The sequence below is a fragment of the Psychrobacter sp. AOP3-A1-26 genome (assembly GCF_052378235.1).
In the GTDB taxonomy this organism is placed as follows: domain Bacteria; phylum Pseudomonadota; class Gammaproteobacteria; order Pseudomonadales; family Moraxellaceae; genus Psychrobacter.
In genome coordinates this window covers 1-45,203 of record NZ_JBQSXN010000017.1, presented here as the reverse complement: position 1 = coordinate 45,203, position 45,203 = coordinate 1, and the positions used below count along the sequence as shown (strand labels likewise).

General features: G+C 44.4%; 35 protein-coding genes and 2 tRNA genes. 15 read left to right on the top strand and 22 right to left on the bottom strand.

Annotation, left to right across the window (positions count from 1 at the left end):
* Positions 1-292 (top strand): transposase (locus ACT3TU_RS04950; RefSeq protein WP_444784082.1); only part of this gene is annotated, 292 nt, incomplete at its 5' end.
* 148 nt (positions 293-440) lie between these two features.
* Here the strand turns inward: ACT3TU_RS04950 and ACT3TU_RS04945 are convergent.
* From ACT3TU_RS04945 to ACT3TU_RS04935, 3 genes are all read right to left on the bottom strand, one after another.
* A complete protein-coding gene (locus tag ACT3TU_RS04945; RefSeq protein WP_192523795.1) occupies positions 441-1,316 on the bottom strand; it encodes a mechanosensitive ion channel family protein in 876 nt (291 codons plus the stop codon).
* Between the two features lie 59 nt (positions 1,317-1,375).
* The gene (locus tag ACT3TU_RS04940; RefSeq protein WP_444784081.1) at positions 1,376-2,470 is read right to left on the bottom strand and encodes an RNA-guided endonuclease InsQ/TnpB family protein; all 1,095 of its coding nucleotides are present in this window, start codon (positions 2,468-2,470) and stop codon (positions 1,376-1,378) included.
* Positions 2,471-2,632: 162 nt separating this feature from the next.
* Positions 2,633-3,517 (bottom strand): energy transducer TonB, encoded by an 885-nt coding sequence (locus tag ACT3TU_RS04935; protein ID WP_192524945.1) that lies wholly within the window; start codon positions 3,515-3,517, stop codon positions 2,633-2,635.
* 283 nt (positions 3,518-3,800) lie between these two features.
* On the opposite strand from ACT3TU_RS04935, the gene ACT3TU_RS04930 reads away from it, so the two are divergent.
* Positions 3,801-4,583 carry a hypothetical protein gene (locus ACT3TU_RS04930; protein WP_444784083.1) on the top strand — a complete coding sequence of 261 codons (783 nt, stop codon included), beginning with the start codon at positions 3,801-3,803 and terminating at the stop codon, positions 4,581-4,583.
* A 56-nt stretch (positions 4,584-4,639) separates the two neighbouring features.
* Here ACT3TU_RS04930 and ACT3TU_RS04925 read toward each other — a convergent pair whose 3' ends face one another.
* The 14 genes from ACT3TU_RS04925 to ndhC form a co-directional block, all read right to left on the bottom strand.
* A complete protein-coding gene (locus ACT3TU_RS04925) occupies positions 4,640-5,482 on the bottom strand; it encodes a ferredoxin--NADP reductase (RefSeq protein WP_444784080.1) in 843 nt (280 codons plus the stop codon).
* A gap of 309 nt (positions 5,483-5,791) precedes the next feature.
* Positions 5,792-7,270: an NADH-quinone oxidoreductase subunit NuoN gene (nuoN, locus tag ACT3TU_RS04920; protein WP_444784079.1), complete on the bottom strand. Its 1,479-nt coding sequence runs from the start codon at positions 7,268-7,270 to the stop codon at positions 5,792-5,794.
* A gap of 3 nt (positions 7,271-7,273) precedes the next feature.
* Entirely contained in the window at positions 7,274-8,899 is a 1,626-nt protein-coding gene (gene nuoM, locus ACT3TU_RS04915; protein ID WP_444784078.1) for an NADH-quinone oxidoreductase subunit M, read from the bottom strand.
* A gap of 1 nt (position 8,900) precedes the next feature.
* Entirely contained in the window at positions 8,901-10,775 is a 1,875-nt protein-coding gene (nuoL, locus tag ACT3TU_RS04910) for an NADH-quinone oxidoreductase subunit L (protein WP_444784077.1), read from the bottom strand.
* Positions 10,776-10,779: 4 nt separating this feature from the next.
* Positions 10,780-11,088, bottom strand: coding sequence for an NADH-quinone oxidoreductase subunit NuoK (gene nuoK / locus ACT3TU_RS04905; RefSeq protein WP_192523278.1), 309 nt, complete (start codon positions 11,086-11,088; stop codon positions 10,780-10,782).
* Between the two features lie 98 nt (positions 11,089-11,186).
* A complete protein-coding gene (gene nuoJ, locus ACT3TU_RS04900) occupies positions 11,187-11,933 on the bottom strand; it encodes an NADH-quinone oxidoreductase subunit J (protein ID WP_192523270.1) in 747 nt (248 codons plus the stop codon).
* Positions 11,930-12,478, bottom strand: a complete 549-nt coding sequence (gene nuoI / locus ACT3TU_RS04895) for an NADH-quinone oxidoreductase subunit NuoI (protein ID WP_225735216.1) — start codon at positions 12,476-12,478, stop codon at positions 11,930-11,932. The genes nuoJ and nuoI overlap by 4 nt, the downstream gene beginning before the upstream one ends.
* Positions 12,479-12,555: 77 nt before the next feature.
* Positions 12,556-13,557, bottom strand: coding sequence for an NADH-quinone oxidoreductase subunit NuoH (gene nuoH, locus ACT3TU_RS04890; RefSeq protein WP_192523276.1), 1,002 nt, complete (start codon positions 13,555-13,557; stop codon positions 12,556-12,558).
* A 49-nt stretch (positions 13,558-13,606) separates the two neighbouring features.
* Positions 13,607-16,747, bottom strand: a complete 3,141-nt coding sequence (gene nuoG / locus ACT3TU_RS04885) for an NADH-quinone oxidoreductase subunit NuoG (protein ID WP_444784076.1) — start codon at positions 16,745-16,747, stop codon at positions 13,607-13,609.
* A 10-nt stretch (positions 16,748-16,757) separates the two neighbouring features.
* On the bottom strand, positions 16,758-18,182 hold the full coding sequence (gene nuoF, locus ACT3TU_RS04880) for an NADH-quinone oxidoreductase subunit NuoF (RefSeq protein ID WP_192523268.1): 1,425 nt from the start codon (positions 18,180-18,182) through the stop codon (positions 16,758-16,760).
* Positions 18,179-18,688, bottom strand: coding sequence for an NADH-quinone oxidoreductase subunit NuoE (nuoE, locus tag ACT3TU_RS04875; RefSeq protein ID WP_192523267.1), 510 nt, complete (start codon positions 18,686-18,688; stop codon positions 18,179-18,181). The genes nuoF and nuoE overlap by 4 nt, the downstream gene beginning before the upstream one ends.
* Before the next feature lie 202 nt (positions 18,689-18,890).
* A complete protein-coding gene (gene nuoC / locus ACT3TU_RS04870; protein ID WP_192523266.1) occupies positions 18,891-20,666 on the bottom strand; it encodes an NADH-quinone oxidoreductase subunit C/D in 1,776 nt (591 codons plus the stop codon).
* A 164-nt stretch (positions 20,667-20,830) separates the two neighbouring features.
* The gene (locus tag ACT3TU_RS04865; protein WP_021813431.1) at positions 20,831-21,499 is read right to left on the bottom strand and encodes a NuoB/complex I 20 kDa subunit family protein; all 669 of its coding nucleotides are present in this window, start codon (positions 21,497-21,499) and stop codon (positions 20,831-20,833) included.
* Between the two features lie 121 nt (positions 21,500-21,620).
* The gene (ndhC, locus tag ACT3TU_RS04860) at positions 21,621-22,244 is read right to left on the bottom strand and encodes an NADH-quinone oxidoreductase subunit A (protein ID WP_192523265.1); all 624 of its coding nucleotides are present in this window, start codon (positions 22,242-22,244) and stop codon (positions 21,621-21,623) included.
* A gap of 795 nt (positions 22,245-23,039) precedes the next feature.
* Here ndhC and ACT3TU_RS04855 point away from each other — a divergent pair.
* From ACT3TU_RS04855 to ACT3TU_RS04830, 6 genes are all read left to right on the top strand, one after another.
* Entirely contained in the window at positions 23,040-25,073 is a 2,034-nt protein-coding gene (locus ACT3TU_RS04855; protein WP_192523264.1) for a UvrD-helicase domain-containing protein, read from the top strand.
* 164 nt (positions 25,074-25,237) lie between these two features.
* On the top strand, positions 25,238-26,641 hold the full coding sequence (gene mgtE, locus ACT3TU_RS04850; protein WP_192523263.1) for a magnesium transporter: 1,404 nt from the start codon (positions 25,238-25,240) through the stop codon (positions 26,639-26,641).
* A 101-nt stretch (positions 26,642-26,742) separates the two neighbouring features.
* Positions 26,743-27,207, top strand: a complete 465-nt coding sequence (dut, locus tag ACT3TU_RS04845; protein ID WP_192523262.1) for a dUTP diphosphatase — start codon at positions 26,743-26,745, stop codon at positions 27,205-27,207.
* 260 nt (positions 27,208-27,467) lie between these two features.
* Positions 27,468-29,267 carry a phosphomannomutase gene (locus ACT3TU_RS04840; RefSeq protein WP_444784075.1) on the top strand — a complete coding sequence of 600 codons (1,800 nt, stop codon included), beginning with the start codon at positions 27,468-27,470 and terminating at the stop codon, positions 29,265-29,267.
* 90 nt (positions 29,268-29,357) lie between these two features.
* The gene (gene argB / locus ACT3TU_RS04835; RefSeq protein WP_192523260.1) at positions 29,358-30,269 is read left to right on the top strand and encodes an acetylglutamate kinase; all 912 of its coding nucleotides are present in this window, start codon (positions 29,358-29,360) and stop codon (positions 30,267-30,269) included.
* 18 nt (positions 30,270-30,287) lie between these two features.
* Entirely contained in the window at positions 30,288-30,524 is a 237-nt protein-coding gene (locus ACT3TU_RS04830) for a hypothetical protein (RefSeq protein ID WP_192523259.1), read from the top strand.
* 14 nt (positions 30,525-30,538) lie between these two features.
* Here the strand turns inward: ACT3TU_RS04830 and ACT3TU_RS04825 are convergent, their stop codons facing one another.
* The gene (locus ACT3TU_RS04825) at positions 30,539-30,904 is read right to left on the bottom strand and encodes an arsenate reductase (RefSeq protein ID WP_192523258.1); all 366 of its coding nucleotides are present in this window, start codon (positions 30,902-30,904) and stop codon (positions 30,539-30,541) included.
* A gap of 36 nt (positions 30,905-30,940) precedes the next feature.
* The gene (locus tag ACT3TU_RS04820) at positions 30,941-31,558 is read right to left on the bottom strand and encodes a hypothetical protein (RefSeq protein ID WP_192523257.1); all 618 of its coding nucleotides are present in this window, start codon (positions 31,556-31,558) and stop codon (positions 30,941-30,943) included.
* A 143-nt stretch (positions 31,559-31,701) separates the two neighbouring features.
* On the opposite strand from ACT3TU_RS04820, the gene leuS reads away from it, so the two are divergent.
* The 3 genes from leuS to ACT3TU_RS04805 all read left to right on the top strand — a co-directional run bounded on the left by leuS (position 31,702) and on the right by ACT3TU_RS04805 (position 36,347).
* Entirely contained in the window at positions 31,702-34,389 is a 2,688-nt protein-coding gene (gene leuS / locus ACT3TU_RS04815; protein WP_192523256.1) for a leucine--tRNA ligase, read from the top strand.
* A 73-nt stretch (positions 34,390-34,462) separates the two neighbouring features.
* Complete coding sequence (locus tag ACT3TU_RS04810; protein WP_225735215.1) at positions 34,463-35,206, top strand: LPS-assembly lipoprotein LptE; 744 nt, start codon at positions 34,463-34,465, stop codon at positions 35,204-35,206.
* 64 nt (positions 35,207-35,270) lie between these two features.
* Complete coding sequence (locus ACT3TU_RS04805) at positions 35,271-36,347, top strand: DNA polymerase III subunit delta (RefSeq protein ID WP_192523255.1); 1,077 nt, start codon at positions 35,271-35,273, stop codon at positions 36,345-36,347.
* A 349-nt stretch (positions 36,348-36,696) separates the two neighbouring features.
* Here the strand turns inward: ACT3TU_RS04805 and ACT3TU_RS04800 are convergent, their stop codons facing one another.
* The gene (locus ACT3TU_RS04800; RefSeq protein ID WP_192523254.1) at positions 36,697-37,434 is read right to left on the bottom strand and encodes a LemA family protein; all 738 of its coding nucleotides are present in this window, start codon (positions 37,432-37,434) and stop codon (positions 36,697-36,699) included.
* Between the two features lie 283 nt (positions 37,435-37,717).
* Here ACT3TU_RS04800 and ACT3TU_RS04795 point away from each other — a divergent pair, with 283 nt between their 5' ends.
* The 4 genes from ACT3TU_RS04795 (at position 37,718) to ACT3TU_RS04780 (ending at position 41,807) form a co-directional block, all read left to right on the top strand.
* The gene (locus ACT3TU_RS04795; RefSeq protein WP_192523253.1) at positions 37,718-39,085 is read left to right on the top strand and encodes an efflux RND transporter periplasmic adaptor subunit; all 1,368 of its coding nucleotides are present in this window, start codon (positions 37,718-37,720) and stop codon (positions 39,083-39,085) included.
* 104 nt (positions 39,086-39,189) lie between these two features.
* Positions 39,190-41,184: a MacB family efflux pump subunit gene (locus ACT3TU_RS04790; RefSeq protein ID WP_444784074.1), complete on the top strand. Its 1,995-nt coding sequence runs from the start codon at positions 39,190-39,192 to the stop codon at positions 41,182-41,184.
* 284 nt (positions 41,185-41,468) lie between these two features.
* Positions 41,469-41,544, top strand: a tRNA-Lys gene (locus ACT3TU_RS04785).
* A 187-nt stretch (positions 41,545-41,731) separates the two neighbouring features.
* Positions 41,732-41,807: transfer RNA gene (locus ACT3TU_RS04780), tRNA-Lys, on the top strand.
* 192 nt (positions 41,808-41,999) lie between these two features.
* On the opposite strand, the gene ACT3TU_RS04775 is transcribed toward ACT3TU_RS04780, so the two are convergent.
* Both ACT3TU_RS04775 and ACT3TU_RS04770 read right to left on the bottom strand, forming a co-directional pair.
* The gene (locus ACT3TU_RS04775) at positions 42,000-42,785 is read right to left on the bottom strand and encodes an MBL fold metallo-hydrolase (RefSeq protein ID WP_192529034.1); all 786 of its coding nucleotides are present in this window, start codon (positions 42,783-42,785) and stop codon (positions 42,000-42,002) included.
* Positions 42,786-43,106: 321 nt separating this feature from the next.
* The gene (locus ACT3TU_RS04770) at positions 43,107-45,194 is read right to left on the bottom strand and encodes a catalase (RefSeq protein WP_192529033.1); all 2,088 of its coding nucleotides are present in this window, start codon (positions 45,192-45,194) and stop codon (positions 43,107-43,109) included.
* Between the last annotated feature and the right edge of the window lie 9 nt (positions 45,195-45,203).

Here is a 45,203-nt window from a genome sequence, read left to right as displayed (position 1 = left end):
TAACAGCAGTATATTTTACGACTGGTGCAAACAAACACTGATCTCAAGTCTTAAAACAAAATGTGTGATTGTGATGGATAATGCTCGGTTTCACAAAAGTAGACGTATCCAAAAATTACTGAACAGGCATGGCCATCGTATTTTATGGTTGCCGCCGTACAGCCCTGACCTAAATCCTATCGAGAAAAAATGGGCTCAGGTGAAGTTTCTACGCCAAGGCTGGATGGAAAATGATTTATCCAAATTGTTTTATGATATTTGTCCTGGCCATAACAGTTTTATTTTGAACTGACTATAGTCGATTCCAAATAAAACAGATACGTTATATTCCAACGCGGAACTGGTATAAATTTTTCTGGCTTGCTGCGCCTACGCCGACAGAGGCCGCGTAAAATTCATCCCATTCCCGCTGTATCGTTTTAACACTGAATGCACTATATTTAGTCTTTACTTAGCGGCAGTGTCTGTGATTTATCTGCATTATTAACCAGCTGCTCCAACCCTTTAACATGGACACTGCGCTGCGGGAATGGAATGTCGATTTCGTGATCTTCTAGTGCGTATTTAAACGACTCAAGTAAATCACAATTCATCGACCACCAATCGTTATTAGTGGTCCAAACGTTTAAGGTCAAATCAACTGAATTTTCCCCTAAGTTCGTCACACGGACGATAGGTTCAGGGTCAGTGAAAGCCATCTCATTATCATTGGCTAATTTCAGCATGATGTTTTTGGCAGTTTTGATATCAGCATCGTAACCAATACGAATGGTCATATCTACGCGGCGGTTGGGCAGTGCTGTATAATTGAGCACAGCCGACGTCGAGACATCGCTATTGGGAATGATGATATCGTGATTATTTATCGTCGTCAGATGGGTATTGACTAAGGTAATCTCCGTAACGGTGCCGGTATAGCTACTAATTTGTACATAATCACCACGTACAAACGGCCGAAAGGTAATGATCATAATGCCAGCTGCAAAATTAGACAGCTGATCTTTGAGTGATAAACCAATAGCAACCGCACCACCACCCAAGATGGCAACCACTGAAGTGGTTTGCACCCCGACTTTGCTAAGAGCGGCTAAAATCACAATGACGAGCAACACGCCATATATCAAGCGTCCTAAAAAGTTCGCCACCGTGTCATCTAAGCGGCTACGCAGCATGACCTTATGAGCCATGCCTACTGCTTTTTTGGCAAACCAGCGCCCTACAATGAATATTAGTAACGCTAACGCCACTTTGATTGCCAAACCTATTGCATTACTGGTTAATGTGGCAACATCAATGGTAAAACCTAAAAATTCCATACTGACTCTTTATTTTATAGCTGTGTGTTGTATTTGTTTGTTTTGACTTCCTCCCCTCCCTAAACGGAGGGGATTCCTACCGCTAGACGCTCAAGCCCGAGCGCAAGAATGTTTTTAGCCGCATTAACATCGCGGTCGTGAGTGACACCGCACTCGCAAAACCATTCTCTTATTCCAAGATCCGCTCTACCTTTCGGACTGTTTTGGCGTGAGCCGCAACACGAACAAGTTTGGGTGGTGTAGTGCTCATTAACCTCAGCATAGTGACAACCTGCGTACTCGCATTTATAGGTCAGTTGCCGCTTAATTTCAAACCAACCTGCGTCATAGACAGACTTAGCTAGTTTGCTTGAGGTAAATGATTTTGATTGAAGTTTGCCAACGATGATCACATTATTATCTTTGACAAGCTTTGATGTGAATTTATGAATTAAGTCTTGACGTGTGTTCTTAATCTTGGCATGAATAGCACGAACGCGCTTTTTGTTCTTAGCCCGCTGAGCAAGCCCTAATTTTGGGGCGTATTTATGGGTCAGTTTGGTGGCTAAGACCTCGCCATTACTAGCGGTTGCTGAATCCTTACAACCTAAGTCGATACCAGTCTGATTAACACCGCAGATTGTTTTTGAATGTTCTTTAACGGTGATACAGGCATACCAAAGACCGCGACTATCCTGCACAAGCTCACAAGTATTGATGGTGTAGAGAGCTAGGTTATAGCTGTCCCACACGTCAATGGTCAGCTTCTTGCCTTTGGCTAGGCTAAATTGAATGGTGGATTTTAGGCTTTTCTTTCCTGCTTTTTTGACCCCTAGATATTTTATGGCAGTCTTTTTAAACGGAATCCAACCTAAACTTTTACGCTTGGCTTTAGGGTTATTTGTGCGCCAGTGTAGTTTGGCCTTTTTAAATTGTTTGCGGCTCTTGGCATGGGTTTCAGTGATGGCTTGTAAGGTTTGGCTATGCAGATTTAGCAGCTCACCACTACCTTTTACATAGGCCGCCATGTCATACGCTGAGAAAAAATGACCAGTACGCTGCAAGTGCTTAAAACTCAAATCATTCACATAGTTCCACACAAAATTAACCGCACCAGCCAATTCATTTAATTGGTCAGCGTGTTTATCTTTGATGCGTAACTTGAGTGTTTTCATGGTTTTATTGTGGCTCAGTCACTTTAGTAGTCAAGCAGAATTTAGTATTATTTATGCCTTACATCCACGCCCTAGAAAGACGTGGTTTTACAGCACTTTTTGATAAATCTGGGTATCTGTTTGCGGTATCGCTAGCGCTCATGAGCTATATATTGAATGCGCTTAATAAGTGACAGTGACTTTATCACTATAAAGAAAAGTGCGTATCAAACGCAACTCAACGATATCACCCATGTCTTTGGTAAATTTACCAAACGGCGCCGCTTGTCTGACCGATTGTTTGGCGGCTTCATCTAGGATGGTTGAGTTTGAGCTTTCAAGCAGACGAATCGCTTTTATACTACCATCACTACTGATAATAACCATCAGACGTACTTCACCATTGATTTTTTGCGCCCGCGCTTGCGCGGGGAAATGCAGGTTGCCCACACGCTCGATATGCTCGCGAAAGGTATTGATATAGTCCGCAGCACCGCGCGTGGTCGAATTACTATCGACGGTCACGACTTTTGATTTGGTGGCATAGACTTGCTGACGCTGAGACAATTGCGCTTCAAGCGTGGCGATTTGTTTGCGCAGTCGCTCTTCTTGCGACATCGTATCATCTTGTGCTTGTTTGCTATCGTTATCCGACTCGACGCTCGCTTGGCGCCAGCTTAACGTAGTACGCAGATAGCTTTCTTGGTAGCGCTGCTGACGCACTTGACGCTGTAGATTAATCACATCTTGCGTTTCACTTATTTGTTCAGCTGGCAATGAGCTAATCTGATCATTCTCTTGCCTTAGCTGCTCTTCTATCGTACCGCCGCCCTGTTGTGAGGCATTAGCAATAAACTGTGCATCTTCATTCGGCTGCATATTGTCGGTTAGTGCCTTCGCTACGTCTTGTACCATCGAGGCAGGATCTTTTCCTATCGAAAAGCTGATACCGAAAATTATCAGCACGTGTACTGCTACAGCGATGACGACAGCCACAGGCAAGCTAAAATTACGCTTAGGTGCTTGCGCCGAAAAATGATAACTTTGCGAGTCTTTAATATAGGCCACAGTGGGTCTCAGCTAATAGATATGAGCTTATAAGTAAAAAGGCTGCAGCTAATAAGCGTTATGATAATATGCATGATGGCGCTATCATAGCATGACATATATTTATGTCGCTAGCATAACTGTATACGGTAAGATTCAACACGCCCTAGTTATAGAGGATGATTTTGCCCGCCTCGTTTTTGATATATACTGTTTTATAACGATAGTATCAGCAAGTTTACATCTGCTGCTAGATAACGACCCTATAACTATAAGGATAATAAGTTTGAGTAGCTTTGATAACATGAGTGATAACGTGAATAATTCAGATAATTTTGATAATTTTGATGAGTTTTTTGAGAATATCGGCTATCGTTTCGACGAATCATTTAGTGGTGGTTGGGATCGTCTCACCCAATCTATCAAAAATATATATGATAAAACAACGGATAAGTTTGAGGATGAGCTTGCGCTGCCTGTTGCACAAAAATACGTCAACGATGCGCTGCAAAAATTCGTCACCGACAATGTCAAAGCCATCTTAGAGCTGCGCGTTGAAATGCACGATGACTGGTTTCGCTTATATTGTACGATTGATGTGGCAGGTATTTATATTGAAGTGGCCAGTAACTTTAGCTTAATTCATGTACAGCTTGATCGCAATGTACAGCGTTTTGTCTTCGGTCAGCAGACGTATACCGATGTGTTAAACCTACGCTGTGAGTCCATTATCAAACGTCAAGGTATCAAGCTTTTTATCTGGTTCTATCACAGCGTCCTTAAAAAAGACCCATTAGGCTTTATTCTGTCTTATATCAATATCGCGCGCGCAAAAGATGAAGTCATCTATCTGGATATCCATCGCTGGCTTAAGAAAAATAAAAAAATCATCAGTACTCTGCATAAAGTCCAAGTCAATTATGGCGAGCTTGAAGAAGAGCAAATGATTTTGAAAACACAAATTAATTATCGTGACTTACTAGCGGGCAGTAGCAATGAAGACATCATCGGCGATGAAGACGAGCCTGAGCTGATGCAAGGCCCTATCCATCCAATAGATGACGCGACTGAACCAAGTCAGGTTTAAAACGCTATAGCTATCACATTTTTTATGAAACGTAATAGCTATAACCAACCATGCATCTACCAGTAATTCTCTACTGCAATATTACCTTCGCCTCGGCGATTCATTACCAAACCCAGGGTTTTTAACGCTTCTTTGGTATCTTCTACCATGTCAGGGTTACCGCACAGCATGGCATGCGTGCTATCGATATCCAATGCTACCCCAGCTCGCTCTTGTAGCGTACCATCCAATAGTAACTTGGGCAGGCGTTCTGTCAGTGCGCCCTTGACAGGCTCACGGGTGACGATTGGGATAAATGTTAACTTCGCTGGACTCTCAACCAACGAACCGAAATCTTCTTGCAAGCTTTGAATCTTTTCTATATAGGCCAACTCTTCTAGCGAGCGTGCGCTATAGGCCAATACGATATGCTCATAATCTTCCCATGTCTTCAAATCCTGTAACATGGACAAAAATGGCGCTAGTCCAGTACCAGTCGCCAGTAGCCATAAATCTTTTGGCAGAGGTTTTTGATATCGGGCTAAGGTTAAAAACCCAAATGGCATGGTATTAAGTAGCAGCTCATCACCTACTTGCAGGTGTTGCAGCTGCGAGGTAAATGCACCATCCGGAATCACGATAGAGAAGAATTCTAACACCTCATCAAAGGGCGAAGAGACAATCGAATAAGCGCGAAAGATGTCCTCGTTCAATGCCTCATCAGCCACCTCCTCCATGGCTGCACCCGATACTTCTGCTTGCTGCTTATAATACTGTAGCTGACTGGGATTAACGCCCAAACGCACAAATTGACCCGCCGTAAACTTAAAACTATCAGGACGACTGACGGTAAAGCTAAATAAGTTTGGTGTCCAAGTGGTTTTGCTAAGCACGGTTACCGTTTGAATATTGTCACTCATAATAATTAACCACCCTATTTTACTGCTATTTATTGTTATAGAAAGTTAGAACGTACCAACAAAAAAGATGCGCCAAGCTTATCATAAAGCGGGCGCATCTTGGTTTTCTAACCGTAACATCCGATGAGTAGCCGTATCAGCGTATAGTCGATCCAATTTTAAAAGAGTACAGCGCTACTGGGATTAATTATTCGCAGCCTTTGTCGGCGTAGGCACAACAAGCAAGAAAAATTCATCCCAGTAGCGCGTTATAATACTTGTATTGCTTTTATTTAGGACTGGCTATACCACTACTTATCTTTTTTATATTTACCAAATACGAGCCAAGCTTGCCCACTCAATCATACTATTTGGTAAGATACCAAAGAAGATAATCATCGCTGTCACTGCAATTACCATAATACCGCCGGTACGGATAGCCCATTGACCAGAAACATCAAACTCGATGAACTGTTTCGGACGTTTAAATAGCGTGAGCATAACGCGCAAGTAATAGAATAAACCAATAGCACTACCCAAGATAATCATTGCCGCCAAGAACCAATTGGTTCCTTGTACCGCAGCCAAAATCGCAAATAGTTTGGTAATAAAGCCTGCCGTCAGTGGAATACCTGCCAATGACAACATCATAATAGTCATGACAGCAGTCAATACTGGGCGACGCCAGAACAGTCCTTGATAATGCGTCAACTCATCTGCCTCACCAGACAAACGGTAAGGGCTCGACATCAACGTCACTACGCCAAAGGCACCGATAGACGTAAAGGCATAAACCGCCATATACATACTAGAGATACTATCAGCAGCCGTACCGATACTGACGATAACGATCAACACATAACCCATATGGGATATTGAAGAATAGCCCAATAGACGTTTGAGACTGGTTTGGCGTACGGCTAATAAGTTACCGACCAAAATCGATAAGGTGGCCATGACCATCAATAACATCTGTATAGATGGCAATGCCAATAAAGACGTATCGATTAAGAAACGAACTGCCAGCGCCATCATCGCTACTTTTGTGGCCGATGCTAGGAAAGTAGCAATCGGTGCTGGTGCCCCTTCGTAAACATCGGGTGTCCACATATGAAAAGGTGCAGCTGACAGTTTAAAGGCAATACCGAACATCATCATTGCCGCACCAAGTATCAGTAGTGGCGACTCAAAAACATCGCCCAATACCATACTAATCGGCTTAAAGGCCAACGATCCTACTTCTGCATAGATAAACGCCATACCCATCAGTAACGTCGCCGATGCCGTCGCTGATAGTACCAAGTACTTTAGCCCCGACTCAAGCGAACGGTTGCGCATATAGGTATACGACAGCATGCCATACAGCGGTATAGACAGCATCTCTAAGCTCATAAAGAATGACGCTAAATGCTGAGCACTGACCATCAGTAGCGCACCGATCGTCGATAGCAACATCAGCAAATATAGCTCATCTTTATTGTCTTTTAGATCGGCCAGATACGCATAAGACAGCGTACAACAAGCCAACGCACAGATAAAGATAACCACCATATTAAACTGAGCAAAGTTGTCAATGACAAATAACTGTTCAGCGTTTGGCAGGACAGTGCCGCTATTTATAATACCAGTCATTTGCCCAATTAAAGTAAACAGCGCGATATTGAGGCCGACGACCGTGACCGTCCCTGTGACAATATGTGAGCGTTTAACGGCGATGGCAATCATAACCACCAAGACCGTTATGACGACGGCAAGGAGTGGTGCATAAGGCAGCAATCCCATCAAATCATTCATCGTAATATCATTCATGACTTAACGTGCCTCCATTGCATCAAGCAGTTGCGATGCATCTACTTGTGTTACTTGACTGTATATATAAGCATTATTAATCCACTGCATCGCATGACTTGACGTATCAAGGAATGGCTGTGGATATAGACCGAGCCAGACTAAGCCTGCTGCCAACATCAATAACAACGACAGCTCGCGCTTACCCAAGTCCTTTAATGGACGCTCAGGCAAACCGTGTAATTTGGTTTCTTGCATAGCGATCGCTTCGATATTGTTTTTACCAAACAACGCGCGATGAATCAAAATAAGCGAGTATAGCCCTGCTAGTACTAAACTGAACGTTGCAAATACCACAAATACTGGATATTGAGCAAACGCACCCAGTAAAATCATAAACTCGCCAATGAAGTTACCTGTACCTGGAATACCCAGCAAGGCGGCACAGAAGAACATCAATATCGGTGCATAATAACGGAACTGACCCCACATACCACCCATTAAGGTTAGATCCCGCGTATGTAGACGCTCATATAACTGACCTGCCATGATAAACAGTGCCGCTGAACTTAAACCATGCGCGAGCATTTGAATCATCAGGCCTTGCAAGCTGAGTAAGGTTCCGGCGTAAATGGCTAAGACCACAAAGCCCATATGCGAGATACTGGTATAAGCGAGCAAGCGCTTCATATCGGTCTGCATAAAGGCCAGCCATGCACCATAAAAGATACCAATCGTACCTAAAGTCATGGCAATCGGCGCAAAATCTTGTGATGCGGCTGGGAACAGTGGTAAGACAAAACGAATCAAACCATAAGCTGCGGTCTTAATCAAAACACCCGCTAAATCCACCGAACCTGCGGTTGGGGCCTGCGCATGCGCATCGGGTAACCAACCATGAAACGGAATAATCGGTAACTTAACCGCAAAGCCAATAAAGAAGCACAGCATGATGGGATATTCCCAACCGCCGAGCGACGTACCCAGTAAATCATTATAGTTAAAGCTCACTACCCCTTTTTGGGCGTAGCTGATAATGACTAATACCAAGATACCGACGAGCATGATAAGCCCAGACGCTTGGGTATAAATAAAGAACTTAGTTGCTGCATATTCTTTGGTTTTACCAACGACATCATGACCCCAAATCGCGATCAAGAAGTAGATAGGAACCAGCATCATCTCCCAAAAGAAGAAGAATAAGAACAAATCAATAGCTAAGAAAACACCGATGACCCCGCCTAAGCTCCATAGCAAGTTCAAATGGAAGAAACCAACACGGCGTTGAATCTCATTCCACGAACAAGCCACTGCGGCAATACCGAGCAGCCCTGTTAGCGCAACCATCATCAGCGATAAACCATCCATCGCTAAGTGAAAGCTGATACCAAAGCTTGGTATCCACGGCACCATAAATTCAGCTACCCAAGGCACATTTGAATCTGGCGCAATCACCTGCTTACTCATGCCAGAAAAATCACCGTATTGCCATAATACTAATGACAATACAAAGGTCAAGATCATACCAATCAAGGCAATCCAGCGCGGTAAACGTTTATTAAACCGCTCAACCAGCCAACATAGCAACCCTGCAATAAAAGGAATTGCGATTAATGCTGGTAGCATCCACGTTTGTTGTAACTCTATCATCTTATACCACCGTCATCATTACCAGCACTAGCAATACAGCCATACCCAAACCAAAGCTTGCAGCATAACCTCGAAGTGACCCTGTTTGCGTCGCAGACAATACCTTATTACCCGCCGAAGCCAGCTTAGGTAAGGTGAGCCACGTTTTATCGATAGGGTCGGCTTTAAATAAGCGGCCGATGAACAAAAAGGGTTTTACAAAAATTATATCGTACAGCGCATCAAAGCCCATACCATGGTAGCACCAGTGATATAGCGCCCCACCAATACGCGAACGCTTAAAGCTCGTGAGCAGTCGACCTTTATCCACAACATATAACAGTGCCGCGATAATCAAACCAGCCAGCATCGCACCCATGGCGATATACTCTGCCGTGTGCTTACCATCCGCTTGATTGGCCACTTCTAATAAATGTCCAACGCTCTCTGGCAATACGCCTTGTAATGGTGGGGTAATCCATGCACCAACCGCGGTCGATAACACCAGTAGCACGGTAAGCGGCAACCAATATGACACGCCAGATAATTTATGCGCAGGGGTTTTTTCTTCACCAAAGAACACAATCCAAATCATACGGAAGGTATAAAGCGCGGTTAAGAAAGCACCGAATACACCCATATAGAACAGTACTAGATGACCAGTTGCATAGCTTTCCCAAAGGATCGCTTCTTTAGAATAGAAACCAACAGTGACCCAAGGTATCGCCGCAAGTGCACCGCCACCGACGATATAACACCAAAATACCAACGGTATCTTTTTGCGTAAACCGCCCATCTTAAAGATGTTTTGCTCATGGTGAACCGCAAGAATCACCGCACCTGATGATAAGAATAATAAGGCTTTAAAGAAAGCATGGGTCATCAAGTGGAAGATTGCGCCATGCCACGCACCAACACCGAGTGCTAAGAACATGTAGCCAATTTGACTCATGGTTGAATAGGCAAGGATACGTTTAATATCGGTCTGTGCCAGCGCACAAAAGCCAGCAACGACCAGCGTCAACGCCCCTACACCGCCAACCCAATATAGTAAGATACCTGGGGTCAGCTCAAACAATGGATGCAGACGGGCGATTAAATAAACCCCTGCCGTGACCATCGTTGCTGCGTGAATGAGCGCCGATACTGGCGTCGGACCAGCCATCGCATCAGCAAGCCATGTATGTAATGGTAGTTGCGCTGATTTACCCATCGCACCACCAACGAGCATCATGGTGATCAGCATCATGGTCGGGTTATTGATATCAAAAATTTCTGGGGCACGGGTAATAATCTCTTGAATATTAAGCGTACCGAATTCACGGAATAATAAGAACAAACCAAAGGCTAAGAACACATCGCCGACACGGGTCACGGTAAAGGCTTTCATCGCTGCCCGACCATTAGCGCGGTCATGGTAATAAAAACCAATCAGTAAGTAGGAACAGATACCCACGCCTTCCCAACCGAGATATAGCAAGAATAAATTATCCGCCAACACCAGCAATAACATACTGGCGACGAACAAGTTCATATAGCTAAAGAAACGAGCAAAGCCTGTGTCGCCCTTCATATACCAAGCGGCAAACAGATGGATTAAAAAGCCAATACCAGTAATAACACCAGTCATGGTTAATGCTAAGCCATCAAAGCTTAAGCCAAAATTTGGCGCAAAATCCCCAACTTGGAACCATGTCCACAGCGGAATTTCTACGACCGTACCAGCGGGGTTGCTGGTCAAAAAAGTATAACTAACCACCAGCGTACATAATGCCGATAGCAGCATACTACCGACACCGACAATCGCTGCCACCTGCTCGCTTAACTTGTCGCGCATAAAGGCTAAAATCAAAAAGCCAACGAGCGGGAATATAAAGGTTAATGGTAATAAACTCATGACATCATCCTTTCATCTCATTGGCGCTATCGACATCGAGATGCCCACGCTGATGATAAAACCGCAATAATATTGCCAAACCAATGGCGGCCTCTGCTGCTGCTAGGGTCAAAATAAAGATAAACATAATCTGTCCATCTGGATCGACCCAGCGACTACCTGCTACCACAAATGCTAGTGCCGCCGCATTCATCATGATCTCAAGACTCATCAGCATAAATAAGAAGTTACGCCGTACCATGACACCGCACAGACCAATCGTAAATAAGATACCTGCCAAAATTAAACCATGGCTCATGGGTATCATACCCAGTACATTCTGCGCCTCAGCAACAGGCTGTACTAAGCCTGCCACCTCGTGGGCAAACGGCACGTTTGACACGTCTTGTGCCACGCTCGCTGCTAGTACCATCAGTCTGACTCCTTGCGCGTGACTTTCTTAGTACCGACCTGCATACCTACCTTCTTACCAACGTAGTCGTGCGGGTCAACATCTTTATATTCGTAAGGTTCCGCCATTTTTACCGCATCACTATCTGTATATGTGCTGTCATCATATTTGCTGACAGTGTCATATTGCTTGATACTTCCTACACTTGGCTGAAAATCTTGACTGTCATTGCCAACTATCTCATCATCTACAGAGGTTTTACCTAGATGATACGCGGCAACCAAAGCGCCTAATAATAGCAAAGCCGCCACTTCTACCAGCATAACGTATTTGGTAAATAACACGGTGCCGACCGCTTTGGCCGAAATAGTCGACCCGCCAATCATGGCTGTCTCGTCAGGATTAAGCCCAATCATCGCATACAGCACAACCGCGATAATAAGCGTCAACCCTGTCGGTATCGCCCAAGTGCCAGCATCAAGCCAACGCTCTTCGCGCTCCTCGTTACTCATGCCCAGATTGAGCATCATAATCACAAAGACGAACAGCACCATAATGGCACCAGCATAGACAACAATCTCAAGTGCACCAGCGAATGGCGCGCCCAATACAAAAAATATGCCTGACAGGGCCAATAACGACACAATCATCGATAAGATAGCATGGACTGGATTGGCATGGATTATCACGCGCAAACTGGCAAATATTGCCACAGCTGCAAGTGAATAAAACCCTGCCAATTCAGGGTTGTTTAAAATATTCATCATGGCAGCAAGCTCCTTAGATCAATCGGTGCAGATTCGTTTTGCGCTGCGCCTTTTGGTTTGTCCGCTACCGCCATACCCGTCACACGATAATAGTTATAATCGGGATATTTACCTGGTCCTGAAATCAGCAAATGCTCTTTTTCATAAACCAAATCTTGGCGTTTATATTCACCCAACTCAAAGTCAGGGGTCATTTGAATGGCTGTCGTTGGACACGCCTCTTCACACAATCCGCAAAAGATACAGCGTGAAAAGTTAATCCGGAAAAACTCTGGATACCAGCGACCATCTTCGCGCTCAGCTTTTTGTAGCGAGATACAGCCAACCGGACAGGCCACCGCACATAAGTTACAAGCAACACAGCGCTCATCACCATCAGGGTCACGAGACAATATAATACGTCCGCGAAAACGTGGTGGTACTGGCACCGGCACTTCAGGATAAAGAATGGTGTCACGTGGCCTGATCGCATGGCTATTAACCATCCACATACTGCGGATAATAGTATAAAAACCAACGATAATCTTTTTTATGCTATGAAACATGGGGTTATTATCCTTATCATCTTTACCCTAATCCATCATTAATATCATTACTGATGACTACCAATAACTGTTCAAAACTATGTTATTGGGGTCGGGGAAAAGATCAAAATTACTGCGGCAGTAACCAATAAATTAATCAAGGTTATCGGCAGGCAGACTTTCCAGCCAAAATTCATCACCTGATCGTAGCGCGGACGGATGAGCGAACCGCGTGCCAAAATAAACATGGTCATAAAGAATAATGTTTTAATCATGAACCAAAAAGCAGGTGGAATAAATGGGATATTTAAATTAAAAGGCGCGAGCCAACCACCAAAAAACAGGCAAGTCATCAATGCTGAAATCAAGACGACGTTGACGTATTCGCCAATAAAGAACATACCAAACTTCATGCCAGAATATTCGACATGGTAACCTTCGGCCAGCTCTTGCTCTGCTTCAGGTTGGTCAAAAGGATGTCTGTGCGTTACCGCCACCCCTGCTATTACAAAGGTTAAGAATCCAAAAAACTGTGGAATAATATACCAGCCATCAGCCTGTGCTTCGACAATCGCGCGCAAGTTAAACGAGCCCGTCAAAGCCACAACACCCATCAACGACAGACCCAAGAACACTTCATAGCTGATCGTTTGGGCAGCAGAACGTAGGCCACCCAGTAGCGAGAATTTATTCGCTGATGCCCAGCCACCGAACATCACTGCGTAGACTGCAATACCGGCCATGGCAAAGAAGAACAAAATACCGATATCCCAGTCAGCCACGCCAAGCGTTGGTGAGATAGGAATAATGGCAAATGAGGCCAGCGCAGTAAACATCGCAACTGCCGGCGCCAAGGTAAACATAAACTTATCGGTGAACTTTGGCGTCCAATCTTCTTTGAAGAAGATTTTTAGCATATCCGCAACCAGCTGTAATGAGCCAAATGGTCCGACACGGTTTGGACCATAACGGTCTTGCCAAAGCGCTAGCATACGGCGCTCATAGACAATCATTAAAGCGGCGACTATCACAACGACTAAAAAGATAACCAGCGATTGCACGACCAAAAATAGTATTGACCACGTATCATAGGTCATCATACTCGCCAAAAAGCTTGGCACATCAGGGATAATACGGGTAACTTGCATATTACACCTCCTGTGTGGTGGTCGGCGCTACACTTACTGGTGTTGCGCGGTTATCGTCCATGCTGTTACCAGCATTATTGGCTATCAAAGAACCGTCATCGGCCATACTACCCATCATGGTCACTGGCGCATCAACTTTGCGTACCGACGCTGGCATCATGGGATGGATAATATCCACCTGCCCAACGGGATAGCCGATACAGCCTTCTGCTAAGTAACCAACGAGTTGAACTGGCAGTGTGATTTGTTGATTATCAATCTCAATCGCTAAGTAATCACCTGCAGCAATACTCCAGTCTTTGGCATCGTCGATACCGATACGCCATGCTGCAACAGGGAGCTGCTCAGCAACCACTGGGCTACGTGATGCCATCATTGAGCTGGCATAAAGGTTATAAATAGGCACCAGTTTTGCTTGTCCTTGCTGTATATCAGTGGTGGACACAGACATTGCCTCTGGCGCAATATATTGACGAGTGGCTAGGCGCTCGAATTGATCGAACAGACGCACACCCGGATCTCCGTTTTTGAGATGACCACCGACTTTGTCTTGGTATTTATTCCAAGCTTGTGGCGAATTCCAACCTGCCGCACTGGCAAAAGGAATCATAGAGCTTGGCGTTTGTTTACCGCTATAGCCTTCCATTGAAAAAGTTAAACCAGTATCTAAATCTTTTGGCTGCATCGGCTCATGGACAGATATCGGCGCACGCATGGCGGTACGACCTGAATAGCGACGCGGCTGACGGGCAATTTTCAGCCCGTTCATGCGGTAGTCCGCATCAGGTGCTGCACCTTTGATACCAGCAAGCTTAGGATGCGTCGCTATTAGCGCATTGATTACATCATCAAGCTGCGTCCAGTCGACATCACGGCCTTCAATGCTGCTATGCACGGCGTGTAGCCAGCGCCAGCCTTCTTTAATACTGCTCATCGGATGGTAGTATTCATTGTCATAAACTTGGAAGAAACGCTGCGCACGGCCTTCGGCAGATACCAATGTGCCGTCTGCTTCGGCAAAGCTTGCCGCTGGTAGTACGATATCGACATCTTTGTGCCAATCAAGTAGCTGATGATCCAAGGCAATGACGGTTTTATCAGTCAATAGCTGGGTCAACTTATTGGCATCGATAGCATCAGTCAGCTGGTTTTCAGCGACTATGACCACATCAAAATCAGTCGCCAACAGCTCTTCTACGGATTGACCGCCAAGCAGACATACCCCAATACTATTGGCATCGGGAACTGCTAAGTAAATCCCTGCTTGCGCATGATATTTCTTATTCACTTCTTTGAGCTCAAGACTATTTTCTTTGAGCTCAAGGCTGTCTTTTTTTAACTCACTACTGTCAGCAGGCTCACGCTCAACGTCGTCTTGCGCTTCTGTATCAACGCCAGTTTCAGGTTTTTCTGGCTTAGCAGACAAATCTTTATCTTCTGTTTGCTGAGCAGTTGCTGCTTGTGCTTCGGCAGCACGTACCTGTTCATTATGCGTATCAACTTGCTGCTGCTCAGTGGCTTTAATGGCGCTGCGCTTTTGGCTTAGTACTTGGGTAATTTGCGCCGCCGCTTCTATCAAAGCAGTAGACGACAAACTGCTGCCCGAGACCACCAAAGGCTTATCGGCTTGTATCAAGTCATAAGCGATTTGCTGCGCCAGTACTTGCATACCATCCATTTCAGCATCTTGTTCTGCTGTCTGTGGATCTACTATTTCCAATAAATCATCGGCAAAACTGGCAATTTCATCAGCCACTTTAAAACCAAGTTTAGTAATATCTTCAGGTGTTGCAACCACGCTGACTTTGCTAATGTCTTCGAGTTTGGTTTGGGTGACATCGATGACGTATACCGGACTTTGTGCGCCTTGACCAATGCGTTTGACTGGCTCAGCCAACCATGGTTGCGTTTTCGCAGCAGCGGCCATTTTAATGGCTTCATTTTTTGCTGCTTGACGAATCGATAACGCCACACGCGATGAGGTTTGAGTAATATCTTCACCCAACACCAATACTGCATCGTGGCTTTCAATATCAGCCATGCCGGGGTTATAAATACCCTCAGTACTCAATACTTCAATACATTTGTTGACCAGTGCTTGCTGCTGATGATTAAGACCCGTTGAGAAGTTATCAAAGCCAACCAGATTTTTTAGCGCAAAGTTAGTCTCTAAACTGGCGCGTGGAGAGCCAATACCGATGACTTTTTTATCTTTAATACGCTTAATGGTTTCATCAAGGGCATAATCGATGTTGATTTTGACATGCTTGTCATTGATACGCTCAAGCGCTTGGGTTGGACGGTCTTCACGATTGACATAACCATAACCAAAACGACCGCGATCACATAAGAAATAACGGTTTACTTCACCATTGTAGCGGTTTTCGATACGGCGCAATTCACCATAACGCTCACCTGGCGAAATGTTACAACCTGCTGAGCAACCATGACAGATACTTGGCGCGTACTGCATATCCCACTTACGGTTATAACGTTCAGAGTGCGTTTTATCGGTAAATACACCGGTTGGGCACACTTCGGTTAAGTTACCTGAGAATTCACTTTCGAACTGACCGTCTTTATCGCGACCAAAATAAACCCGCTCGTTTGTACCATAAACGCCTAAATCTTCACCACCCGCGTAGTCTTTATAAAAACGTACACAGCGGTAGCAAGCGATACAACGGTTCATTTCATGGGCAATAAAGGGACCAAGCTCTTGGTTATGGTGGGTGCGCTTGGTGAAACGATAGCGACGACGATGATGACCCGACATATACGTCATGTCTTGTAAATGACAATGCCCACCCTCTTCACAGGTTGGACAATCATGCGGATGGTTCACCATCAATAGCTCAACCATCGACTTACGGAACGCTTTGGCCTCATCGTCAGTCACTGAGATGTACATGTCATCGCCTGGTGCGACCATGCATGACATCACTAAGCGACCACGACCTGCTTCCATATCTTCTTTGTTTTGATATTGCTTAACCGCACACAGACGGCAAGAGCCTACTGAACCTAAGGCTGGGTGATAACAAAAATACGGCACATCAATGCCAAGTGATAAACAAGCTTGAAGCAAGTTATCTGCGCTATCTACTTCGACAGTGGTTCCATCAATATGTATGACTGCCATGCCGCTCTCCTTATTTCACTACTGGCTGTTGATTGGCTGCAGCATCAATGACATCTACACCAACCGCCTGCGTGATTTTTTGATCAAATTCTGGACGGAAATATTTAATCGCACTCATCAGAGGTTCCATCGCACCTGGAGCATGGGCACAGAAGGTTTTACCAATCCATAAGTCACGCGTTAGACCTTCTAGTTTCTCGACATCGCCCACTTGACCTTCACCATCATTGATAGCGGTGAGCAGTTTGACACCCCACGGTAGACCATCACGGCATGGCGTACACCAGCCGCACGATTCACGTTGGAAGAAAATCTCAAGATTGCGCAATAATGGCACCATATCTTGCTCTTCATCGACGACCATAATCAGCCCAGTCCCCATACGGCTACCGGCTTTTTGAATGGTGTCAAAGTCAACGACCGTATCTAAATGATCAGCGGTCAAAAAGTCGGTTGATGCGCCACCAGGAAGCCATGCTTTAAGCTTTTTGCCCTCGATCATACCACCCGCAAAGTCTTCGATAATTTCACGCGCCGTATAACCGAATGGTAGCTCCCATAGACCGGGGTCATTGACCAAACCCGAGCAACCAAATAGCTTAGTGCCTGGGGTTTCGACCACGCCTTTGGCTTTTGGCAGGTCTTGATACCATTTGCTACCGTGTAAAATAATGGCTGAGACGTTATGCAAAGTTTCTACATTATTCACGATCGTTGGACGACCCCATGCTCCAGCAACTTGCGGGAATGGTGGCTTAGTGCGTGGATTAGCGCGGCGACCCTCTAAAGCATTCAATAGCGCCGTTTCTTCACCGCAAATATAGCGACCGGCACCGGTATGGACGTGTAAATCAAAGCTAAAGTCTGAGCCTAAGATGTTATCGCCGACCAAGTTATTGGCACGCAATTCTTCAAGAGCCGCAGTTAGACGCTCCGCTGCTAAGATGTACTCACCGCGAATAAAGATATAACCAGCGGTTGCACCAATCGCATAAGCTGATATCAACATACCTTCGATAAGTTGTAGGGGCAGACGTTCCATCAGCAAACGGTCTTTAAAGGTACCCGGCTCCATCTCATCGGCATTACAAACCAAATAACGTGGACCGCCATCAGGTGGTGCCATCAGCGACCACTTAATACCTGCTGGGAAACCTGCACCACCGCGACCTTTTACCACGGCTTCTTTAATGGTATTCAACGTATCATCTGGCGATTGGTTTAAGGCTATTTTTAATGCTTCAAAACCACGCAGTGATTCATAAGTTGCTAAATCCAATACTGTGTCATGATGCGCCAAACGCCATGTCAATGGTTTGGTTTCGCTGGTCGCCGTTTCTTTATCACCATATACTGGGATGCGCTGCTCATTTAATTGGCTTGGCGCTTTGCCTTGACCGCGACGAGCGATCTGCTCTGTAATCGTTAAACTCATGCGTATAGCTCCAACAATTGGGCGACCTCGGTGGGTTGGACAGGACCATAAGTGTCTTCATTAATCAACACCGCAGGACCTTTGTCACAATTACCCAAACAGCAAATCGGCAATAGCGTAAAGCGACCGTCAGACGTCGTTTGACCGTAGTCGATGCCTAGCTGCGATTTTAATTCAGCCGCCAGCGCTTCATAGCCTGTCAGATAGCAAGCCACAGAATCACAAATTAAAATGACATGACGACCGACTGGCTGACGATAGATACGGTTAAAGAAGGTTGCTACCCCATCCATATCGGTCATAGGCACATTTAAAATATTAGCAATAGCATTGACTTGTGCATCATCAACCCAGCCGTTACGCTTTTGCACAATCTTTAGTGCATCTAAAGACGCTGCCCGCGGATGGGGATAATGATGCATATATTCACGAATGGCCGCAATTTCTTCAGCGGTTAAGATACTTGCCACATCTACTTTTGGCATTTTATCGGAAACAATTCTCATAATCTTTTTCTTTCCTCACTCAGCCCACTGTTTAGGTTGCGCTCGTCGCGCGCCAACAGCGTTTTGGTGTGCCAGTTTGGCGATAACATGTTAATGAACTTGTCTTACTTTTTAACTTTTATAGGTTTATAGCTATTCGCTTATCACCCTAAAAAATTCTAATCTTATTAAACTAACCATTAAACTCATAATCACAAATGCTCTAACGGTCACAATCCGCCATCACAATATCAATCGACGCCAAATACATAATGGCATCAGAGACCAGCGAGCCATTAATGACCGATGGCATCTGCTGTAAATGTGCAAATGTCGGGGTGCGAATACGGGTACGATAGCTCATCGTCGCTTTGTCTGAGGTGATGTAATAACTGTTTAGACCTTTGGTCGCTTCGACGATAGTGGTGCACTCGCCCGCTGGCATCACAGGACCCCAAGATACGGAGATAAAGTGATTAATCAAGGTCTCAATATCATTTAAAGTACGGTCTTTTGGCGGTGGTACTGCCAGTGGATGATCAGCCTTATAAGGACCTTGCGGCATATTATCCATACATTGACGGATGATACGTAACGACTGGCGCATCTCTTCGATTTTCACCATACAGCGATCATAAGCATCACCGTTATAGCCGATAGGCACTTCAAAGTCGTAATTCTCATAGCCCATATACGGACGTGCTTTACGCAGATCAAAATCCAAACCCGTCGCCCGTAAGCCTGTACCAGTGACACCCCATGCCAATGCTTGCTTGGTATTATACTGCGCAACCCCTTGGGTACGGCCTTTAAGCACACTGTTCTGTAGCGCCGCCTTGACATACTCATCCAAGCGTTTTGGTAGCCACTCTAAAAACTCACGGACCAAACGTTGCCAGCCGCGTGGTAAATCGTGCGCTGTACCGCCGATACGGAACCAAGCAGGATGCATACGATAACCGGTCACCGCTTCGATGACGTCATAGGCTTTTTGACGATCGGTAAACGCATAGAATACTGGCGTCATACCGCCCGCATCCTGAATGAAGGTACCGACAAATAGCAAGTTATTGGTAATGCGAAAAAACTCGCTCATCATTACGCGGATGGTTTCAGCGCGCGGTGGAATGGTAATACCGGCCAGCTTTTCGACCGACATGATGTACGGTAGCTCATTCATCACACCGCCAAGATAGTCAATGCGGTCGGTATAAGGAATAAATGAATGCCATGTTTGGCGCTCAGCCATCTTTTCTGCGCCGCGATGGTGATAGCCGATATCGGGGATACAGTCGACGATTTCTTCGCCATCAAGCTGTAGCACCAAACGGAACGCACCATGAGCCGATGGATGGTTAGGACCAATGTTCAAGAACATAAAGTCCTCATCACGGCCTGAACGCTTCATGCCCCACTCTTCTGGGACAAAGCGCAAGTTTTCTTGCTCGTATTGTTGTTTAGCAGTATTTAGGAAGTACGGGGTAAACTCAGTCGCACGCGCATGATATTCTTTACGCAGAGGATGACCTTCCCAATATTTAGGCAATAAGATACGGGTTAAATGTGGATGGCCAGTAAAAACAATCCCGAACATATCCCACACTTCACGCTCGTACCAGTTGGCATTTGGCCAAATCTTGGTCGCACTCGGAACGTTTAAATCATCTTCACTCAGCGCGACTTTAATACGTACATCACTATTACGCTCAAGCGACATCAAATGATAAAACACCGTAAAATCACTGTCAGGTAGACCTTGGCGATGCTGACGCAAACGCTCATCTATCGCTGACAAGTCAAATAGCATGACATAAGGTTTTGGTAGTTTACGCAGGTATAAGAGAACGTCTAATAAGTCAGCACGCGCCACCCAAACCGTTGGAATCTCATCAACCGTATGCTGCACGACAAACTTACCGGCATACTTATGCTCCAGCTCTTTGATAACTGCTGGGACAGGTTTACTCTTAGGATCTATATTTTCGACTACCGTGACCATGAATGATGTATTCCTTCATTAATCATAACTGATTCATCATAGCTAATTCATCATAATTGATTAATTATAGCTACACTGTGATGCGCGCATAAAACATTAAGCTGGCTACTAACTAAGCTGGCTACTACTAGTCTAAACGCAACGACCAATCTAAACCTATGCGCTTAAATGCTGTCTGGGCTACGCAAGTTTTTCACCGCGATACGATCCGCTTGCTTACGGTCACGCTCAGGCGTCATTTGTGGCTGGTAGATACCCTGCTCATTGACATGAATACCCAGCGGACGACGCTCTTTAGTAATGGACTCTTGTAATAACATCAAACCCTGAATCAACGCTTCTGGACGCGGCGGACAGCCCGGTACATAAACATCTACTGGGATAATCTTATCCACACCTTGCACCACTGAATAGATATCATACATGCCGCCCGAGTTGGCGCAAGCACCCATCGAAATGACCCATTTTGGCTCAAGCATTTGCTCATAAAGGCGCTGAATAACAGGGGCCATTTTAACAAAGCACGTACCAGCGACAATCATCACATCGGCCTGACGCGGTGAGGCTCGAATGACCTCAGCACCAAAGCGCGATAAATCGTGAACTGCCGTTAGCGTGGTAGCATATTCGACATAACAGCAAGAAGTACCAAAGTTAAATGGCCATAGTGAGTGCTTGCGCCCCCAGTTTGCTGTTGAATGAACGAGGTCTTCGAGGCGACCCATAAAGACGTTTTTATTGACTTCGTCTTCGATAGGATCATTGACCGTTTGACTGGTCTGTGCAGGATAGGTATCTGCATCAGGGTTGGCTTTTGTTAGTGTGTATTTCATAACATACAACCTTTATATTTATATAGGCACGGCGCGGCAATCATCTTGCCCTCGCTATGGCCTTAACTGCTATTATTAAATAATTTTTACGATTAACTATTGATATATCTACTAAAGACCATCAACGTGCAGCGTTATCGGGCTGTGCAGACGCCGCAAAATCTACAGTCGTTACATTACCGGTAATATTAATATGATCGATATTTTGTAGATGACGACGATTGGTTTCAATATTGTTTGAAACGTTAATCTGTCCTGAAGACTGCGCAGGTATTTTGCCCGTCGGGTCAACCATCAGCTCATCAACACCATCAAACTGGGTAATGTCTGCCAAATTGAAACCTGCCGGCGCCGCATATAAACGGGCTTTTTTGCGAAGTTTATCTGCAGGTGACCAGTTCAGGGCACCCAAGCTCAAGGCATAGACCAAACCAATCAATAAATCGATGATAAAGGTCGCTGCTGTCGCAAAGCCGAGCCAGCCCGTTTCACGTACCGAAACGGCGTAGGCATATAAGTAGAGTGCTTCTAAATCAAAGATAACAAAGAAAATCGCCACCAAATAGAATTTGGCAGACAAACGAATACGGGCGTTGCCAGATCCGACAACACCCGCTTCAAATATTTCTTCTTTTTGTAAGCCTTGAGAGCGACCGCCAAGCAAGCGTGGAACGACCAGCATAAAAATGACTAGCCCAATGGCGGCTAAGATGAAAGCGATTGCTGACCAATTAAAAGCAGACATGATAATACGTGCTCCTCACCCAATCGAGTGTTAAACGCAGTGCGAGTACTCACCTATTAAAGGTGCTCTAGCGACTAGTTTAACGCAGACGAAAACACAAAGTAACTGTCATTGAGTCACTGTATTTAAGTAACTATTTTAGGGTCTGTGCTGGTAACAACCAATTATCAAGCTTATTGACGACGATGTCAGACGCGACCAACGATAACATTTCCGATAGATAACGGATGCAGGCTGGTTGCCTAACGTATCTTTTAACAACGTAAGATCAACGTATTAAATCAATATCATATTCGATTGCTTACTTAATTGATTTAATAGCTCATTACACGAGGTCAATAATGACGTAACAACTGGCATAAATTATTTACGTACTATACGCATACCAGTGCCTAAAAGCTAGTTTTTAACTGCATCGGACGGTCACTTTCTATGTGAAAAAACTATATTGCTTACCTCGTAAACTGTGGTATAGACGTTACCTTATATTAACTCTAAATCCATCCTTTTAATCGTCAGCACATATAAAGGCAGCGCCCGCCGTGAGTTGAACGCCCTTTGACTCTTTTTCATTTGCCAACTCCTCACCCAAAGTACCGGTTTTTGCTTTATAATAGCCTACCTAATTTCGATGATTTATGGCCAATAAATCACACATCTTGTTACCTTTAATATTTGATTGTCTTTATTAAAAATATCGATGCGTTGTTCAGTGTCATCATTCGCGCAACATTCATTTAGCGTTACAGCTATCCGCTCTATCCTCTTTTTTGCTTTTGTCTTACAGGTCACGTTATGAGTCAACTTAATCCCAAACAACAAGAAGCGATGCTCTACGTATCAGGCCCACTGCTGGTGTTAGCAGGCGCAGGTTCCGGTAAGACATCGGTTATTACGCGCAAAATTGCTTACCTAATTGAAGAATGCAACATGCCAGCGGAACGCATCACCGCTGTGACTTTTACCAATAAAGCCGCGCGTGAGATGAAAGCCCGTGTCAGTAAGTTGCTACCGAGTGAAAAAATGCGCGGTCTGACCGTGTCGACCTTTCACCAATTTGGGTTACAGTTTTTACGTTATGAGCTGATTCATACCCCGCTTAAAGGCAACTTCTCCATCATGGACAGTGACGATAGCAAACGTCTATTAATGGAGTTAATGATGCGCGACAACCTAAGCGGCGCCGAAAGTCGTGAGCTGGTTGGTAAGGCCATCAAGATGATTTCTGATTGGAAAAACGATTTGATTGAGCCCGATCAGGCGATGGAAACCTTAGATGATCCAGAAGACATGATTTTTGCCACATTATATGCTTTATATGAGCGCAATTTGCGTGCTTATAATGCGGTCGATTTTGATGATTTGATTGTCCTGCCGACGAAGATATTGCGCGAAAACAGAGAGCTACGCGATAAGTGGCAAAACCGTATTCGCTACTTACTCGTTGATGAGTATCAAGACACCAACACCGCCCAGTATGAAATGATTAAGCACTTGGTCGGACCACAAGGGCGCTTTACCGTCGTTGGTGATGATGACCAATCTATCTATGCCTGGCGCGGGGCAAAGCCTGAAAACATGGGGCTACTTAAAGAAGACTTCCCCAAGTTAAAAATCGTTATGTTAGAGCAAAATTACCGCTCGACCACGCGTATTTTGACTTCTGCCAACGCGGTTATTACTAACAACGAACATTTATTTGAAAAGAAACTCTGGTCAGATAAAGGTCAAGGCGAAAAAATCCGCATTATTAATTGCCGTAATGACGACGATGAGTCCGAGCGCGTCGCCAAGGAGATTGTCACTCATAAATTGCGCTTTGGTAATGAATGGGAGCAATATGCTGTTCTTTACCGCAGTAACTTTCAAGCAAGGATGCTAGAGGCGCAACTGCGTCAACTGCAAGTGCCTTATAAGTTATCTGGCGGTCAGTCGTTCTTTGCTCGTAGTGAAATTAAAGACATCATGGGTTATTTACGTTTGATTTTAAACCCAGAAGACGACAGTGCTTTTTTGCGTATTATCAACACACCCAAACGCGGTATGGGACCAGCAACACTAGAGAAACTGGGGTTATTTGCCCAAGAGCACAGTATATCGTTATTGGCCTCCTGTACCCACGCTGGTCTGACCCATGTGTTGCCATCCAAAGCTTATGGCACGATAAAAGAGTTTGGTGAGTTTATCGAGCATTATACTCGTGAGCTTGACCAGCATCCTGACCCAGTACCTATCGTGCGCCAGATGATCGACGAGACCGGTTATATCGACTTTGTGCGCAGCGACTCTAAAACACCGCAACAAGAAAAAAACCGCATCGATAATATCGATATGCTTTATACCAGCATTCAGTCGTTGATTAATCGTGCGGAAAATGACGAAGATCGAACCATCGACACCATTATTCGCAAGCTGGTGTTGCTGGATATGCTCGAGCAGCAACAAGAAGAAGAGAATACCAATAAAGTCAACTTGATGACCTTACACGCCGCAAAAGGCCTAGAGTTTGATTTCGTTTATATCATGGGGCTTGAGGAAGAAATGCTACCGCATCGCAACTCTATCCTGAGCGAGACAATCGAAGAAGAGCGGCGCTTGATGTACGTGGGTATTACCCGCGCCCGTCGTGAACTGACATTGACCCTAGCAACCCAGCGCCGCGCTGGTGGTCAAATGCGCGTCACTTCTGAGTCAAGATTTTTGGATGAGCTGCCAGAAGATCATATCGACTGGCCAGCCAAGGCGAAGAAGAAAAAAGCCACTAAAGACCCTGAAAAAGTCGCTGATGAGTATTTGGCCAATATCCGAGCGTTATTGGGCAACCGCTAATTTTAGCATCCATGCTTGAAGTTACAGCATATGAAGTTACAGCATATATAGTGAGTTTAGTATAAAAGCGATACAGCGGGACTGGAATACTTTGGTTTAAAACATAAGTTTTGCAGTCTCTAGTCATTACTGCTATTTAACTGTTAAAAAAACTTGGAACACTGATGTCCACTCCTACGCCAAACCCAGAACGCTCGTTGACACGGCAAGGAGACTATAATCCAGCTGAATTTAGTGCTGAGTATAAGCTGCTTTACTTGCAACAATTGGTCGCTGATAAAGCCTATAAAGCCATTACTGAGTTTTTAGAAAAACAGTCAGAATATGAGATTGCCAACTTATTAGAGTCATTCCCCACCCAAAATCGTTTATTAATTTGGGCACAAGTACCAGAAAAAATTAAAGGTGAAGTGCTTGCTGAGCTAGAATTTGATACCCGCCAGCCACTGATGGAAAATATCTCATCTAAAGAGATATCGCTTTTTACCCAAGACCTTGATGCGCAAGACATCTCTGAGATTTTAGATACCGTTACTGACAGCGTGCGTACCTCGGTAATGGCAACCTTGGACGAAGATATTCGGATTCAGGTCAATAAGCTTGATACCTATGCCGACTTGGAAGTTGGTCGCTATATGGATCCTGATCTTATTCAAATCAGAGACAACATCACGCTTACAGAAGTACAGCATTGGCTACGAGAGAATGATGAGTTACTCGATAATGAGAGCCAAGAGCTGTTGGTCGTCGATCAAAGCCAGCAGCTACTTGGCCTGTTGAGTTTGGTTGATTTGATTAAACACGACCAAAACACCTTAGTCTCAGAATTGATTCATACCGCCATCACTATTAATGACCGCTTAGATATTCAAGATGCCGCGGCGATTTTCCGCTCAGAAGACATCCGTTTTGCACCAGTGATTAATAGCCATGGAGAGTTGGTCGGTCAATTAAATGGTGAGGACATCATGGAAATTATCCAAGACGATGTCGATAGCACCATGAAAAACCTCGCTGGTGTCAGCCAAGATGAAGAGCTTTTTGCACCCATCTTGACCAGTGCCAAAAGTCGTAGTATTTGGCTCGGTATTAATTTATGTACAGCTCTGTTAGCGGCGGCTGTGATTGGTCAGTTTGAGGCAGTGTTAGCAAAAGTAGTGGCCTTAGCGATACTCATGCCAGTGGTTGCCAGTATGGGCGGTATCGCCGGCTCGCAGACACTGACCGTCGTCATCCGCGGTATGGCGATGGGTCAAATTGGTGGCTCTAACCGCTTATGGTTATTAAATAAAGAGCTGTGGGTCGGGGCGATAAACGGTATCATATGGGCGATAATCATGGCGTTTATTGCCCAATTGTGGTTTCATGATATTAAAATTAGTACAGTTATTGGTTTGGCGATTGCCATTAATATGACTGCCGCCAACGTCTCGGGAATTAGTATACCGCTGATGCTAAAACGCATGAACATCGACCCTGCCCTATCCGCCTCCGTTATCCTAACGACGGTAACGGATATTGTCGGCTTTATGTCATTCTTGGGCCTCGCCAGTGTGCTGATACTCTAGAGCGTACCAATGTTAGCCATAAGACTAGCAATAGAATTAGCAATAAATTACCTATTAGAAATTCGATTTATAAAACCTTCCAATCGTTAAGTGAGTGCGTTATGCAAGCTGTACAAGTTAAAGTGTTAAACCCTAAAATTACTGAAGATAAAGCGTTTTCTCTACCCACGCGTGCCACCGATGGCAGCGCTGGTATTGATTTGCGTGCTTGTATTGATGAGCCTTTGACTATTAAAGCAGGTGCAACGCATTTAATTGGCACTGGTCTTGCCGTTTATATTCAAGATCCCAATTATGCGGGGATGATTTTACCGCGCTCAGGTCTTGGTCATAAGCACGGTATCGTTTTGGGCAACTTAGTTGGGCTGATTGACGCCGACTATCAAGGCGAGCTGATGGTCAGTATTTGGAACCGTAGCAATGAAGATTTTGTATTGAATCCAGCAGAGCGCATGGCACAATATGTGGTCGTACCCGTTGCCCGCCCTGAGTTTGAAGTCGTGACAGAGTTTAGCGATACCAGTGCCCGTGGTGCAGGTGGTTTTGGCCATTCAGGTCGTCAATAGCCACTGATTTTCAGTCGCTATAAACTGTATAAATAATCATATAGTAGATTCATTTTAAAAACGATACAGTGCTATTGGCTATAAATTTTTTTGCCGCCTCTGTCACGCCTGCGAACAGCAAGCAAGAAAAAATTATAGCAATAGCACGTTACTAGTTACTCTACTATAATCGTATCGCTTTTATTTTGAACTGACTATCATCAGCCATTGGCTTTTATTAACGACAACCATATCAATTACGACAATAAGGAGAGTAAGCGATGCCGTCTTTTGCTGCGCAGCAATCCTTATTTCGTGCTTATGATATTCGTGGTTCGCGCCAGCATTTCACCGCTGACTTTACTCAAGCATTGGGGCGGGCGTTTGCTCACCTTTATAATGTGCAAGACTATCTTTCTCACAGTTATCATAATAAAAACGACGAGTCAGCAGATAACCTTACAATAATTAACCAGCCAAATAAAAGTATTAAGCAAAATAACCATATCAAACAGAACACCGTTGTGATTGGTTATGATGTGCGCTGCGGTAGTGATAATATTGCCCACACTCTTGCTAATATCTTGACTCGGCAGGGCTTACAAATTATCCAATTGGGGCTAATTACTACTCCCATGATGGTTTTTTGGGCCGAGCACTATCAAGGCCATGGCATTATCGTAACCGCCAGCCATTCCGCTAAAGATATTTTAGGGGTTAAATGGTTGGTCAATCACGCCTCTCCTAGTAGCGAAGACATTCAAACATTGTATCAAAAACTGGCTATCCGTGATGTGCAAAAAAATCCGTCAAAAACCTTTGACGCACCCATTAGTAATAAGCCGATTAACTTACCTACCGAGCAAGTAAGCAGTGCTTATACGGATGCCATTGTGCAAGTATTTGGGCAGCTCTATCAGCACGATAACCCACACCAACATCCCTATCAGAACTCAAAAGACAGCCAACAACTATTATCCAAACTTGATTTAACAGTTGTTATCGACTGTATGCACGGGGCGACCAGTCATATCGCCCAGCCTTTATTTGCACATTTTTGCCAACAAGTTATCATGCTCCACGATACCCCTGATGGACATTTCCCCTCTGGTAATCCCGACCCTACTGAACCGCTTCGTCTTAAACAATTACAGCAGAGTGTACTTGATCATCAAGCAGACATAGGCATCGCCTTCGATGGTGATGGCGACAGGCTGATGGTTGTCGATAATAATGGCAAAGTGGTTACGCCCGATCACCTGCTTTATCTGTTGGCAAGCGTCGCCGTAAAGGATCGCCCTCAGTCTTTAACCACCTCATTATCAGATACTCAGGTATTGTTTGATATTAAATGCTGTCACCATTTACCAAAATTAATCGCCGAGCTTGGCGCGACAGCGGTGATGAGTCAAACGGGTAGCAGTCTAATACGTCGACGTTTACAACAATCAAATAATCAAATCATATTTGCTGGTGAGTTATCTGGTCATTTTATCTTTAATGATAATCGCTTTATTCTTTATGATGACGCCATGTATGCGGCACTAAGACTGCTACACTGGTTAGCACATCCTATGAGTAGTCTTAATATTAAGACAAACCTAGCCAAGATTATTCATAGTTTGCCAGTCATCGTCAGTACAGCTGATCATTATTTACCGCTTCCAGAGACACTTGTAAATGACTGTTCAATCATCGAGAAGCTGGCGAGATTCTGTCAGTATTTACAGCACTTAATAAATGCGGCGTCCGTATCCCCTACTCAATCCGATTCACAAACCAGCACTGCCTGTGCGTCGTCGCTGTGTAATTGTTCTACAAAAAAACATTCTATAACCTTAGAACAAGCGCAAGATTTATTGCCTATCGGTACCAAACTTAGCTGTATCGATGGTGTGCGTTTGGATTTTTCCCACGGCTTTGGGGTATTGCGGCAGTCAAATACCAGTCACAACCTAACGGCCCGCTTTGCTGGCGATAGTCTAGAGGACTTGAGAGATATTCAAACAAGATTCGCCACTCTATGTCGCCCATTTGATGCGACATTAGCAGCGCAGATTATGACCATTGTTCCTGAGTAGCTGTTGCTAACAAAGAATAAAAGAAGCTATTAATTAATCAATCATTTAGTAGATAACCAACCATTAAAAACCTTGTTTTAGGAGCTTGTAATGACGCTTAATTTGGACGACGCCAAAATTACCGCTGAAGTATTAACCACAGCGCTACCTTATATTCAACGCTTTGTCGATAAACTCATCGTGGTTAAATACGGCGGTAACGCCATGACCGATCCTGAGCTCGAAAGCTCGTTTGCCCGCGACATTGTGTTATTAAAAACCGTTGGCATGCACCCTGTTGTCGTCCACGGCGGTGGTCCACAAGTGGATAACCTACTAAAAGAACTGGGTCGTCAATCTGACCGTATCGACGGGATGCGCGTCACCGACAAAAGCACCATGGATATCGTCGAGATGGTCTTGGGCGGTAGCGTCAACAAATCGATCGTTAGCTTAATCAATAAGCATGGCGGCCGTGCCATCGGCTTGACTGGTAAAGATGCCAATTTAATCTTAGCCAAAAAACTAATGATGGAAAAAATTGGCGCAGATGGTATCGCGGTACCAGTCGATTTAGGCTTTGTTGGTGATGTGGTTAGTGTCAATAAAGACGTGATTAACATGCTTATTGCCTCCGACTTTATCCCTGTTATCGCCCCACTTGGGGTTGATAGCGAAGGCAACAGCTATAACATCAATGCCGACTTGGTCGCGGGTAAAGTGGCTGAGTTTTTACAAGCGGAAAAGCTCATGCTATTGACCAATATCAAAGGCGTATTGGGCCGTGACGGCGAAGTGGTGACTGGGTTGACGCCAAAGAAAGTCGACAGCTTGATTGAAGATGGTACCATCTCGGGCGGTATGATTCCTAAGATTCAGTGCGCTCTAAATGCGGTTCGTAGTGGGGTTAAAAGTGCGGTTATTGTCGATGGTCGTGTGCCTCATGCCACGCTGTTAGAAATTTTTACCAACGAAGGGGTTGGTACTTTGATCAGTCGCGATATTGATGCGGCCATGCCTTAGGTTTCTGAGGAGTCAATCATGCCGCTATGGCTGTGGTGCCTGCTGTTTATTTTAGAGAGCTTATATTGCTGGTGGATTATTGGCTATGGCGGCGCGCGCTGGATAGAGGGCTGGAAGTCGTTCTTTATGATTGAATGGTTTGCGCTCGATTGGACAGCGGAGCAAATTCGTCTTTATGTACTCATTATTTGGTGCTTTAGCGTGATTTGGTTTATCGTTGGTGCGATAAAGCCTGAGCTTAGATTTTATTATTAGCTCAGGCGTATTTTTTAACCAAAAACGGTCTCTAGCTGCGCTTCATCATAACCGCACAGTAAGACGGACTTATCATGATACCTACCTTCAATAATAGGGCGCTTAATCATACTGGTATTTTCGACAAGTAAATCAATGGCAGTATCTACGCTGGCATCTGCCGCTTGCTTCTGCTCGTCGGTCAGCTTGCGCCATGTAGTGCCTCGCTTGTTTAGGACTTTATCTATCCCTAACTCGTTTACCCAGCGCTGAATACTATCTTTATCAATACCCTGCTTTTTATAGTCATGAAAATCATAGCTGACGCCTAGCTCATCAAGCTTAGTAAATGCCTTTTTCATGGTGCTGCATGATTTAATACCGTAAATGGTGATGGTCATAGTTAATCCTTAAGAAGTTATATTTATAGCGTACTTTTACTTAATAATAAAAAACAGATAGAAAGCTATACAAAGAACAACCAAGGCTAATAATAGCCACTTCCCTTTTGGGGTAATTAGTTTCATTCTCTCCATTTCTATAGGCTCATAATGTATAGCGGAACGGCCTTCAGAGGCAAGTTGCACTAGATAGACAATTTCCAATTCATTCAAGATGGCATCTTTATACCTCATAGACCTTATGGGATATTGTATGGTTTTGCCTTGTTTAGGTTGAATCACTAACAGCCAAATTTCGTGGCGCTTGATGACTCGACGACCTATGCCTATACACTCAATATCCTGCCATAACAAATATCTCTGTTGTGGTCGGCGCAAGACTTGTAGTATTGTTAACCCTTTATCCGTAATTTGAAAAACGGGCTTACCAGTAATAAAGGCAAATAATACCGTAAATACTGCAACAGCTATCAAAATTATTGATAACCACATCACTATAATGAAAAACCAACCTTCATCTTTTGCGATGGGTAACCCATAATAATACAGCGGAAAAATCAACAAACCTAAAGCCAAAATCGACAGCATGTGTTTGTTCGATAAATATAAATCAATGGGGTATTTTAACACTTGCCCTTTTTTTAGTTTTTGCATGCCTAGCCTTACTGTAAGTCTATAAGTGTTTATATACTATTCAATACTGCTCTATTATTACCTTGCCCCATCGCATTTTTTGCCAATTTGCGCTATTCTAGCGTATCTAATTTCTTATTAAAATATTCAATCTCGAGCCAACTATGAGCAATACTGTGACATCTGACCAAGCAGAAAACAACCATTATAACCCACAAGCGATAGAAGCGACGCAGCAAGCCAAATGGGCGACTGACAAGCGTTTCGAAGTTGATAATGAGCCAAGCGATAAACCGAGCCGCTATATGCTGTCTATGTTCCCGTATCCTAGCGGCAAGTTGCACATGGGTCACGTGCGTAACTATACCATCTCTGATGTCCTGAGCCGTTATTACCGTTTAAAAGGCTATGAGGTCATGCAACCAATGGGCTGGGATGGTTTTGGCCTGCCCGCAGAAAACGCCGCCATTGCCAATCAAACGCCGCCTGCTAAATGGACATTTGAAAATATTGATAACATGCGAGCACAGCTAAAATTGCTCGGCTTATCAATTGACTGGTCACGCGAGTTTGCCACTTGTAGCCCTGAGTATTACCAGTGGGAGCAGTGGTTATTTTTACAGTTATACAAAAAAGGCTTGGTCTATAAAAAGCTGGCGACGGTCAACTGGGATCCCGTCGATAATACTGTTTTAGCAAACGAGCAAGTCATCGATGGTAAGGGCTGGCGTAGTGGCGCGGCGGTTGAAAAACGCGACATCCCAATGTATTACTTTAACATCACCGATTACGCCGACGAGCTATTGGACGACTTGGATCAACTAGAAGGCCATTGGCCGGCTGAAGTCATCACCATGCAGCGTAACTGGATTGGTCGTAGTGCCGGTATGGAAGTGCATTTTCCTTATGAGATTGCTGGCGAAAGCAATACCTTGGATGTGTTTACGACGCGCCCTGATACCTTGATGGGCGTTACTTATGTCGCCGTTGCCGCAGAGCACCCGCTAGCACAATATGCTTCTGAACAAGACGACGTGATTGCTCAATTTTGTGCGCTGTGTAAAAAAGGCTCAGTCGCCGAAGCAGATCTCGCCAAAGCTGAAAAAATCGGTATGGATACTGGTCTTACCGTCACCCATCCGTTAACGGGCGAAGAAGTGCCAGTTTGGGTCGCCAACTATGTGCTGATGAGTTATGGTTCAGGCGCGGTGATGGCCGTACCTGCACACGATGAGCGTGATTATGAGTTTGCGACCAAGTACAATTTACCGATTAAGCAAGTCATTGATATTCCCACTGGTTATTTTGATGAGGTAGACGCGAACGCCAAAGCCAATAACATTGAAAGCAACCATGCTTATACCGAGCGCAATACCTTGGTCAATTCAGGCGAATTTGACGGGTTAGATTTTGAGCAAGCGTTTACAGCGATGCTGGCCAAACTTGAACCACAAAAATTGGCGAAGAAAAAAATCCAATACCGTCTCCGTGATTGGGGCGTCTCTCGCCAGCGCTATTGGGGCTGCCCTATTCCGATGGTCAACTGTGAGCATTGCGGCACCGTACCTGTCGAAGAGCAAAATCTACCAGTCGTTCTACCAACTGACGTTGTCCCTGATGGTCGCGGCAATCCTCTAAAAAACATCCCAGAGTTTGTCAATACGACTTGTCCAAAATGTGGTAACCCAGCTGAGCGCGAAACCGATACGTTTGATACCTTTGTCGAGTCAAGCTGGTACTACGCCCGTTTTGCCAGTCCAAACGATGCACAAAACATGGTCAACAAATCTGCTGCCAATAAATGGCTGCCTGTCGATCAATACGTAGGCGGTGTCGAGCACGCGGTCATGCATCTACTGTATGCACGCTTCTTTCACAAACTCATGCGTGATGAAAACTTGGTATCAGGTGATGAGCCATTTGCCAACTTGATGACCCAAGGCATGGTGCTTGCTGGCACTTTCTACCGCGTCAATGCCGACGGCAGTACGACTTACTACTTTACCGAAGATATCGATATTGATTACAACGAGCGCGGTCAGCCGATTAAGGCCCTCTTAAAATCAGACGGTCAGCCCGTGACCATTGGCAAAATTGAAAAAATGTCCAAGTCAAAAAACAACGGCGTTGATCCACAGATAACCATTGATAAGTATGGCGCTGATACCGTTCGCCTTTATACGCTCTTTACCGCACCTGCTGATCAAACCCTAGAATGGTCGGATGATGCGCTAAAAGGCCCATATAACTTCGTGAAAAAAGTCTGGCGTGTGGCAACTGAGCACAAGCAAGCACTAACCACAGCGAACTTGAGCCTTGAGACACTCAATAATGAAGCATTAAATACGGACGGCTTAAGCAAAGAAGCAAAAGCACTACGCCGTAAGACCCATGAAACCATCGCTAAAATTGATAAAGACTTAGGCGACCGTTTGGCACTCAATACGCCTGTCTCTAGCCTAATGGAGCTGGCTAACGAGCTGAGTAATTTTAAAGCAAGCAATGAGCAAGACCTACAAGTACAACATGAAGCTTTGATTGACCTGCTTATTATGCTATCGGTATATGCCCCGCACGTTGGTGAGCATTTGCTTGAACAGTTAGGGCTTGATACGGTCACCCTAGACTACCCTGTCGTCGACGAGAGCGCACTCGTACAGGATACGATCACCATGGTGGTACAGGTCAACGGTAAAATGCGTGGCAAAATGGATGTAGCACCAAATAGCGATCCAGAACAGCTAAAAGCGCAAGCGCGCGCGATTGATGGTGTGGCAAAATTCTTGACTGGCGACATCAAAAAAGAAATCGTCGTTCCTAATAAACTGGTTAACATCGTGGTTGCAGGCTAGATTTTTTAGGCTCAGTGACTTTTATTACTTTGGTTAGTACTCTGAGCCTTCTTATAATATCAGGATAACGATTATGTCGTATAAACATCGAGCAGCACCGTCGTCTCAAACCCGCTTAAGCAATAAAAACACTTCTGCCAAACACTCTAAATCTGGTGCGGAAAAACTGGCTGGTAGAAAAAAGCTAGCGGCGGTATTATTTGCTGCACTGCCAATGTTTGCAGTGCTAGGAGCAACTGCTGGTCTGAGTGGTTGCGGCTTTCAGCTACGTGGCTATGATGCGCCAATGCTGCTTGATGTCGCCAAAACAGCGGTGATTATCGAGGACAATCGCACTTCCTTTCCGCTTAAGCTACCATTAACCAGACGCCTAGAAATATTAGGCGTCGATGCCATTGATAATATGACCGCGGCTGACGTTGCTAGTAATAATAAACAAGTGGACGCGACAAAAATTTCTGCCATCACTATTAATAACGTGCGTTTTAAGCGTTATGAGCTGGTCGGTGTTTTGACAGAAATCCGCTTGGTGCTATCAGCTGATGTCAGTTATCAAACCACCGATAATGGCAAACCAGTTACGCTAAGCAACCCTATCCGAGTCGAGCGCAGCTATCAATACAATGAAGCATCGGTCAGCACCGATGATCAGCAAGGCGATCAAATTCGTGACTGGCTCTATGACAGTTTGGCACGCCGTATCACCGATCAATATGTTGCCATTTCTCTACCTAAAGTCAGCTCGACTGGGGTCAAAAAACCTGTACAAATCGGTGATGGCTCAGCATCAACCACGGTTGTCGTGCCAACTCCTTAGGTAACAAGGCGCAACCCCTTTCATATTATATATTTACGTCCATCCATCTGTGTACTCATAACCTATGCAAGATACCTTTATAAAAGCCTATCCGAAGCTACTGCAACCCTCCGTTGCAGTAGCTGGCTTGTGGCTGGCACATGGTGACGAGCCATTACTCAGCCAATGGCTTATCGATGCCATGCGCCCGCATTGGCGCGAACAGAATTATGCGATCAAGCGCATCGAACTCATATCAGTTAAAAGCTGGCAAGAAGTGCTATCAGAGCTGGGCAGCCAGTCTTTATTTGATGATGCCAGCGCACTCATCGTCACGGGCAACCATAAACCCGATAAGGCAGTCATCACCGAGCTAGAACGCTTTGCTCAGGATGCACAAACAGGGGCGCACAGTCACAGTCTATTATGGCTCACCCCAAAGCAAGACAAACGCGCTCAGAGCAGTAAATGGTTTGCGCCATTTACTCAATATGGGCACGTCATTGACTGCAATCTATATAACGAACAGCAGCGCCAGCAGTTATTGCAGATACAAGCCCAGCAATTTGGCCTAAAGCTGTCTCAAGACGCTTGGCAGCTACTGATGTCACATACTGAGCATCATTTATTAAGTGCTTATCAAACCTTATGGCGGCTGTCGTATTTATTTGCGCCGCAGTTGATGGCAAATAGTGACAATACCCCTCAAGAAGGCGGCCATCCTAACAAGCCTTTTACCAACGTCGCATTGGATATCAAAGACTTACAAGCAGCATTGGTCAGTGATGCCCAATTTAGCGTATTTGATTTATCAGATGCGATGCTTGCTGGTAATAGTGCACAAGTTGCCAAAATCATGTTTCAGCTCAAAGCCACCGACGAGCCAACCACCTTAGTACTGTGGGCAATCAGTAAAGACATGCGTCAAATTATGCAATTGATGGATGGACAAGACCCGCAAGCCCTCGGTATTTGGCGCAGCAAACAAGGCTTGTACCAACAAGCGTGCCGCCGTCAGTCACCAGCCCAGACTGCCGAATGGCCCGCCCTACTTTATCGCTGTGACCAAGCCATCAAAGGGCTTATTCGCCAGCCAGCGTGGGAGCTGTTATTACAGGCATCATTAGAACTATCAGGGCAAAGACTGTTTGCTACAAATTAACAGCTAAGCTTCGACTTTTGCCATTTAAAGCCATACTATTTAAAGCCGATCTTCATTGAAAATACTGGCTTATAAAAAACCACCTTCATTTAAATAATAACCATAAAAAAGTGGTGCTGGTATTAAAACACCGCACCACCTTTGAACAGCAACACTACTAGGGCGTGTCCTCATTTTGAAAATGGTGATAAAAATGAAATAAATCGTAGCTAAACAAGGAAAATAGTACAGTTAATATCGAGATATGAACCAGCTATTTGACGCAGTTTGGCAAAGATTTAGCTATTTTTAGCCCATTTAAAGTTTAATGCTCAGATTGAGGACACGCCCTAACTTACTTAAAACCAGCTTATTTAATGCTTTCTTCATCTGGCTTTTCTATAGTTGCAGCGTCAGTCTTAGAAGACTGAGAATTATCATCCTGACCTTGCAAACCCTCATTATTTACGGCATTAGCAGCCACAGATTTATTGTCTTGTTTACTATTTTGAATATCCACCAATTGCTCTTGCAGCTTAGTTTTAGAGCTTTGGATGGTATTACTGACAGATTTGCCACTATTTTCGATAAGCTGTTGCAAAGCTTCTGAATCGTCACGCTCAAAAAGTTTTATTTTTTCCATGAAATCTGGATCTTCTAACTCATAATAAGGGGCGATAGAAAATGATAACTTTTGCGCGATAAAGATGGTGGGTACACTATTTCGATAGCTATTGTAATTACGCACGCTGGCATTATAACGCTCACGGCGCTGCAAAATCGTTTCTTCCAAATTTTCAAGTTGACCCATCAGCGTTTGATAGGTTTGATTGGCTTTTAGGTCTGGAAACGCTTGGCTTAAGGCTTTCATAGAATCCATGGCTTGATTGCCTTTACTCACAGCTAAATGTGCTAACTTCTCATGCTCACCATAACCTTGAGCGATATCAATTACTTGATTGGCCAAGTCCACACGCTTTTTTAAGGCAGCTTGTAAGTTAGAAAGTTGTTCACGAATGGATTGCATGTCCGTCTGCAATCTATTATAAGTTTTTGCCACCCAAATCAGTATTGCAACCACAATTGCAACGATAATAATTAACCACATATCAAAAACACCTTGTCCGATTTATAATAATATAAACTTTTAGTAATCAAAATTCTAAAAATAGAAGCTTTTTCGTGGGTAATATTATACCCAAGTTCTATCTTTGAATGGCGCTAATTGATGATATGCCTAGCTAAACTGCCACAGTATTTCTTATTAACTATTAGTAATACAGAATGGTTTGCCTATTCCCTTAACCTTTCTTAAACTATTTGCCATTCCCTTTTACCCATGAAGTCTCTACTATAGCTATACTTGATTTAATTGTGATTGGATTGTTGTCATGCGCAAAATGAGCAAAAAGTCTGCTATCAAATGGGGCATTATTGCCTTAGTCGTCGTCGCTTTAGCGGCTCTAGCCTACAAAACTTTAAAACCAAAAAAAACCACACCTAACTATCTAACCGCAACTGCTGAAATTGACGATATAGAAAATAACGTCATGGCCTCTGGTAAAGTCAAAGCACTGAATACGGTCGATGTTGGTGCACAGGTATCTGGTGAAGTGACACGGCTATTCGTTGACGTCGGTGATCAAGTACAAAAAGGTGATTTGATTGCGCAGATTGATCAGGTCACCCAAAAGAACAATCTAAGCAATGAGCAAGCCAGCCTTGAACAAAGTGAGGCTGCCCTACAAAGCGCACGAGCAGAATCCTTAAGTCGGCAAGCAGGCTTAAAAAGTGCCTATGCTGACCTTAATAGCCGCCAGTCGGATTTAAAACAAGCGCAGTCTGACTTTACTCGCCTGCAATCACTGGTCGCTATCGACGCCATCTCGCAACAGGAATACGATACGCAAGCGACTCGGGTAGAAACCGCTAAAGCAGCGGTCACCAACGCACGTGCGGCTATCGATACCGCCAAGGCAGCCATTGCTACGACAGAAGCCAACATCAACAGCCAACAGGCCGCATTACGTAAATCTCAAACCAACGTCAGTACTGCGCAAGAAGATTTAAGCTACACCACCATTCGCGCGCCGATGTCAGGGACAGTGGTATCGGTTACCACTGAACAAGGTACAACGGTTAACGCCAATCAAACCGCACCAACTATTGTGACCTTGGCAGATTTATCTACTGTGCGAATAAATGCGCAAATCTCAGAAGCCGATGTCATTAACGTCAAAGCAGACTTGCCGGTTTATTTTAATATTATCGGTAATCCTGATAAAAAATATGATGCAACCCTTAAAGCCATTGAACCTGCGCCTGAGAAGATTAGCGACACCAGCTCGACCGATGCAGCCATCTATTATGTCGGTTATATCGAAGTACCCAATACCGAGCGCCGCTTTCGTATCGATATGACCGCGCAAGTTTATATCGTTATCAATCAAGCAAAAGACGCGCTGCTTATTCCCTCTGCTGCTCTACAGCCTGCCAAATCCAATAGAAATCGAGGTGCTAAAAAAGAGTCTAACGCTGATAATAATACTGCCGCTAATCCTGATAGCGATTCTAACGCCACCATGGCCACTGTCCGCGTCCTTAAAGCCGATGGCGAAGTCGTTGAGCAGACAGTCAAAGTCGGTATCAATAACCGCGTTAATGCTGAAATCTTAAGTGGTCTTAAAAAAGGCGACGAGGTCATATTAGGTGAAGAAGGACCTAATAAATCTGGCGGTAGAGGTGGTCGTCCGTTTTAATTTTTAGTATTTAATAGAAGATAAATTGAAACAAAATCGACGCGAGCAAAACATCAGCTTTAGCTTTGATAATGACTTGAGATTTGAGATAAGCAGGATAGCAAATGAGCAACCAAGACCCGACTTCTAATGCCACTGTGACGCCCTTGATGGAAGTTAAAGGCCTGATTAGAGAGTTTCAAGCTGGCGAGCAGACCATTCGCGTATTGCACGATATCAACTTGACCATCAATCAAGGTGAAATGGTCGCTATTATTGGGCAATCAGGCTCAGGCAAATCAACCTTGATGAATATCTTGGGTTGTTTAGATCAAGCAACAGCAGGCGACTATCAAATCTATGGTCAATCGGTCAGCCGTCTAGATGCGGACGAGCTGGCTAAACTACGCCGTGAGCACTTTGGTTTCATTTTTCAGCGTTATCATCTGCTCGGTGATATTAGCGCTCGTGATAACGTCTCTGTACCTGCCGTTTATGCAGGGATGGATGGACAAGCGCGTAGTGACCGCGCCGAAAAGCTATTGTCAGATTTAGGGTTAGCGGACAAAGTAAATAATCGCCCAAGCCAGCTATCGGGCGGCCAACAGCAGCGCGTTTCTATTGCTAGGGCACTGATGAATGGTGGTGACATCATTTTAGCTGACGAACCAACAGGGGCACTGGATAGTAAGTCGGGCGAAGATGTTGTCCAAATCCTAAAAGACTTAAACGCGCAAGGTCATACCATTATCATGGTTACTCATGACCCGAGCCTTGCCGCCCAAGCTGAGCGTGTGATTGAAATCAAAGATGGTTATATCATTGCTGATTATAAAAACGAAGACTATCAGCAAGTAGAACCGCAACCAGCACCTATAATAGACAAACATCGTAAAAGTGCCTTTAGCAGCTTTATCGATCGCTTATTTGAAGCCTTTAAAATGTCATTACTCGCCATGTGCGCCCATAAAATGCGCACACTATTGACGATGTTAGGGATTATTATTGGTATTGCCTCGGTGGTGTCAGTTGTCGGTCTTGGTAAGGGCTCACAAGCGCAGATTTTGTCCAACATCAGCTCACTTGGCACCAATACCATCACCGTCACCGACGGCTACCCATACGGCGATCCTAGACGACAATACAATGATGATAATTTAACCCCACAAGACGCGCAAGCGGTCGCCGATCAGCCTTATGTTGTCAGTGTCAGCCCGCAGCTTAATAGCAATATGAACGTCCGCTATCGTAATGTTCAAGAAGCGGCCAGTATTAGCGGCGTTGGTAAAGACTATCTTGATGTCAGCGGTGAAACATTGGCAATGGGTCAAGGCTTTGAGGAACAAAGCATTTTACGCCGTACCCAAGACATCATTATTGATTCCAATGCCAATAAGACTTTTTTCCCTGATAATACCAATCCTATCGGTGAGGTATTACTAATAGGTAGCGTTCCTGGGCGCGTTATTGGTGTATTAGAGCCAAACGATAGTGGCTTTCGTAGAGGTGCAGACTCGCCCACCTTATATATGCCCTATACCACCATGATGTCACGCCTGATAGGTAGCGCTTATATTGAAAGCTTTGTGGCACTGATTGATAACAATATCTCCTCCTCTGCTGCCGAATCAGCCATCTCTGAGCTCATGCAAAGCCGTCATGGTACCGATGACTTCCGTATACGTAACTCCGACTCTATTCGTCAAACCATTGAGTCGACCACCGCGGCTATGACCTTGCTGATTTCATCCATCGCCATTATCTCGTTAATTGTCGGCGGTATTGGGGTTATGAACATCATGCTGGTATCAGTAACTGAGCGCACCAATGAGATTGGCGTCCGTATGGCAGTCGGCGCGCGTCAAAGCGATATCATGCAGCAGTTCCTTATCGAAGCCGTTTTGGTCTGTATCTTAGGTGGACTGTTGGGTATTGGCATGGCGTTTGCCATCGGCGAGCTGATTAACCGGGTCGGCGGTGACAGCTTTCAAGTCATCTATTCATCAACTTCTATTATTGCCGCTTTTGTTTGCTCAACACTCATTGGTGTTGTTTTCGGCTTTTTACCGGCACGTAACGCTGCCAAGCTAGATCCAGTAGAAGCGCTATCTAGAGATTAGATGATTATTAATGACGATATTGAAAACTTCACTGCTAAAGGCTAAAATAACTAGCAATCTAAGTAGCTAAACCCCCAGATAAAGCTGCTATTTAAAAAGATTATGATTAATTACGTAGGATTTGCACTTTTTTTATAATTCGGGGTTGTAATTGTCTTAATTATATATATAATGTGCTCTCACGTTTAGAGATACAAACAATCTAAACGGGTAAACAAGTTTGTTGCCTCTTTTGATATTGAAGCTTTCATAGATAAAGAAATCAGGCTTGAAGAAAACCATTAGGACCGATAGCTCAGTTGGTAGAGCAGTTGACTTTTAATCAATTGGTCCCGCGTTCGAGTCGCGGTCGGTCCACCATGTTTAGCAGTACACTTATTAAGTATTTTGCCTACTCGGCATTGGCTTGATAATTTTAGTTTTAAAGAATCTTATTTAAATAAGGTTCTAGTTCAACCCTAGTGTTGATATCGAGTTTTTTAGAATTTACGAAAATGTAAATTCTCTTGCGCTCGGACGAAGCAATGCTTCGTTCTATCCTCGCTCAGGACCGATAGCTCAGTTGGTAGAGCAGTTGACTTTTAATCAATTGGTCCCGCGTTCGAGTCGCGGTCGGTCCACCATATTCAAAAGCCCAGTCATTTATTTGATTGGGCTTTTTTTCGTCTATTGTTCTAGGCTGTGTCCTCATTTTAAAAATGGTTATAAAAATGAGGACACGCCTTAGAGTCGATAAAATAAATACGTTATATTGTGATTTGAGACTGCAAAAAACTCACTTCTGTCTCACTGTATCGTTTTTTATATTGAACTAATTATTTACGATTGCGTTTAAAAACACTAAAATCAGCATCTTTTCGCCACAGCAATTTATGCTTAATGGTATCTTTAATCGTACGCGGATGCTTAGGCGCTTGAGCAATCAGCATATCAAAAGTCGTCTCATCTATTGCCAGCTCACGACCATGAGCCATCATCACATTGGACGGTTGTAAATCTTTTATTTTTTGAAGTGACTGAATATACACTTTAGGATCATAAATTGGAAAAGGCGCCACAAATTTGTGGCTCAGTTTAATAATCAAATCAGCGGTATATACTTGCCGGCTAGGTACATGAAATAGCGACAAATCACGGTCTGTATGCCCTGGTGTTTCCAATACCTGCCAGTCATCAAACTGCGGAATAGTATCACCATCATTGACTGTCAAATCAGGCTGCAAGTGCGCTGGATACCACAGCTTTCTAAAAGAGCGACCTTGGCGCTTAGCCACATAATGGGCAAGATTGATATCAACCAAATGCATGGCATGTCCCCCGATTCCACCATACCATTGATTTTTTTTATCCGCAGAGATAATCTGGCAGCCTGTTTTCTCTCTAAATTGATGTGCACCACCTGCATGATCTGGATGCATATGGGTGACCATGACGACTTTTAAATCCGTTACTGGTCTTTGCAAAGTCGTTCTAATATAGTCCAATACCATCGATACGTCAGGGCGGCAAGCACCGTCTAATAGCATAATTTTATTTGGATACACCGCAAGGTACGTACTTTGAATATAACCATCTAAGCGTACGATATTACATAAACTCATTTATCTTCCTTGACCTCTTCTCAGTCATTCTTGTGATACTCTTTTTATTCGTTGATTAAACTAGCGCGCCTTAGTATAACGCCCGTTATTTTAAAATAAATGATTTTGAGTGAACGCTTGTGACCATATTTCATAAGTGTTTTATTATTTCTATAATGACTCTATAGTTAAAATACTTTAAAAACGCTACCTGCAGTACGTGATGTAGCGATATTACTTCTCACTGACTATACATAGCTATCCTATAAAAATTTATCTTTATAACAATAAAAAACCCAGCACGTAGGCTGAGTTCTTTGTTTAGAAATTTAGATTAAAAAACTAAGCAAGATCTCGAACTTTTGGCTCGCGCTCCCACAGACGTGATTTGGCATTTTCAATGAAAGCATCTAAGTCCGCCAATGGCGTTACAAACGCATCTTTTTCAATGGGTAACTTACTCAGAATAAACTCATCGGTCGCGCCGCAATAAGCAATAGCTTTACAATGTGCATAAGCATCTGTAAACCAATCTAACGCTGCGCTGTCTTTAGCCAGCTTCTTGGCTTGCTCAGGCATGATGATACTAACCACCGCATCAAACATCACTGACGGACCACCAGAAACGCGTTCATCAGCTTGTATACGTGTATCATCGTCCAAGACAACTTCTTTACTTGGTGCGACAATTTTTACTCGAGCGCCCTGCTCTTTGGCTGCATCTTCAAACTTCTTAATTTCGCTATGCTTCGAGCCTTCTGCCACCAAGATACCAATTAAGCGACTTTTTAAACTCTTTGGCGTACGACCAATGGTCTGTAACGCATCCGATGTCGCCATATCTTGTACCGGCGCTGCTGGTTCTGCCGCTTTTGGTAATTCCATACCCAGAGCGCTAGACACGCGCTTAGCCAAGTCTTCATCGATATTACGTAGATGGCTAAGCATCCGCGTACGCACATGTGCGGTATCTACTTTACCCAGCTCAAATGCGTAGGCAGAGGCAATATGGGCTTGTTCAGCGGGTGTTTGGCTGCGATAGAACATACGCGGCTGGCTATAATGATCGGCGAAGCTTTCGGCACGCACGCGACCTTTAACGCCATCGTCTAGCTGCTCATGGAACGACTCAAAGCCTTTTTTGACGCTCTCGCGCGGTCTCGTTGTATCTAGGCTTTGTGGCTCATAAAGGACACGAGTTTTTGGCACTTGCATCTGCATATGACCATCTTGCTGATTATTAGCAAATGGACATTTTGGCGCGTTAATGGGAATTTGAGCAAAGTTCGGTGAGCCTAAGCGCGTAAGCTGGGTATCCAAATAGCTAAATAGGCGACCTTGTAATAGTGGATCATTACTAAAATCGATACCTGGTGGCAAATGCGACGGACAGAACGCCACTTGTTCCGTTTCAGCAAAGAAGTTATCTGGATAACGGTTTAGCACCATTTTACCTACTATTTTTACTGGCACTAACTCTTCTGGAATCAGTTTGGTCGCATCTAGGTGGTCGAACGGAAACTTATTGGCTTCTTCTTCGGTAAATAACTGTACGCCAAATTCCCACTCTGGATAATCGCCATTATTAATCGATTCGAATAAATCACGGCGATTGTAATCGGGATCTGCCCCAGAAATTTTAACCGCTTCATCCCAAGTGAGTGACTGCACACCAAGGACTGGCTTCCAGTGGAAACGCACAAAGGTGCTTTTGCCATCTTTGTTGATAAAGCGATAACTATGGATACCAAAGCCTTCCATCATCCCAAGGCTACGTGGCAGCGCGCGATCACTCATCAGCCAAATAACATTATGCATGGTCTCAGGGCTCAGCGATACAAAATCCCAAAAGGTATCGTGCGCCGATGCCGCTTGCGGAAAACCGCGATCAGGTTCTGGCTTCACAGCATGCACGAGATCAGGGAACTTCATTGCATCTTGAATAAAGAAAATCGGCATATTGTTACCGACGATATCCCAGTTGCCCTCTTCGGTATAAATTTTCACCGCAAAACCACGAACATCACGTGGCGTATCTTTTGAGCCTTTATTACCAGCAACCGTAGAAAAACGCGTGAATAATGGCGTCTGCTTACCGGTTTCTGTCAAAATCTTTGCAGTGGTATACTCTTCGAGCGATTCAGTCAGCTCAAAATAACCATGTGCTGCACTACCACGCGCATGCACAATACGCTCAGGAATACGCTCATGGTCAAAATGATTTATCTTTTCACGTAATACAAAGTCTTCTAACAGCGTTGGTCCACGAGCACCAACCTTAAGTGAGTTTTGATTATCAGAAATAACTACCCCTTGCTGGGTCGTCATGTCTTTGGTGTCATCACCTGCACGCTGATGGGTTTCACCACCGTTGCCACGTTCGGTATTCATATCTTTAGCGGGGTCAGTATGATCAATATTCTTATTCATAAAATATCC

Coding starts and splice junctions, on each gene's coding strand:
- ACT3TU_RS04770 (WP_192529033.1), bottom strand. CDS start 45,194: ATGAATAAGAATATTGATCATACTGACCCCGCTAAAGATATGAATACC.
- ACT3TU_RS04775 (WP_192529034.1), bottom strand. CDS start 42,785: ATGAGTTTATGTAATATCGTACGCTTAGATGGTTATATTCAAAGTACG.
- nuoG (WP_444784076.1), bottom strand. CDS start 16,747: ATGGCAGTCATACATATTGATGGAACCACTGTCGAAGTAGATAGCGCA.
- ACT3TU_RS04855 (WP_192523264.1), top strand. CDS start 23,040: ATGAGTCAACTTAATCCCAAACAACAAGAAGCGATGCTCTACGTATCA.
- ACT3TU_RS04825 (WP_192523258.1), bottom strand. CDS start 30,904: ATGACCATCACCATTTACGGTATTAAATCATGCAGCACCATGAAAAAG.
- leuS (WP_192523256.1), top strand. CDS start 31,702: ATGAGCAATACTGTGACATCTGACCAAGCAGAAAACAACCATTATAAC.
- nuoF (WP_192523268.1), bottom strand. CDS start 18,182: ATGAGTTTAACGATTACAGAGCAGATCGCTCGTCGCGGTCAAGGCAAA.
- ACT3TU_RS04800 (WP_192523254.1), bottom strand. CDS start 37,434: ATGTGGTTAATTATTATCGTTGCAATTGTGGTTGCAATACTGATTTGG.
- nuoI (WP_225735216.1), bottom strand. CDS start 12,478: ATGTTTCATAGCATAAAAAAGATTATCGTTGGTTTTTATACTATTATC.
- nuoH (WP_192523276.1), bottom strand. CDS start 13,557: ATGATGACCTATGATACGTGGTCAATACTATTTTTGGTCGTGCAATCG.
- ACT3TU_RS04930 (WP_444784083.1), top strand. CDS start 3,801: ATGAGTGATAACGTGAATAATTCAGATAATTTTGATAATTTTGATGAG.
- ndhC (WP_192523265.1), bottom strand. CDS start 22,244: ATGTCTGCTTTTAATTGGTCAGCAATCGCTTTCATCTTAGCCGCCATT.
- ACT3TU_RS04790 (WP_444784074.1), top strand. CDS start 39,190: ATGAGCAACCAAGACCCGACTTCTAATGCCACTGTGACGCCCTTGATG.
- ACT3TU_RS04820 (WP_192523257.1), bottom strand. CDS start 31,558: ATGCAAAAACTAAAAAAAGGGCAAGTGTTAAAATACCCCATTGATTTA.
- ACT3TU_RS04810 (WP_225735215.1), top strand. CDS start 34,463: ATGTCGTATAAACATCGAGCAGCACCGTCGTCTCAAACCCGCTTAAGC.
- mgtE (WP_192523263.1), top strand. CDS start 25,238: ATGTCCACTCCTACGCCAAACCCAGAACGCTCGTTGACACGGCAAGGA.
- dut (WP_192523262.1), top strand. CDS start 26,743: ATGCAAGCTGTACAAGTTAAAGTGTTAAACCCTAAAATTACTGAAGAT.
- ACT3TU_RS04925 (WP_444784080.1), bottom strand. CDS start 5,482: ATGAGTGACAATATTCAAACGGTAACCGTGCTTAGCAAAACCACTTGG.
- ACT3TU_RS04805 (WP_192523255.1), top strand. CDS start 35,271: ATGCAAGATACCTTTATAAAAGCCTATCCGAAGCTACTGCAACCCTCC.
- argB (WP_192523260.1), top strand. CDS start 29,358: ATGACGCTTAATTTGGACGACGCCAAAATTACCGCTGAAGTATTAACC.
- ACT3TU_RS04940 (WP_444784081.1), bottom strand. CDS start 2,470: ATGAAAACACTCAAGTTACGCATCAAAGATAAACACGCTGACCAATTA.
- nuoM (WP_444784078.1), bottom strand. CDS start 8,899: ATGATAGAGTTACAACAAACGTGGATGCTACCAGCATTAATCGCAATT.
- nuoE (WP_192523267.1), bottom strand. CDS start 18,688: ATGAGAATTGTTTCCGATAAAATGCCAAAAGTAGATGTGGCAAGTATC.
- ACT3TU_RS04865 (WP_021813431.1), bottom strand. CDS start 21,499: ATGAAATACACACTAACAAAAGCCAACCCTGATGCAGATACCTATCCT.
- nuoL (WP_444784077.1), bottom strand. CDS start 10,775: ATGAGTTTATTACCATTAACCTTTATATTCCCGCTCGTTGGCTTTTTG.
- ACT3TU_RS04945 (WP_192523795.1), bottom strand. CDS start 1,316: ATGGAATTTTTAGGTTTTACCATTGATGTTGCCACATTAACCAGTAAT.
- nuoJ (WP_192523270.1), bottom strand. CDS start 11,933: ATGATGAATATTTTAAACAACCCTGAATTGGCAGGGTTTTATTCACTT.
- ACT3TU_RS04840 (WP_444784075.1), top strand. CDS start 27,468: ATGCCGTCTTTTGCTGCGCAGCAATCCTTATTTCGTGCTTATGATATT.
- ACT3TU_RS04830 (WP_192523259.1), top strand. CDS start 30,288: ATGCCGCTATGGCTGTGGTGCCTGCTGTTTATTTTAGAGAGCTTATAT.
- nuoN (WP_444784079.1), bottom strand. CDS start 7,270: ATGAATGATATTACGATGAATGATTTGATGGGATTGCTGCCTTATGCA.
- ACT3TU_RS04795 (WP_192523253.1), top strand. CDS start 37,718: ATGCGCAAAATGAGCAAAAAGTCTGCTATCAAATGGGGCATTATTGCC.
- nuoC (WP_192523266.1), bottom strand. CDS start 20,666: ATGGTCACGGTAGTCGAAAATATAGATCCTAAGAGTAAACCTGTCCCA.